At 64.2% G+C, this 55,434-nt stretch carries 59 protein-coding genes (2 of these 59 cut by a window edge); 35 read left to right on the forward strand and 24 right to left on the reverse strand.

Features of this window, described 5'->3' with window-relative positions; genetic code table 11:
* From BM190_RS11325 to BM190_RS11350, 7 genes are all read right to left on the reverse strand, one after another.
* Positions 1-224, reverse strand: partial view of a CpaE/TadZ family protein gene (locus BM190_RS11325; RefSeq protein ID WP_018318787.1) — the beginning only. It extends 1,045 nt beyond the left edge of the window; 224 of the gene's 1,269 nt are visible here — the first part of the coding sequence; its start codon is at positions 222-224; its stop codon lies beyond the left edge, outside the window.
* Entirely contained in the window at positions 221-955 is a 735-nt protein-coding gene (locus tag BM190_RS11330) for a CpaD family pilus assembly protein (protein WP_092254374.1), read from the reverse strand. Before BM190_RS11330 ends, BM190_RS11325 begins: the two co-directional genes overlap by 4 nt.
* Positions 956-975: 20 nt before the next feature.
* Positions 976-2,451, reverse strand: coding sequence for a type II and III secretion system protein family protein (locus tag BM190_RS11335; protein WP_177237030.1), 1,476 nt, complete (start codon positions 2,449-2,451; stop codon positions 976-978).
* A gap of 11 nt (positions 2,452-2,462) precedes the next feature.
* Entirely contained in the window at positions 2,463-3,260 is a 798-nt protein-coding gene (cpaB, locus tag BM190_RS11340) for a Flp pilus assembly protein CpaB (RefSeq protein ID WP_177237031.1), read from the reverse strand.
* Between the two features lie 128 nt (positions 3,261-3,388).
* A complete protein-coding gene (locus BM190_RS11345; RefSeq protein WP_028142098.1) occupies positions 3,389-3,913 on the reverse strand; it encodes an A24 family peptidase in 525 nt (174 codons plus the stop codon).
* Between the two features lie 122 nt (positions 3,914-4,035).
* Positions 4,036-4,176 (reverse strand): hypothetical protein, encoded by a 141-nt coding sequence (locus BM190_RS40360; RefSeq protein ID WP_177237010.1) that lies wholly within the window; start codon positions 4,174-4,176, stop codon positions 4,036-4,038.
* A 76-nt stretch (positions 4,177-4,252) separates the two neighbouring features.
* Positions 4,253-4,417: a Flp family type IVb pilin gene (locus BM190_RS11350; protein WP_007599783.1), complete on the reverse strand. Its 165-nt coding sequence runs from the start codon at positions 4,415-4,417 to the stop codon at positions 4,253-4,255.
* Between the two features lie 270 nt (positions 4,418-4,687).
* Here BM190_RS11350 and BM190_RS11355 point away from each other — a divergent pair, with 270 nt between their 5' ends.
* The 4 genes from BM190_RS11355 to BM190_RS11370 all read left to right on the forward strand — a co-directional run bounded on the left by BM190_RS11355 (position 4,688) and on the right by BM190_RS11370 (position 7,614).
* Entirely contained in the window at positions 4,688-5,515 is an 828-nt protein-coding gene (locus tag BM190_RS11355) for a sterol desaturase family protein (RefSeq protein WP_018318780.1), read from the forward strand.
* Between the two features lie 150 nt (positions 5,516-5,665).
* Complete coding sequence (locus tag BM190_RS11360; RefSeq protein WP_092254378.1) at positions 5,666-6,166, forward strand: pilus assembly protein N-terminal domain-containing protein; 501 nt, start codon at positions 5,666-5,668, stop codon at positions 6,164-6,166.
* 228 nt (positions 6,167-6,394) lie between these two features.
* Entirely contained in the window at positions 6,395-6,976 is a 582-nt protein-coding gene (locus BM190_RS11365) for a TadE/TadG family type IV pilus assembly protein (RefSeq protein WP_018318778.1), read from the forward strand.
* Positions 6,977-6,999: 23 nt separating this feature from the next.
* Positions 7,000-7,614 (forward strand): TadE/TadG family type IV pilus assembly protein, encoded by a 615-nt coding sequence (locus BM190_RS11370; RefSeq protein WP_177237032.1) that lies wholly within the window; start codon positions 7,000-7,002, stop codon positions 7,612-7,614.
* 100 nt (positions 7,615-7,714) lie between these two features.
* Here the strand turns inward: BM190_RS11370 and BM190_RS11375 are convergent, their stop codons facing one another.
* The 3 genes from BM190_RS11375 to BM190_RS11385 form a co-directional block, all read right to left on the reverse strand.
* A complete protein-coding gene (locus tag BM190_RS11375) occupies positions 7,715-7,927 on the reverse strand; it encodes a cold-shock protein (RefSeq protein WP_018318776.1) in 213 nt (70 codons plus the stop codon).
* A gap of 258 nt (positions 7,928-8,185) precedes the next feature.
* The gene (infA, locus tag BM190_RS11380) at positions 8,186-8,473 is read right to left on the reverse strand and encodes a translation initiation factor IF-1 (protein ID WP_008131890.1); all 288 of its coding nucleotides are present in this window, start codon (positions 8,471-8,473) and stop codon (positions 8,186-8,188) included.
* A 23-nt stretch (positions 8,474-8,496) separates the two neighbouring features.
* Positions 8,497-10,071: a DEAD/DEAH box helicase gene (locus tag BM190_RS11385; RefSeq protein WP_092254382.1), complete on the reverse strand. Its 1,575-nt coding sequence runs from the start codon at positions 10,069-10,071 to the stop codon at positions 8,497-8,499.
* Positions 10,072-10,576: 505 nt separating this feature from the next.
* Here BM190_RS11385 and urtA point away from each other — a divergent pair.
* The 15 genes from urtA (at position 10,577) to BM190_RS11460 (ending at position 24,610) form a co-directional block, all read left to right on the forward strand.
* Positions 10,577-11,899: an urea ABC transporter substrate-binding protein gene (gene urtA / locus BM190_RS11390; protein ID WP_026202068.1), complete on the forward strand. Its 1,323-nt coding sequence runs from the start codon at positions 10,577-10,579 to the stop codon at positions 11,897-11,899.
* 84 nt (positions 11,900-11,983) lie between these two features.
* Positions 11,984-13,591, forward strand: coding sequence for an urea ABC transporter permease subunit UrtB (urtB, locus tag BM190_RS11395; RefSeq protein ID WP_092254384.1), 1,608 nt, complete (start codon positions 11,984-11,986; stop codon positions 13,589-13,591).
* A complete protein-coding gene (gene urtC / locus BM190_RS11400) occupies positions 13,588-14,748 on the forward strand; it encodes an urea ABC transporter permease subunit UrtC (protein WP_018318772.1) in 1,161 nt (386 codons plus the stop codon). The genes urtB and urtC overlap by 4 nt, the downstream gene beginning before the upstream one ends.
* Before the next feature lie 6 nt (positions 14,749-14,754).
* Complete coding sequence (urtD, locus tag BM190_RS11405) at positions 14,755-15,516, forward strand: urea ABC transporter ATP-binding protein UrtD (RefSeq protein WP_018318771.1); 762 nt, start codon at positions 14,755-14,757, stop codon at positions 15,514-15,516.
* 3 nt (positions 15,517-15,519) lie between these two features.
* A complete protein-coding gene (urtE, locus tag BM190_RS11410) occupies positions 15,520-16,215 on the forward strand; it encodes an urea ABC transporter ATP-binding subunit UrtE (protein ID WP_018318770.1) in 696 nt (231 codons plus the stop codon).
* A 32-nt stretch (positions 16,216-16,247) separates the two neighbouring features.
* A complete protein-coding gene (locus BM190_RS11415) occupies positions 16,248-17,078 on the forward strand; it encodes an urease accessory protein UreD (RefSeq protein ID WP_092254386.1) in 831 nt (276 codons plus the stop codon).
* Positions 17,079-17,115: 37 nt separating this feature from the next.
* Positions 17,116-17,418, forward strand: coding sequence for an urease subunit gamma (locus BM190_RS11420; protein ID WP_007605424.1), 303 nt, complete (start codon positions 17,116-17,118; stop codon positions 17,416-17,418).
* A gap of 111 nt (positions 17,419-17,529) precedes the next feature.
* On the forward strand, positions 17,530-17,835 hold the full coding sequence (locus BM190_RS11425; RefSeq protein WP_026202067.1) for an urease subunit beta: 306 nt from the start codon (positions 17,530-17,532) through the stop codon (positions 17,833-17,835).
* Between the two features lie 57 nt (positions 17,836-17,892).
* A complete protein-coding gene (locus tag BM190_RS11430) occupies positions 17,893-18,432 on the forward strand; it encodes an HD domain-containing protein (protein ID WP_092254388.1) in 540 nt (179 codons plus the stop codon).
* 34 nt (positions 18,433-18,466) lie between these two features.
* Positions 18,467-20,182: an urease subunit alpha gene (gene ureC / locus BM190_RS11435; protein ID WP_092254390.1), complete on the forward strand. Its 1,716-nt coding sequence runs from the start codon at positions 18,467-18,469 to the stop codon at positions 20,180-20,182.
* 127 nt (positions 20,183-20,309) lie between these two features.
* Complete coding sequence (locus BM190_RS11440; RefSeq protein WP_018318764.1) at positions 20,310-20,609, forward strand: putative quinol monooxygenase; 300 nt, start codon at positions 20,310-20,312, stop codon at positions 20,607-20,609.
* Positions 20,610-20,623: 14 nt separating this feature from the next.
* Positions 20,624-21,283 carry an urease accessory protein UreE gene (locus BM190_RS11445; RefSeq protein ID WP_092254392.1) on the forward strand — a complete coding sequence of 220 codons (660 nt, stop codon included), beginning with the start codon at positions 20,624-20,626 and terminating at the stop codon, positions 21,281-21,283.
* The gene (locus BM190_RS11450) at positions 21,264-21,992 is read left to right on the forward strand and encodes an urease accessory protein UreF (RefSeq protein ID WP_092254394.1); all 729 of its coding nucleotides are present in this window, start codon (positions 21,264-21,266) and stop codon (positions 21,990-21,992) included. The genes BM190_RS11445 and BM190_RS11450 overlap by 20 nt, the downstream gene beginning before the upstream one ends.
* Before the next feature lie 41 nt (positions 21,993-22,033).
* The gene (gene ureG, locus BM190_RS11455; RefSeq protein WP_018318761.1) at positions 22,034-22,657 is read left to right on the forward strand and encodes an urease accessory protein UreG; all 624 of its coding nucleotides are present in this window, start codon (positions 22,034-22,036) and stop codon (positions 22,655-22,657) included.
* 294 nt (positions 22,658-22,951) lie between these two features.
* Entirely contained in the window at positions 22,952-24,610 is a 1,659-nt protein-coding gene (locus BM190_RS11460) for a CHASE domain-containing protein (RefSeq protein ID WP_018318760.1), read from the forward strand.
* A gap of 37 nt (positions 24,611-24,647) precedes the next feature.
* On the opposite strand, the gene BM190_RS11465 is transcribed toward BM190_RS11460, so the two are convergent.
* The 5 genes from BM190_RS11465 to BM190_RS11485 form a co-directional block, all read right to left on the reverse strand.
* Positions 24,648-25,256, reverse strand: a complete 609-nt coding sequence (locus BM190_RS11465) for a TetR/AcrR family transcriptional regulator (RefSeq protein ID WP_177237048.1) — start codon at positions 25,254-25,256, stop codon at positions 24,648-24,650.
* 166 nt (positions 25,257-25,422) lie between these two features.
* Entirely contained in the window at positions 25,423-26,565 is a 1,143-nt protein-coding gene (locus BM190_RS11470) for an OpgC domain-containing protein (protein ID WP_092254400.1), read from the reverse strand.
* A gap of 185 nt (positions 26,566-26,750) precedes the next feature.
* Positions 26,751-27,206, reverse strand: coding sequence for a hypothetical protein (locus tag BM190_RS11475; RefSeq protein WP_092254403.1), 456 nt, complete (start codon positions 27,204-27,206; stop codon positions 26,751-26,753).
* Between the two features lie 94 nt (positions 27,207-27,300).
* Positions 27,301-27,672 carry an ElaB/YgaM/YqjD family protein gene (locus BM190_RS11480; protein WP_026202065.1) on the reverse strand — a complete coding sequence of 124 codons (372 nt, stop codon included), beginning with the start codon at positions 27,670-27,672 and terminating at the stop codon, positions 27,301-27,303.
* Positions 27,673-27,750: 78 nt separating this feature from the next.
* Positions 27,751-28,863: an AI-2E family transporter gene (locus tag BM190_RS11485; protein ID WP_092254406.1), complete on the reverse strand. Its 1,113-nt coding sequence runs from the start codon at positions 28,861-28,863 to the stop codon at positions 27,751-27,753.
* A 210-nt stretch (positions 28,864-29,073) separates the two neighbouring features.
* On the opposite strand from BM190_RS11485, the gene BM190_RS11490 reads away from it, so the two are divergent.
* Positions 29,074-29,853, forward strand: coding sequence for a L,D-transpeptidase (locus BM190_RS11490; protein WP_092254408.1), 780 nt, complete (start codon positions 29,074-29,076; stop codon positions 29,851-29,853).
* A gap of 17 nt (positions 29,854-29,870) precedes the next feature.
* Positions 29,871-30,518 carry a DUF2865 domain-containing protein gene (locus BM190_RS11495; RefSeq protein ID WP_092254411.1) on the forward strand — a complete coding sequence of 216 codons (648 nt, stop codon included), beginning with the start codon at positions 29,871-29,873 and terminating at the stop codon, positions 30,516-30,518.
* Between the two features lie 215 nt (positions 30,519-30,733).
* On the opposite strand, the gene BM190_RS11500 is transcribed toward BM190_RS11495, so the two are convergent.
* On the reverse strand, positions 30,734-32,827 hold the full coding sequence (locus tag BM190_RS11500; RefSeq protein ID WP_092254902.1) for a methyl-accepting chemotaxis protein: 2,094 nt from the start codon (positions 32,825-32,827) through the stop codon (positions 30,734-30,736).
* Positions 32,828-33,094: 267 nt separating this feature from the next.
* On the opposite strand from BM190_RS11500, the gene BM190_RS11505 reads away from it, so the two are divergent.
* Positions 33,095-33,250 (forward strand): Thivi_2564 family membrane protein, encoded by a 156-nt coding sequence (locus BM190_RS11505; RefSeq protein ID WP_007599832.1) that lies wholly within the window; start codon positions 33,095-33,097, stop codon positions 33,248-33,250.
* A gap of 94 nt (positions 33,251-33,344) precedes the next feature.
* Here the strand turns inward: BM190_RS11505 and BM190_RS11510 are convergent, their stop codons facing one another.
* From BM190_RS11510 to cysD, 4 genes are all read right to left on the reverse strand, one after another.
* The gene (locus BM190_RS11510; RefSeq protein ID WP_008546815.1) at positions 33,345-33,545 is read right to left on the reverse strand and encodes a CsbD family protein; all 201 of its coding nucleotides are present in this window, start codon (positions 33,543-33,545) and stop codon (positions 33,345-33,347) included.
* A 131-nt stretch (positions 33,546-33,676) separates the two neighbouring features.
* A complete protein-coding gene (locus BM190_RS11515; RefSeq protein ID WP_092254414.1) occupies positions 33,677-35,842 on the reverse strand; it encodes a malate synthase G in 2,166 nt (721 codons plus the stop codon).
* Between the two features lie 279 nt (positions 35,843-36,121).
* Positions 36,122-38,038 (reverse strand): adenylyl-sulfate kinase, encoded by a 1,917-nt coding sequence (gene cysC / locus BM190_RS11520; RefSeq protein ID WP_092254417.1) that lies wholly within the window; start codon positions 38,036-38,038, stop codon positions 36,122-36,124.
* Between the two features lie 19 nt (positions 38,039-38,057).
* Complete coding sequence (cysD, locus tag BM190_RS11525; protein ID WP_026202064.1) at positions 38,058-38,852, reverse strand: sulfate adenylyltransferase subunit CysD; 795 nt, start codon at positions 38,850-38,852, stop codon at positions 38,058-38,060.
* 245 nt (positions 38,853-39,097) lie between these two features.
* On the opposite strand from cysD, the gene cysG reads away from it, so the two are divergent.
* From cysG to BM190_RS11585, 12 genes are all read left to right on the forward strand, one after another.
* Positions 39,098-40,522, forward strand: a complete 1,425-nt coding sequence (gene cysG, locus BM190_RS11530) for a siroheme synthase CysG (RefSeq protein WP_092254420.1) — start codon at positions 39,098-39,100, stop codon at positions 40,520-40,522.
* Positions 40,519-40,836: a DUF2849 domain-containing protein gene (locus BM190_RS11535; RefSeq protein WP_018318747.1), complete on the forward strand. Its 318-nt coding sequence runs from the start codon at positions 40,519-40,521 to the stop codon at positions 40,834-40,836. Before cysG ends, BM190_RS11535 begins: the two co-directional genes overlap by 4 nt.
* A gap of 11 nt (positions 40,837-40,847) precedes the next feature.
* Entirely contained in the window at positions 40,848-42,503 is a 1,656-nt protein-coding gene (locus BM190_RS11540; RefSeq protein ID WP_092254423.1) for a nitrite/sulfite reductase, read from the forward strand.
* Complete coding sequence (locus BM190_RS11545; protein WP_092254426.1) at positions 42,490-43,005, forward strand: DUF934 domain-containing protein; 516 nt, start codon at positions 42,490-42,492, stop codon at positions 43,003-43,005. The genes BM190_RS11540 and BM190_RS11545 overlap by 14 nt, the downstream gene beginning before the upstream one ends.
* Complete coding sequence (locus BM190_RS11550; protein ID WP_092254429.1) at positions 43,002-43,733, forward strand: phosphoadenylyl-sulfate reductase; 732 nt, start codon at positions 43,002-43,004, stop codon at positions 43,731-43,733. The genes BM190_RS11545 and BM190_RS11550 overlap by 4 nt, the downstream gene beginning before the upstream one ends.
* Before the next feature lie 120 nt (positions 43,734-43,853).
* Entirely contained in the window at positions 43,854-44,855 is a 1,002-nt protein-coding gene (locus tag BM190_RS11555; protein WP_177237033.1) for a sulfate ABC transporter substrate-binding protein, read from the forward strand.
* Between the two features lie 88 nt (positions 44,856-44,943).
* Positions 44,944-45,729, forward strand: coding sequence for a sulfate ABC transporter permease subunit CysT (gene cysT / locus BM190_RS11560; protein WP_038950061.1), 786 nt, complete (start codon positions 44,944-44,946; stop codon positions 45,727-45,729).
* 10 nt (positions 45,730-45,739) lie between these two features.
* Entirely contained in the window at positions 45,740-46,663 is a 924-nt protein-coding gene (cysW, locus tag BM190_RS11565) for a sulfate ABC transporter permease subunit CysW (protein WP_018318741.1), read from the forward strand.
* Positions 46,653-47,687, forward strand: coding sequence for a sulfate/molybdate ABC transporter ATP-binding protein (locus BM190_RS11570; protein ID WP_092254438.1), 1,035 nt, complete (start codon positions 46,653-46,655; stop codon positions 47,685-47,687). Before cysW ends, BM190_RS11570 begins: the two co-directional genes overlap by 11 nt.
* Positions 47,688-47,898: 211 nt before the next feature.
* Positions 47,899-48,402: a CAP domain-containing protein gene (locus BM190_RS11575; protein WP_092254441.1), complete on the forward strand. Its 504-nt coding sequence runs from the start codon at positions 47,899-47,901 to the stop codon at positions 48,400-48,402.
* Between the two features lie 78 nt (positions 48,403-48,480).
* Positions 48,481-49,656 (forward strand): DUF3734 domain-containing protein, encoded by a 1,176-nt coding sequence (locus BM190_RS11580; protein WP_092254444.1) that lies wholly within the window; start codon positions 48,481-48,483, stop codon positions 49,654-49,656.
* A gap of 2 nt (positions 49,657-49,658) precedes the next feature.
* On the forward strand, positions 49,659-50,447 hold the full coding sequence (locus BM190_RS11585) for a 3-hydroxybutyrate dehydrogenase (RefSeq protein ID WP_018318737.1): 789 nt from the start codon (positions 49,659-49,661) through the stop codon (positions 50,445-50,447).
* A 138-nt stretch (positions 50,448-50,585) separates the two neighbouring features.
* Here BM190_RS11585 and BM190_RS11590 read toward each other — a convergent pair whose 3' ends face one another.
* The 3 genes from BM190_RS11590 to BM190_RS11600 form a co-directional block, all read right to left on the reverse strand.
* Positions 50,586-51,410 (reverse strand): sulfite exporter TauE/SafE family protein, encoded by an 825-nt coding sequence (locus tag BM190_RS11590; RefSeq protein WP_018318736.1) that lies wholly within the window; start codon positions 51,408-51,410, stop codon positions 50,586-50,588.
* A gap of 199 nt (positions 51,411-51,609) precedes the next feature.
* Positions 51,610-52,977: a flippase gene (locus BM190_RS11595; protein WP_502686987.1), complete on the reverse strand. Its 1,368-nt coding sequence runs from the start codon at positions 52,975-52,977 to the stop codon at positions 51,610-51,612.
* Positions 52,978-53,104: 127 nt separating this feature from the next.
* On the reverse strand, positions 53,105-53,944 hold the full coding sequence (locus tag BM190_RS11600) for a protein-disulfide reductase DsbD domain-containing protein (protein ID WP_092254447.1): 840 nt from the start codon (positions 53,942-53,944) through the stop codon (positions 53,105-53,107).
* A 142-nt stretch (positions 53,945-54,086) separates the two neighbouring features.
* Between BM190_RS11600 and BM190_RS11605 the strand changes: the two genes are divergently transcribed.
* Positions 54,087-54,731, forward strand: coding sequence for a YqgE/AlgH family protein (locus BM190_RS11605; protein ID WP_092254450.1), 645 nt, complete (start codon positions 54,087-54,089; stop codon positions 54,729-54,731).
* 218 nt (positions 54,732-54,949) lie between these two features.
* On the opposite strand, the gene BM190_RS11610 is transcribed toward BM190_RS11605, so the two are convergent.
* Positions 54,950-55,434, reverse strand: the 3' portion of a protein-coding gene (locus BM190_RS11610; RefSeq protein ID WP_018318732.1) for a TauD/TfdA dioxygenase family protein. The gene runs 403 nt beyond the window's last position; only the last 485 of its 888 coding nucleotides appear in the window; its start codon lies off the right edge, out of view — the gene reads right to left on this strand; it ends in the stop codon at positions 54,950-54,952.

Raw genomic sequence — 55,434 nt, forward strand, 5'->3', positions numbered from 1 at the left:
GAGCGGTAGGCCTCGGTTGCAGCGGCCATGCCGCCCATCTGGATTTTCAGATGGGCCTTGCCGAGGCGGCGGTCTTCGCCGGCCGACTGGACCGCGGCGGCGGTTTCCACGGTCTCGCAGAAAGCTTGGACCGAGACGCGCGGCGCGGGCGCAATATGCTCCTCGACCGGCGGAGGAGCTGCGTCCGGCTGCTCTTCGTGTGTCTGGCGAGCGTAGCTGATCATTTGCCGGTGTCGCTGAGCTTGGCCTTGTCGGCCTCGGGATAGGTGGTCGCCGTCGTGAGACCCTTGCGATATTTCTCGAGAGCGGTGATGCGCCGTGCCGTGTAGGACGGAGTTTCAGGCCGCGGCTGCTCGAGGTCCGACGGATTGTCGACCATCGCTGCGAGGTTGCGCTGATAGGCGCAGCCGTAATTGTAATAGTCCTTGTTCTCGAACCATCTCTTGTTCTTGATCGAAGGGCCGACGTCCTCCGGCCACAGGCCGCAGGGACCCGCGACCGCGGCGATCTTGGAATAAGTGAGCCGGATCGGCGGCAGGAAGCGCCTGTCTTCCGGCTGGTAGGGGCGAACGTTGACGCCGCGCGGCGGAACGCCTGCTCCCGCCAGCATCGCCTGGATTTCACGCATCGTGTCCGCGACCGGACGCGCATTGGGCGTGCCGGACGGCACGTCGATACGGATGGCGCCCGTGCCTTCGTGCAACCATGCCGATGCGACACCCATCACGTCCGCGCGCTGGGCGGCGGTCAATCCGCCGCGGGCATGGCCGACGAAAACGACGATCGAACGATTTTGCTCTTCGATCGCGATCGGATGGCGCTGCTTGTAGTCGTCGGGAATGGAGGCCGTGACGACTTCGTCATGCTGGCACCCGCCGAGCGCGAGCGCCATGCCAACGAGCGCGCCACCGAGACGGATGGCGCGTTTGCGAAGCTGGGGTGGTCTTGTGATCATCGTGAAGTCCCCGTTCCGCCTCAGTCGGTGATGAAGCCGTAGGTGCCGCGGTAGTTCTTGGCCGGTTCGGTCCGGCCGGGCACGCCGTAAAGGCGGTTGATGTTGCCGAGCAACTGGGCCTGTGGATCCGCAGGCGGGGCGAAGCCGTCATCCGGCCGCGACAGGTCCTTTGGCGCCACCGCGCGAACGACATAAGGCGTCACGATCACGACCAGCTCGGTCGCGTTGTTGACGAAGTCGCGGCTGCGGAACAGCGTGCCGAGGACCGGGAGCTGCATCAGTCCCGGCAATCCGCTGATGGCCTGCTTGGTCTGCTGCTGGATCAGGCCGGCCATCGCCATCGCGCCGCCGGAGGGAATTTCCAGCGAGGTCTCGGCACGGCGGGTCCTGATCGAGGGCACCGTCACCGAGTTCACCGACGTCGAGGTCACGGCCTGCGACAGCGTGATCGCATTCTCGTTCGACAGCTCCGAGACCTCGGTCATCACCCGCAGGCTGATCTTGCCTTCGCTCAGCACCACGGGGGTGAAGTTGAGCGAGATGCCGAACTTCTTGAAGCTGATCTGGGTGGTACAGACATGCGTGGTGGGATCGCACGCATAGCCCGCCGGCACGGGGAATTCGCCGCCGGCGATGAACGTTGCCGATTCACCGGAGATCGCGGTCAGGTTCGGTTCGGCCAGCGTCCGGATCACGCCAGCGGTTTCCATCGCGCGCAGGGTGGCCTGCACCGACGGCGCCGCGCCGAACTTCGTGGTCAGATTGTTGCCGTCCACGAGGTTGTGGCCGAGAGCGGTGAACGGATTCGAGTTGGAGAAGCTCACCACCGACGTGCCGTAGTTGAGGTTCGCGGTCAGGTCGATGCCGAGCTGCTTGACGATGTTGCGCTGGACTTCGGCCACCGTCACCTTGAGCATGACCTGGTCACGGCCGCGGACCACGATCGAGTTCACGACCTTGTCGGCGCCGCCGGCCAGGCGCGCGGCGAGGTCATTGGCCTGCTGCGCTTCCATCGGGTTCGCCGCTGTGCCGGTCAGGACGATTCCGTCGCCGAGCCCGTCGATTTGGATGTCTGAATTCGGCAGGACCTGCTTCAGCGCCGCCCGCACGCCGTTGAGGTCGCGCTTGACCGCGATGTCATAGGCCGCGATCTGCTGGCCTGCAGAATCGAAGAACACGATGTTGGTCTGGCCGAGCGCGGCGCCGATGATGTAGGCGCGCTGCGCCGAGCGGACCACCGCATTGGCGATCTTGGGGTCAGCGACCAGCACGTCCTTGATGTCGCGCGGAAGGTCGATCACCACGGACTTGCCGATGCCGAGCGAAAGGAAGCGGGCGTTCATCTGACCGTCGGCGGCGACCGCCGCGCCGGGGCGATAGTCGGCGGCGACCACGGGGGTCAGCACCGGGTTGAATGCCAGCGCGAAGGCGGCCGAAAACGACAGGGCGCGGACCATGGAGGTTCGCATCGTCGCCAGATCTGCCCTGCATTTCATGTCGCCTGTCCTCATCGTGCTTTCGCCGTCGAGCTCGGGATGCCGTAGCGAATGATCGAGACGCCGTCGCGCTTCTGGGCGGATTCGTCGAGCGTGATCTCGCTCATCTTGACGTCGGCAATGCTGCGCAGCGCCAGCGAGAGCGTTCCGGCCTGACGAGCCGAGGAAAGCGCCTGGGTCTGTGCGGAAGTGAGTTCCAGGGTCACGGTCTTGCCGACCACGGTGTTCTGGCCGTCCTTTTCCTTCGGAGCCTGGTCGATGGCGAGGACGCGCACGTTGACCAGGATGATCTCGGACGTGACGACGTCCTGGCCCCCGGCGGTCTGGTCCGGGTTCTTGAGGCGGCGTGTCAGCAGGACATCGACGCGGTCATTGGGCAGGATGAAGCCGCCTGCGCCGGTCTCCGGCGAGATTTCGGTCGAGATGGCCCGCATGCCGCTGGGCAGGATGGCCGCCATGAATCCGGAGCCCTCGGCCTTGACCAGCTTCTGGTCGCGGATCGGCTCACCCTGAATGAAGGGGGCGCGCGCGATCGAACCGGTCACCTGGGTCACGCCCTCGGGACGCTCGTTGCGGCGAATGAAGGTGGCGCTGGCGGTCGCGGCCGGCCAGGTCTGCCATTGCAGATCTTCCGGCTTCACGGTCTGGCCGAGGCCGATGTCGTTCTTGGCCACGAGGACGTCGACGGTCGGAAGCTGCGCGACCGGGGCCGGAGGCGGCGCAGAATTGTCCGAGCCGCTCGCCAGGTACGCGGCGACACCGCCGGCGCAGATGGCGACCGCCAGGACGACAATGCGTGCCCTATTCATACGCTTCACTTTCCAACAAAACGCCGCGACGCTGCCGCCGCCGTAATCGGCAGTTGACCAGCTATTCGTCAAAGCATGGTTAATGAGGCGTATCTAAATCGCCTTAACGCCGGGTTTACCCGGTGCGTTCAGCGCAGCGCGAGGTGAGCGAGATCAATCGCCTTCACCCATTCGGTCTCCGGGTAGACCATCAGCGCACTCAGTGCGAGCGCGATGCCATAGGGGATACCGCTCTCCTTGGCATGCAGCCGGGCGAGCCAGGCCTGACCCGCCAGTCCGTAGGGCAGCGGCCATTGCCGGAACTGGAGCAGGAGCAGCGTCAGCGCTCCGCCGAACAGCGAGGCGTAGAGCAGGAAGTTCATCAGCTGTGCGAAGCCGAACCAGAGCGCGACGGAGGCTGCGACCTTGGCGTCGCCGCCGCCGACCCAGCCCATCGCAAAGCAGGTGAAGGCGATGACCAAAAGAAGCGCGCCGGCGCCGACATGACTGAGCATCTCGTAAGGTGCCATGCCACCGGCGAGGGCAAGCGCGAAGAAGCCGGCGACCAGCGCCAGCGACACTCGGTTCGAGATCGTCATCGTGAAGAGATCGCTCGCGGCAGCGAACGCCATCAGGGCCGGGAAGAGCAGAAGGCGCGCAAGGTCGAGGATCATGGGCTGCGTCTTGAGGCCTGGGTTTGCCGCGGGAACTGGCGTCGGGCGATGCTAGCCGGCAGTGCTAAACAAACCGACAACGGCAGCAAGGGCGCGCGAGGCTGAAGTCGCGGAAGGCGTCGTCACCAGAGGCTGGCAATGCGCGCGGCGAGCGCGGCCGTCGCAAGCAGCAGCGCAAGGCAGACCCAATAGATCGGCGAGCCGGCCTGTGCCGCCGCTGTCTCATCCGCCGCGATCGCGGCATCGGTTCTGTACTTACGCAACGCCACTGGAACTCGCCGTCTTCGGAAAAACAAAGGCCCCGGAGATCCGGGGCTTTTGCCGAGATTCGTCGGTTGCTTACTTCAGCGAGCTGCTGATCGAAGTGAACTTGGCGTTCAACGTGGTGCCGAGGTTGTTGACGACGGTGATGATGGCCAGCGCGATGCCGGCGGCGATCAGACCGTATTCGATCGCGGTGGCGCCGGATTCATCCTTCGCGAAACGTGCAATCAAGTTCTTCATGAACATAACTCCATCTGGGGTGGGGATCGCCTCGTTCGGCGCCGTCATTGACCCGATGACCATGAGAGCCGAGCTCTTTCGGTAGAGTTAATTCGATCGGGCAAACCCGCCTGCGGCGCGATGCTTTGGCCCAGAGTGAATTTCGTCTTAAGGCGGCGCCTGTAATTCGTTCCGGTTCCGGATTGTACCGTCGGCGCGGCGCCGGCTTCACGCTCCCTTAAATTTAGCGGCGTAGGCGTAACAGAGCTGGAATTCGCAAGAGAGGCGACGATGTCGAGCCTGCCCATGCAAGTCGCCCTGATGCTCGGCGAGACCATCGTCAAGGTGATCCCCATCACCTTCGCGCTCGCGGCGGTCTTCACCGTGCTCGAACATTTCTGGGCCTGCAATGCCGGCGCGCCGTGGTGGCGCAAGCGCGAGATCGTCACCGACATCTGCTACTGGTTCTTCGTTCCGGTGTTCGCCCGCACCATGCGGATCGGACTTCTGATCGTCGGCGCGAGCCTCGTCTTCAACATCCACGACGCCGATGAGCTCATCGCCTTCTATGACAATGGCCACGGCCCGCTGTCGTTAATGCCGCTCTGGGTCCAGGCCGGGTTGTTCCTGGTCCTGTCCGACTTCATGCTGTATTGGCTGCACCGGCTGTTCCACGGCGGCGGGTTCTGGAAGTACCACGCCATCCATCACTCCTCGGAGGAGATCAGCTGGATTTCGGCGGCCCGCTTCCATCCCGTCAATCTCGTGCTCGGCTCGATCGGCGTCGACGTCGTGCTGCTGATGGCCGGCATTTCCCCGAACGCGATGGTTTGGCTCTCCCCGTTCACGACCTTCCATTCGGCCTTCGTGCACGCCAACCTGAATTGGAGCTTCGGGCCGTTCAAATATTTGCTGGCGACGCCGGTGTTCCACCGCTGGCACCACACCTCGCTCGAGGAGGGCGGCGACACCAATTTTGCCGGCACGTTCCCGATCTGGGATGTTCTGTTCGGCACCTTCCGTATGCCCGAGGGTGAACTGCCGCAGGATTACGGCAAGGACGAAGCGACGATGCCGAAGGAGATCGCGGGCCAGTTCGCCTATCCGTTCCGCCGCTAGCCTCCAAGGCGGTAAAACGCCAGTCTGTTCAAACAATAGTCGGCGAGTTTGCGGAACGTTCACGAATTAAGGGCAGGTTAGCCGGGTCGGGCACTGGCTTCGTTGTATCGAGTCGCTTCCGCTGGTTTGTGACGTCCCGGGGGTAAGAGTATGCGTAAGGAATTGCTGCGCCGTCGTGCGCGCGTCTGTCTTCTGGTTGCGGCCGCGGTGCTGGCATCGCCGGCCGCCGGCCTTGCCGAGCCCACCGCCGACACCATTGCCGTCAATGTCGACCAGGCCAAGCTGGTGCGGCTGCCTGGCAAGGTGGCGACCATCGTGGTCGGCAATCCCCTGATCGCCGACGTCACGCTCCAGCCCGGCGGCATGATCGTCGTGACCGGCAAGGGCTATGGTGCCACCAATTTCATCGCACTCGACCGGGCCGGCGAGATTCTGGTCGATCGCCAGATCCAGGTCGAAGGTCCGAGCGACCGGCTCGTCACCGTCTATCGCGGAATCGAGCGCGAGTCCTACAGCTGCGTGCCGCTTTGCCAGCGTCGCGTGACGCTCGGCGACAGCGACACCTACTTCAACAACACGATGAGCCAGGCCGGCTCGCTGAGCGCCAGCGCCAGCGGTGGTGGTGGCGGCGGTCCGCCCAAGTCCAACTAGCAGCACCGATCGGCGGGTTTGCCCGGGCAGGAGCCCCCCAGACCGCTTTGCAAATGCGAAGCAGAGGTCTCGGCGCGCGCCGTGCTTTCCGCGAGCTTGGGATCGCGGCTGGTTAACGCGTTCTTAATGGCGCGGTCCGCGGGCTGCGGATCGCCTGAAACACTTAAACAATCAGTTTCCGCTATTGAACGGGACAGTTGATCGCCCGTTGCTGGGGAATTTGACGCGATGCCATCGCCTGCACCTTCGAGATTCACACTCCGGAAAGCGCTGGGCCGGTTTTGCGGCAACCGCCGCGGTTCCGCGGCCGTCGAGTTCGCCCTGGTCGCACCGATGTTCTTCGCGCTGCTGTTCGCCATCATCGAAACGGCGCTCATGTTCCTCGCGAGCCAGGTGCTCGAGACCATCACGCAAAATTCCGCGCGCGCGATTCTGACCGGCCAGGCGCAAGCGCAGGGCGGGTCGGTGGCGGCCTGTCAGACCACGCCCGGCGTGGTCATGGCGTGCGACCAGACGACGTTCAAGGCCTATGTGTGCACGCAGATCCCGGCGCTGTTTGATTGCAGCAAGCTCTACGTCGACGTCGTGAGCACCAGCTCCTTCGGGTCGCTAAGCCTGACGAACTACGGCGATTCCTGCAATTTCAACCCGACCGGCATGCAGTACAGTGCCGGGACCTCCGGCCAGGTGGTCGTGGTGCGGCTGTTCTATCAATGGCCGCTCATCGTCACCGGACTCGGTTACAATATCGGGTGCAGCAACAAACGGCTGATGGTGGCGACCACGGCCTTCAAGAACGAACCCTTCTGAGACAGATGGATCCGAGCGGACCGATGCAGGCGATTGCGAATATCTGGCGGAATGCATGTAGTTCCGTGCGCGACTTCGTCGCCGACAAGCGCGCGCTCGCGGCGACCGAATTCGCGGTCATCGTCCCGCTGATGCTGGTGATGTTCTTCGGCACCGTCGAATTCTCGTCGGCCGTGGCGATCGATCGCAAGGTTACATTGATCGCGCGGGCGCTGTCCGATTTGACGTCGCAGTCGACGACGCTCGCCGATGCCGACATGAAGGATACGTTCACGGCGAGCATCTCGGTCATCATGCCCTACGACGCCAGTCTGGTGAAGGGCACGGTCTCCCAGATCTATATCGATGCCAACAGCGTTGCTACGGTCCAGTGGAGCAAGGCCGGCACCATTGCGAGCGGCGCGACGCAAGCGACGCTGGCGACCTCGGCTCGCAAGGCCGGCGACAAGGTCACCACCATGATTCCCTCGACGCTGTTGATTCCGTCGACCTACCTCATCCTCAGCGAGGCGAGCTACACTTACACGCCGTCCGTAGGCTACGTGTTGAAGTCGAGCCTACCCTTGAGCGATCTGTCCTACACGCGGCCGCGCCAGGTCACCTGCGTTCCCTACAACGGCGTGCCGTCGACGTGCTGATATCCGCGAGCAGGCGCTAAAATGAAAAAGGCCGTGCGTTGCGCACGGCCTTCTTGCTTTCTTTGGCTTGCGCGAGCCGATCGGCCCAACGCCCGGACGCTCAGCCTTCGGAGCGGAGGTTGTCCGCTGCCGACTTGCCGGAACGACGGTCGGCCACGATCTCGTAGGAGATCTTCTGACCTTCGCGCAGCGTGCCGAGGCCCGCGCGCTCCACAGCGCTGATGTGGACGAACACGTCCTGGCCGCCGTCGTCGGGCTGAATGAAGCCGAAGCCTTTGGTCGCGTTAAACCACTTCACGGTTCCCATGCTCACGGGGGTAGTCCCTTCTCAGATAACACAATGTGAGAGCCCGCTTGCGCAGGCCGGTTAGATCGAATTTTTGGAAGGGTCGTCAGCGTGTCTGAACCGGCTGTACCGGTGGATGCTAATGTCGTCCGGCCGAAAATCGATAAATTCATTTTATCGGAATTGGGGTCTCAAAACAATCCGGACATGCACGATTTTTTGATCCGCCGCGATGGCCGCGGCGGATCCACATAAAGTCAGAATCTTACTTCCGCGCTCAGGCGCCTAGCGACGGCGGAACTGGCCGCCGCGCTGGCCCGGGCGAGGCGGTCCGCCCACGCCGCTGGGACGCTCGTCCTTGTGGCGGAAAATCAGCCGGCCCTTCTCGAGGTCATAGGGCGACATCTCCACCGTCACGCGGTCGCCTGCCAGCGTCTTGATGCGGTTCTTCTTCATCTTGCCGGCGGTATAGGCGACGATCTCGTGTCCGGCGTCGAGCTGCACGCGGTAGCGTGCGTCGGGGAGGATTTCGGTGACCAGTCCTTCGAACTGGATCAGCTCTTCCTTGGCCATGAATTTCTCCAGGTCGTGGACGGCTAGTGCGAATAGGGTTTGCGGTTCGGTTGGCCGTTCGGCCGACTCTCACGGCGCAAAAAGGCAACGCCTTGTATCCCATCAGGTGCCCCGGCGCTATGCGCGGAACGCTGTTCTGGACGACTGCCTGCAGAAGAATGCGTCTTCCCGCCAGAGCGTGGACGACGAGACCCCTTTGAGGCCTTCGGGCCATTGCCGGGCCGCCCGTCAGCATGTCGCGCTTCGCCGCCATGTCGGCCTTCACCGGGGCGTCCATCGCCGTGCTTGCCGGCGCTATGGTGGCGTCCGTCGGAATGTCGTTCGTCGCTACGACGCCCGTCACCGTGGCGTCCCTCGCCATGCCTTGCACCTTGCGGACGCTGGCCCGGGCGGCCTCCGCGACCCTGTCGTTGCTGCGGCGCGGGAGGACCCGCATCGCGGCGGCCGGCGTCGGTGCGGAGATCTTCGCGCGGCAGTGCCACCTTGATCAGCCGTTCGATGTCGCGGAGATAGCTGAGTTCCTCGCCGCCTGCGACCAGCGAGATCGCGGTGCCGTCGGCGCCGGCACGCGCGGTGCGGCCGATGCGGTGGACGTAGGTTTCCGGCACGTTGGGAAGGTCGAAATTGATGACGTGGCTGATGCCGTCGACGTCGATGCCGCGGGCGGCGATGTCGGTGGCGACCAGGGTGCGGATCTCGCCCGAGCGGAACTGGGCCAGCGTCCGTTCGCGATGGTTCTGCGACTTGTTGCCGTGGATGGCGCTGGCGGGGATGCCGGCCTTCTCGAGCGACTTCACCACCTTGTCCGCGCCGTGCTTGGTGCGGGTGAAGACCAGGGCGCGGTTGACCGGCTCGTCCTTCAGAAGCTTGGTCAGGAAGGCGGGCTTGGCGGAGAAATCGACCTGGACGATGCGTTGATTGATGCGCTCGGCGGTCGAGGAGACCGGGGTCACCGCGACGCGGGCCGGGTCCCGCAGCATCGCGTTCGCCAGCTCGGCAATGTCCTTGGGCATGGTGGCCGAGAAGAACAGCGTCTGCCGCTTGATCGGCAGCTTGGCGACGATTTTGCGGATGTCGTTGATGAATCCCATGTCGAGCATGCGGTCGGCTTCATCGAGCACGAGGAATTCGACGCTCGACAGCTTCAGCCCGTTGCTCTGCACGAGGTCGAGGAGGCGGCCGGGGGTGGCGACCAGCACTTCGACGCCCTGCATCAGCGAGCGGACTTGGCGGCCCATCGGAACGCCGCCGATGGCGAGCGTCGAGGACAGGCGGATGTGGCGGCCATAGGCGTTGAAGCTGTCGAGGATCTGGCCGGACAGCTCGCGGGTCGGCGACAACACCAGGACGCGGGTCGTCTTGGGCTGCGGCTTGATACGGTGCTCGAGCAGGCGGTGCAGGATCGGCAGCGCGAAGGACGCGGTCTTACCGGTACCGGTCTGGGCGATACCGACGACGTCGCGGCCGGTCAGCGCCGTGGGGATGGTCTGGGCCTGGATGGGGGTGGGGGTGACGTAGTTCTCTTCTTGAAGAGCGCGCGCGATGGGTTCGGCGAGGCCGAAGTCCTGAAACGAAGTCAAAAGAGGGGTTCTTTCCATGTCAAAAGCGCAACGCCCGGCGCATTCAGCGCGGCGCACGCAAAAGGGTGTCGAGAAGACACCTGCGTGTTTGGGGTGTCGGATGGCTTGGGAGATATGGGGCAAGCCAGAGGCCCGTAAGGGCTTAAGAACACGCGGCTCGCGACGACCGCTTGATTCGCAAGAGGTCTCGGCCGCTCATATGGAACATCGAGGGGGCGCTTTCAAGGCAGCTCGTCCAAAAAGGCCGGTTGCGGTGCAGAAATAGTTATGCCGGAAATTTAGCCAAAAAGAGCATTTTGCTCAGAAAATGACCAGCCTGCCGCTTTGGCACACATTTGGATTGCTCAAGTTTTGGGCTGGTTCGAGGTCGGGACACTTTGATTTCGGCAAATTTTGTCAGCAAAACCAACTGGTTGGTGGGTGCTCAGTCCATGGCATGGTTCTTGCGAATCCGTTAATCGCAGGCGGCCGTGGGGCCGTTTCGCAGCGTTTTTCACGTCTGCGTCAGGGAGATGAGACACTCATGTTTAGCAAATCCACTCACGATATAGCGGCGTCATTTAGCCGCCGCGGTGTGCTCGCCGCGACCGCCGGACTGGTGCTCGGTCTGGCTTCATTGACTGGCGCCAAGGCCGCGGATGACACCATCAAGGTCGGCGTGCTGCACTCCCTTTCCGGCACCATGGCCATCAGCGAAACCACGCTGAAGGACACCATCCTTTTCCTGATCGACGAGCAGAACAAGAAGGGCGGCGTTCTCGGCAAGAAGCTCGAGGCCGTCGTCGTCGACCCCGCGTCGAACTGGCCGCTGTTCGCCGAAAAGGCGCGCGAGCTGATCACCAAGGACAAGGTCTCGGTCGTGTTCGGCTGCTGGACCTCGGTGTCGCGCAAGTCGGTGCTGCCCGTCTTCAAGGAGCTGAACAACATCCTGTTCTACCCCGTGCAGTACGAGGGTGAGGAGAGCGAGCGCAACGTGTTCTACACGGGGGCGGCGCCGAACCAGCAGGCAATCCCCGCCGTCGACTACCTGATGAAGGACGAGAAGGTGAAGCGCTGGGTGCTCGCGGGCACCGACTACGTTTATCCGCGTACCACCAACAAGATCCTGGAAGCCTATCTGAAGTCGAAGGGTGTCGCCCAGGAAGACATCATGATCAACTACACGCCGTTCGGTCACTCCGACTGGCAGACGATCGTGGCCGACATCAAGAAGTTCGGCTCGGCCGGCAAGAAGACCGCCGTGGTCTCGACCATCAACGGCGACGCCAACGTTCCCTTCTACAAGGAGCTCGGCAACCAGGGCATCAAGGCGAAGGACATCCCGGTCGTCGCGTTCTCGGTGGGCGAAGAAGAGCTCGCCGGCATCGACACCAAGCCGCTGGTCGGCCATCTCGCGGCCTGGAACTACTTCCAGTCGATCAAGTCGCCGGAGAACGAGAAGTTCATCAAGGCATGGCAGGCCTACACCAAGAATCCGAAGCGCGTGACCAACGATCCGATGGAAGCGCACGTGATCGGCTTCGACATGTGGGTCAAGGCGGTCGAGAAGGTGAAGTCGACCGATCCGGACAAGGTGATCGACGCTCTCCCGGGCATCGAAGCCAAGAACCTGACCGGCGGCGTGTCGAAGATGCTGCCGAACCACCACATCACCAAGCCGGTGTTCATCGGCGAGATCAAGGGCAACGGCCAGTTCGACGTGGTCTGGAAGACCCCGGGTCTCGTCGCGGGCGACGCCTGGTCGAAGGAGCTCGACGGCTCCAAGGACCTGGTCGGCGACTGGGTCGGCAAGAAGTGCGGCAACTTCAACACCAAGACCAACAAGTGCCTCGGTTCGGGCTCCTGATCCGGATCTGACACGCCATTGCAAGATCGGAGAAGGCGGCGATCCCGCCGCCTTCTCCACTCATTTCTGCCGGGGTCATTCACAGTGCCAGCCCATTTGTCCGCGCGCCTCTGCTCGCTTGCGCTCTCGTTGTTCCTGATCGCGTTCGCACTGCCGGCCCTCGCCGGTCCGTTCGAGGATGCGGTCGCCAAATTCGCCAACGATGATTATTCCGATACCGACGAGGCGATCGGCGTGGTCGCAAGCAGCGGCAATCCGCTGGCTTTCCCCATCATCAGTGCGCTTCAGGATGGCCGCCTGATGGCCGACCCTGACAGCAAGAAGGTTTACGTCACCGGTACCGATGGTAAGTCGATCGACGCCGCGACCGGCCAGGCGGTGGCGAGCGTTCCCGACAGCGCGAGCGCAGTCCGCCTCAACAACCGCCTGCGCCGCAGCGTCGATGCAGCTCTCGGCAGCCTGACGCTCCAGTCGCCGGACGTCGGAACACGGCTGCAGGCCGCGCAATCCGTCTTCAAGTCGCATGAGGAGACCGCGCTCGAGCCGGTCGATGCCGCGCTCGCCAAGGAAACCAACAGGTCCGTCAAGGCTGCGCTCGGCGACGCCCGCGCGGCCATCCTGCTGTTCAAGTCGGACGCCAGCGAGGTCGAGAAGCTGGAGGCGGTGGCCACCCTCAAGGGGCGCGGCGATCAGGAGGCGCTGGCCCTGCTCACAGGCATGGGCGACCAGCCGGCGTCGGTGACCAAGGCCGCTACGAGCGCGATCGGCTCGATCCAGAATTCGCTCGCGATCTGGTCCATGGTGCAGAATGCCTGGTACGGCCTCTCGCTCGGCTCGGTGCTGCTGCTCGCCGCGATCGGGCTCGCCATCACCTTTGGCGTGATGGGCGTGATCAACATGGCGCATGGCGAGATGGTGATGATCGGCGCCTACACCACCTTCGTGGTGCAGGAGGTGATCCGCACCCGCTATCCCGGCCTGTTCGATTATTCGCTGCTGATCGCGGTGCCGCTGGCCTTTGTCGTCGCCGGCGCGATCGGCGTGCTGATCGAGCGCAGCATCATCCGTTTCCTCTACGGGCGTCCGCTGGAGACGCTGCTCGCGACCTGGGGTCTGTCGCTGGTGCTGCAGCAGGCGGTGCGCACCATGTTCGGTCCGACCAACCGCGAGGTCGGCAATCCCTCCTGGATGAGCGGCGCTTTCGAGCTCGGCCAGATCACCATCACCTATAACCGGCTCTGGATCCTCGTGTTCACGCTGGCCGTGTTCGCGATCCTGCTCGCGATGCTGCGCTACACCGCGCTCGGCCTCGAGATGCGCGCGGTGACGCAGAACCGCCGCATGGCGGCCTCGATGGGCATCGCCACCTCGCGCGTCGACGCGCTGACCTTCGGGCTCGGCTCGGGCATTGCCGGCATCGCCGGCGTGGCGCTGTCGCAGATCGACAATGTAAGCCCCAATCTCGGCCAGAGCTACATCATCGACAGCTTCATGGTCGTGGTGTTCGGCGGCGTCGGCAATCTCTGGGGCACGCTGGTCGGCGCCTTCACACTCGGCATCGCCAACAAGTTCCTGGAGCCGGTCGCCGGCGCCGTGCTCGGCAAGATCGCCATCCTGGTTCTCATCATCCTGTTCATTCAAAAGCGCCCGCGCGGACTGTTCGCGCTCAAGGGCCGTGCGGTGGAAGCATGACCCCTCACATGCTGACGCGATCGCTGGACCGCGGCGCGACGATCTTCCTTGCCGTCGTCGCAGCTTGCGGCATCCTGATCCCGCTCTCCAACCTGCTGCTGCCCGCGGGCTCGTTCCTGCAGGTGCCGACCTATCTCGTCGCGCTCTGGGGCAAATATGTCTGCTACGCGATCCTGGCGCTCGCGATCGATCTGATCTGGGGCTATTGCGGCATCCTCTCGCTCGGCCACGGCGCGTTCTTTGCGCTTGGCGGCTACGCGATGGGGATGTACCTGATGCGGCAGATCGGCGCCCGCGGCGTCTACGGCAATCCGATCCTGCCCGACTTCATGGTGTTCCTGAACTGGCAGAAGCTGCCCTGGTACTGGTACGGCTTCGACATGTTCTGGTTCGCAGCGCTGATGGTGCTGGTCGTGCCCGGCCTGCTCGCCTTTTGCTTCGGCTGGCTTGCCTTCCGCTCCCGCGTCACCGGCGTGTATCTGTCGATCATCACACAGGCGATGACCTATGCGCTGCTGCTCGCCTTCTTCCGCAACGACTTCGGCTTCGGCGGCAATAACGGCCTGACCGACTTCAAGGACATCCTGGGCTTCAACGTCCAGGCGGAAGGCACCCGCGCGGCTTTGTTCGCGCTGAGCTGTCTGGCGCTGATCGCAGGCTTCCTGATCTGCCGCGCCATCGTCTCCTCCAAGCTCGGCAAGGTGTTGATCGCGGTGCGTGATGCGGAATCGCGCACGCGCTTCCTCGGCTACCGCGTCGAATCCTACAAGCTGTTCGTGTTCACGGTCTCGGCCTGCATGGCGGGGGTCGCCGGCGCGCTCTACGTGCCGCAGGTCGGCATCATCAACCCAAGCGAATTCGCGCCCGGCAATTCGATCGAGGCGGTGATCTGGGTCGCGGTCGGCGGCCGCGGCACGCTGGTCGGTGCCGCGCTTGGCGCCGTCGTCGTCAACTACGCCAAGACGTTTTTCACCTCGGGCATGCTGGCGCCGTACTGGCTGTTCATGCTGGGCGCGCTGTTCATCCTGGTGACGCTGCTGCTGCCCAAGGGCATCGTCGGCACCTTCAACGCCTGGTGGGACTCGTCGAAAGATAAGCGCAACGCCGCGAGCGCTGCGGCCGAAGACGGCGTCACCGAACCCAAGATGGCGGAGTAGGCGCAAATGAACGTCATGGACAACCGCGCAACCTCCGCAATGCTCTATCTCGACGGCGTGCACGTCTCGTTCGACGGCTTCCACGCCATCAACAATCTGTCGCTGACGCTCGAGCCCGGCGAGATGCGCGCCATCATCGGCCCGAACGGCGCCGGCAAGACCACGATGATGGACATCATCACCGGCAAGACCAAGCCCGACGAGGGCACCGTGCTGTTCGACGGTGTCACCGATCTGACGCGGCTCGACGAGACCCGCATCGCCGAGCTCGGCATCGGCCGCAAGTTCCAGAAGCCGACCGTGTTCGAGAGCCAGACCGTGCAGGACAACCTCCTGCTCGCGCTCAACGTCGACCATAGCGTCAAGGGCACGCTGTTCTGGCGCGGCAGCAAGGCCGAGTCCGAGCGCATCGACAAGGTGCTGGAGACGATCCGTCTCACCGAGGCCCGTAACCGCCTGGCCGGCAGCCTCAGCCACGGCCAGAAGCAGTGGCTGGAGATCGGCATGCTGCTGGCGCAGGACCCGAAACTGCTCCTCGTCGATGAGCCCGTCGCGGGGATGACCGACGTCGAGACGCATCTGACCGCCGAGCTGTTGAAGGAGATCAACAAGACCCACACCGTGATGGTGGTCGAGCACGACATGACCTTCGTGCGCGAGCTCGGCGTCAAGGTCACCTGTCTGCACGAAGGCACCGTGCTCGCCGAAGGAACCATCGACCAGGTTTCATCCAACGAGCGGGTGATTGAAGTTTATCTGGGACGCTGAGCGATGCTTGAAGTCAAGGATATCAATCTGTTCTACGGCGCGGCGCAGGCGCTGCGCGGCGTCTCGATCTCGGCCGAGCCGGGCAAGGTGACCTGCGTGCTCGGGCGCAACGGCGTCGGCAAAACCTCGCTCTTGCGCGCCATGGTCGGGCAATATCCGATCTCGTCGGGCGCGATCGTGCTCGACGGCAGCGACATCACCGGCCTCAAGCCCTATGAGCGGGCGCGCAAGGGCATCGGCTTCGTGCCGCAGGGCCGCGAGATCTTCCCGCTGCTGACGGTCGAGGAAAACCTCAAGACCGGCTTCGGTCCGCTCAAGCGCGAGGACAAGCACATTCCCGACGACGTGTTCTCGCTCTTCCCCGTGCTGCAATCCATGCTCGGCCGGCGCGGCGGCGATCTCTCTGGTGGCCAGCAGCAACAGCTCGCGATCGGTCGCGCGCTGGTGATGCGACCGAAATTGCTGCTGCTCGACGAGCCGACCGAGGGTATCCAGCCCTCGATCATCAAGGACATCGGACGCGCCATCTCCTATTTGCGCAACCTCGGCAACATCGCCATCGTGCTGGTCGAACAATACCTCGACTTTGCCTGCGAACTCGGCGACAGTTTTGCCGTGATGGATCGCGGCGCGGTGAAATTCACCTGCGATCGCGCCAATTTGGACGCGAGCGAGATCAGCCGCCAGATGGCGCTGTAAGCCGTTCTGCCGCGACCGGCTGGGGGAGGCGGATGCGCAGCGACATTTCGGTCACGTCAGGAGTTTTCGAGGCAAACCGTGCCCGCGGCGCGGTGCGCTTCGACGTGCACGCACGTGACGGCGTGACGCGGCGCGGCGTCTTGCATGAATCCGGCTCGCTGCGCGTGCGCTTTCCCTCACCTGAAGGCGAGGGGCTCTCCGGCGTGTTCGTCAACACTGCCGGCGGCGTCGCCGGCGGGGACAGTTTTGAGATCGACATCGCGGCGGGCCAGGGCTCGCGGCTGACGCTGACGACCGCGGCCGCCGAAAAGGTCTATCGCGCGCCGGGAGCGGCAGCGCGGCTCAATATTTCCTTGAAGGCCGACGCGGATGCGCATCTGTCCTGGCTGCCCCAGGAGACCATCCTGTTCAATCGCGCCCGGGTCCACCGCCGCTTCGACATCGAGCTTGATGAGGCCGCCTCGCTGCTGCTCTGCGAGATCGTCGTGTTCGGCCGCACCGCCATGGGCGAGCGGATGGAGCGGGGCGAGTTCGTCGACCGCTGGCGGCTGCGGCGTGGCGGCAGGCTGGTGTTTGCCGAGACCATCAGGCTCGACGGCAATATCGGCGCAAAACTTGGGCGATCAGCCGTCGCCAAAGGCGGTGCCGCGATCGGCACGGCGCTGATCGTGCCCGGTGACGAGGCTCTGGTCGAGCGCATTCGCGAGGCCTCGGACTCATTCTCCGGCGAGGTCGGAATCTCGGCGTGGAATGGCTTTGCAATGGCCCGGTTCTGTGCCCAAGATGCGGCGCGGTTGCGGGCCGACATGATGGCCGTGCTGGCGCGCACTGGAACGGCCCTGCCGCGACTCTGGCTGAACTGACCGGCTGAATTGACGTGTTGAACGGAAGAGATTCTTCATGAACCTGTCTCCCCGCGAAAAGGACAAGCTTCTGATCTCGATGGCGGCGATCGTGGCCCGCCGTCGGCTGGATCGCGGCGTCAAGCTCAACCATCCCGAGGCGATCGCCATCATCTCCGATTTCATCCTCGAAGGCGCACGCGACGGCCGCACCGTCGCCGAGCTGATGCAATCCGGCGCGCAGGTACTCACCCGCGACCAGGTGATGCCGGGCATTCCCGAGATGATCCACGACATCCAGGTCGAGGCGACGTTTCCGGACGGCACCAAGCTCGTCACCGTGCACGAGCCGATCAGGTAATTCGAATTCGTCATTCCGGGGCGCCCGCAGGGCGAACCCGGAATCCAGAGATTGTTGATCGAGATCCCGGCCTTCTCGCTGCGCGAGCCCCGGAACGACGAGGAGGATAGAATGATCCCCGGCGAACTCTTCATCCAGGACGGCGAGATCGAGCTCAATGCCGGCCGCAAGACCGTGACGCTGACGGTCGCCAACACCGGCGACCGTCCGATCCAGGTCGGCTCGCACTACCATTTCTTCGAGACCAACCCCGCGCTGAAATTCGACCGCAAGAAGGCCCGCGGCATGCGCCTCGACATCGCCGCCGGCACTGCCGTCCGCTTCGAACCCGGCCAGACCCGCGACGTGCAGCTCGTCGCGATGGCGGGGAAGAAGACGATCTACGGCTTCCGCGGCGATGTCATGGGGAAGCTGTGATCTCCACAGGAACGAGCGCGGCGCGGCACGGTTGAGGCGGAAACGGAGGTATTTCCCATGCTCTCACCCATCCGCCTCATCTCTGAAGCCGCCGAGCTCGCCGCGCGCCGCCATAACGGCATGGTGCGCAAGGGACGCGGCAATGAGCCCTACATCAATCATCTCGCCGAGGTCGCGAACCTGCTCGCGACCGCGACTGACGGCGCCGATGCCGAGCTGGTCGCGGCCGGCTGGCTGCATGATTCGATCGAGGATACCGACACCACGCGCGAGGAGCTGGCGCAGCGACTTTCCGAGGGCGTTGCCTCGCTGGTCGCGGAGTGTACAGATGACATGAGCCTGCCGAAGGCCGAGCGGCGGCAGAAGCAAATCGAGGACGCTCCGCACAAATCGCCGGGCGCCAAGCTGATCAAGATCGCCGACAAGATCAGCAACATCGGCGCGCGCATTCATACGGATCCGACCACCGAAGAGCGTGACGACCTCGCCGACTACAGCGATTGGGCCGAGCAGGTGGTGGCCGGCTGCCGCGGCGGCAATGCGTGGCTCGATACGAAATTCGATGATGCCGTGAAAGCAGCGAAGGCCTTGCTGTGAGTCACCAAACAATCAAACGCAAACGGGGCTTGTGATGTCCGTCAAGATGAAACGTTCCGTCTATGCCGACATGTTCGGCCCGACCACCGGCGACAAGGTGCGGCTGGCCGACACCGATCTCATCATCGAGGTCGAGAAGGATTTCACCACCTATGGCGAGGAGGTGAAGTTTGGCGGCGGCAAGGTGATCCGCGACGGCATGGGGCAGTCGCAGGTCACCAACAAGCAGGGCGCGGCCGACACCGTCATCACCAATGCGCTGATCGTCGATCACTGGGGCATCGTCAAGGCCGACGTCGCGATCAAGGACGGCATGATTTCGGCGATCGGCAAGGCCGGCAATCCCGACATCCAGCCGGGCGTCACCATCATCATCGGTCCCGGCACCGACGTGATCGCGGGTGAGGGCAAGATCCTCACCGCCGGCGGCTTCGACAGCCACATCCATTTCATCTGCCCGCAGCAGATCGAGCACGCGCTGATGTCTGGCGTCACCTCGATGCTGGGCGGTGGCACCGGCCCGTCGCATGGCACCTTCGCGACCACCTGTACGCCGGGACCGTGGCACATGGGGCGGATGATCCAGTCGTTCGATGCCTTCCCGGTCAATCTCGGCATCTCCGGCAAGGGCAACGCCTCGCGGCCCGCCGCCCTGGTCGAGATGATCAAGGCCGGCGCCTGCGCGCTGAAGCTGCACGAGGACTGGGGCACGACGCCGGCCGCGATCGACAACTGCCTCTCGGTCGCCGATGCTCACGACATCCAGGTGATGATCCACACCGACACGCTGAACGAATCCGGCTTCGTCGAGGATACGATCAAGGCCTTCAAGGGCCGCACCATCCATGCCTTCCACACCGAGGGCGCCGGCGGTGGTCACGCCCCAGATATCATCAAGGTCGCAGGGCTCAAGAACGTGCTGCCGTCCTCGACCAACCCGACCCGGCCCTTCACGCGCAACACCATCGACGAGCATCTGGACATGCTGATGGTGTGCCACCACCTCGATCCCTCGATCGCGGAGGATCTGGCATTCGCCGAGAGTCGTATCCGCAAGGAGACCATCGCTGCGGAAGACATTTTGCACGATCTCGGCGCGCTCTCGATGATGTCGTCGGACTCGCAGGCGATGGGCCGGCTCGGCGAGGTCATCATCCGGACCTGGCAGACCGCGGACAAGATGAAGAAGCAGCGCGGGTCACTGCCGCAGGACAAGGGCAAGGACAACGACAATTTCCGCGTCAAGCGCTACATCGCCAAATACACCATCAATCCCGCGATAGCGCACGGCGTGTCGAAGCTGATCGGCTCGGTCGAGAAGGGCAAGCTCGCCGATCTCGTGCTGTGGTCGCCGGCCTTCTTCGGCGTCAAGCCGGATTGCATCGTCAAGGGCGGCACCATCGTCGCAGCTCCGATGGGCGATCCCAACGCCTCGATCCCGACGCCGCAGCCGGTGCATTACCAGCCGATGTTCGGCGCCTTCGGCAAGGCGCGCACGGCATCGTCCGTGGTGTTCACCTCGAAGGCCGCGATCACCGGTGGTCTCGCGCGAAAGCTCGGCATCGAGAAGAAGCTCTATGCGGTCCAGAATACCCGCGGCAAGATCTCGAAGAAGAGCATGATCCACAACGACGCCACGCCCAATATCGAGGTCGATCCGGAGACCTATGAGGTCCGCGCCGACGGCGAATTGCTCACTTGCGCCCCCGCGGAGGTGCTGCCGATGGCGCAGCGATATTTCATGTACTGAAATAGCGCCTCGACGCATGTCCCCGGCAAGCGTCCGGGGGCGGCTTTTACGGTTTTGCGTTCGATCCCGCCTGGTCTAATGTCCCGCCCGGTATCGTAACCCAGAAGAAAAGCCGGGAGGATTTCTCGTGATCTATGTCGTTGCCACCTTGACCATCAAGCCCGAGACGCGCGCCGAATTCATTGCAGCCGCCACCGCCTGCATCAAGGAGACGCGGAAGGAGCCCGGCAATATCGCCTATGATCTGCATGAAAGCGTCACCGATCCTGCCAAGATGGTGTTCGTCGAGCAGTGGGAGAACGCCGAAGCGCTGGTGCCGCATCGTGGCATGGAGCACATGAAGACGTTCGGTCGCGTGGCGGTCAAGTGCTTCACGGCACCGCCGAAGATCGAGGTGATCACGCCCGAGAAGGTCGAGACAAGGTAACGGGGTAAAAGCGCATGATCCGGGCGACGCAGGTCAGGGGACAGCACCGCTTCACGGAAGCGCCGGCGGATACGGTGGTGCTCGATTTCGACGACCGTCACCGCCGTCGCATGGCGATGACGGGAACGCGGGGGCTCGAATTCCTGCTCGACCTGGAACAGGCGGTCGCACTGCGCGGCGGCGATGCGCTGGTGCTGGAGGACGGCCGGCTCGTCGAAGTGATCGCGGCGCCCGAGCCGCTGCTGGAAATCCGCGGCCGCGATCCGCATCACCTCATCCGCGTCGGCTGGCACCTCGGCAACCGTCATCTGCCGACGCAGATCATGGCCAAGGCCCTGCGCATTCGCCGCGATCACGTCATCGAGGCGATGGTGAAGGGCCTCGGCGCGCGCGTGATCGAGATCGAGGCACCGTTTGATCCCGAAGGCGGCGCCTATGCGGATGCCGGCCACGCGCATGGCCACGACGATCATGCGCATCATGATCACGGGCGTCATCATGACCATGGTCACGATCACCATGATCATCAGGGCCATGATCATCACGCTCATGACCACCAACACCATGATCATGCCGCGCATGATCATGGGCACGATCATCACCATCACCACGACGAGCATTGCGACCATCCCGACCATCACCACGGCCACAAGCATGCTCATGACCACAAATGAGCCGGTCAGCGCCGGCGGCCTCGCCGAGGGCGAGGCGGCGGCGCTGTACCGGCTGATGACCTGGCTGTCGCCGGCATTCCCGGTCGGCGGCTTCTCCTATTCCAGCGGCATCGAATGGGCGGTCGAGGCGGGCGACATCGTCGATACGGCCACGCTGGCCGACTGGCTCGACGCAATGCTCGGCGACGGCTCCGGCTTTTGCGACGCGACGTTTCTGGTGCATGCCTATCGTGCTGCTGAGAAGGGCGAAGATGCGACCTTGCGCGATATCGCCGAGCTCGCCGCGGCCATGGTGCCGTCGCGCGAGCGGCAATTGGAGACGAGCTCGCAGGGCCGCGCCTTCATCGACATTGCCCGCGCCGCGTGGGATGCCGATGGGCTGGATGCCATGGTTGCGGCATGCCGCGCGCCACCGGTTTATCCGGTCGCGGTCGGTGTGGTTGCCGCAATGCACGGCGTGCCGCTGGCGCCGACGCTGCACGCCTTCCTGCATGCTGTCGTCTCGAACTGGATTTCCGCGGCCAGCCGCCTCATTCCGCTCGGCCAGACCGACAGCCAGCGCGTGCTGGTGAGGCTGGAAGCCGCGGTGGCCTCGACTGCGAATCGTGCGCTGAGTGCGACATTGGACGATCTCGGCAGCGCGACCTTCCGCGCCGACCTCGCCAGCCTGCGGCACGAGACACAATATACACGGCTGTTCCGCTCGTGAGAGCGGCGCAGCCCTCAACCCATCGAGAGCGAGCGAATTACATGTCGAAATCTCACGGCCCCTTGCGTGTCGGCGTCGGCGGTCCGGTCGGATCGGGCAAGACCGCGCTGATGGACCTGCTCTGCAAGACCATGCGCGAGCGCTATGACATCGCCGCGATCACCAACGACATCTACACCAAATGGGATGCCGAGTTTCTGGTGCGTTCGGGCTCGCTGACGCCGGACCGCATTGCCGGCGTCGAGACCGGCGGCTGCCCGCACACCGCGATCCGCGAGGATGCCTCGATGAATCTCGCCGCGGTGGCGGACATGCGCGCCAAGTTTCCGGGGCTCGATCTCGTGCTGATCGAGTCCGGCGGCGACAATCTCGCTGCCACTTTTTCCCCGGAGCTGGCCGACCTGACCATCTACGTCATCGACGTGGCTGCCGGCGACAAGATCCCGTCCAAGGGCGGCCCCGGCATTACCCGGTCCGACCTGCTGGTCATCAACAAGATCGACCTCGCCCCCCATGTCGGCGCCTCCCTGGAGAAGATGGACACCGACGCCAGGCGCATGCGCGGCGAGCGTCCCTTCGTCATGACCAATCTGAAGAAGAGCGAGGGCCTTGACCGCATTGTCGGCTTCATCGAGGCCAAAGGCGGCCTGAAACGGACGGGCTGACAGCGCGACGACTTGGCGCATGCTTTTTTCGCCGTTAACCTTGGGGCCGGGCCGCAGCCACGGAACAAATTTCGGACACGGCGATTAATTACCTCCGGTGCCCGGTCAATTCATCCCGGCCAGACCATCGGCCGGGCGGATTAAGCTTTCCAGGCGACCCAAGTTGCGTACCGATGCCTCCTCCTTCATTATCTCTGCCACCGGGGTTCACCCTGTTTCGGCACATGGCCGTTCGAGCGGCGTTCATATGCTCCTTGTTTATTGCCGACCTCCTGCTTTCGCCTGAGTAGTCGCGTGGTCCGGCTGGGTTTCATCATCGGTTTCATCGCTCTGCTCGGAGCCTTGCTCTCCGGGCTTGCGGCTTATCGCGTCCACGACCAGGAGCTGGCGCTGGACCGGATCGCGCTTGCGCGCGCGATCGACGTTCATGCCAGTCTGGTCCAGGACCGGCTTACCGAGCGCGAGCTGCTCGCACGCGTCGCCTCGGGCCTGTTCCGCACACCATCCGTGATCAAGCCGAACATGCTGGAGCCGCTGCGCTCGGCCATCTACGCCTTCAAGACCGATTTCGTGGTGGCCGGCTGGATCGCCCGGCTGAAGCCGAACGAGCTTACGGCGGCGCAGGCCGCCATTGGAGGCGCCGGCTTCCCCAATCCGAAGATCCGCACCTTTGACGACAAGCCGATCAATCCGGCCGAGATCACCCAGCCGATCGATGTGCTGTTGGATCTCGAGCCGCGCAGCGACGAGACCAAGGCTCTGCCTGGCCGTAGTTACGACCAGGATCAGGTTCGCAGCGCCATGTTGACACGGGCCCGGCTCGAGAAGCGGTCGGTGGCTTCGGACCCAATTCCGCTGTTGCGCGGCAACGGGCCGGTCGGGATCATTGTGGCAGCTCCCGTCATTCCCGAGGGTGCGACCGAGCCAGCCGGGTTCGTCACGTTTTCCTACGAACTCGCCTCGCTGATGCTGACCAATGACGATATGTCGTTGTTCTCGGTCGCGCTTAGGGACCCGCGGAAGGAAGGTGGCGAGCTCGTTGCCAACGACCAGGGCATCGTCTCCACGCGCATGACGACGACGGACGGGCCGACGCCATCGGCGACGCGCACGGTGAGCTTCGGCGGCCGTGACTGGCAGCTGGGTTATTACGCCAAGACCAACTCGGCGCGTCGCGCCGAGCAGACCGCGATCATCGTGGCGGCGATCGGCTTTGCGATCACCGCGATGGTGTGCGGCCTGTTTGGCTATGTCGCCTACAACAATCTGCGGCTCAGCCGGGAAATCCAGGTCAGAATCGGCTTCGAGCGCCGGCTGACCGCGGTGATCGACGAGCTCAACCACCGGGTCAAGAATATCCTTGCAGTGATCCAGTCGATCGTGACGCGCACCTTGCGTCACGGCTCGGACATCGACGTCGCCCGCGAGCTTCTGATCGGGCGCATCCATGCCATGTCCAACGTGGTCTCGCTGCTCAGCGAGAGCCAGTGGCAGGGCGTCAAGCTGAAGGGCCTGTTCGAGGCGCGCGCCATCCCCCATGCCGACCGCATCGCCGTCACGGGGCCTGATATCGCGGTCAGCGCGCGCGCGGCGCAGAGCCTCTCGCTGCTGTTCTTCGAACTCGCCTCACATTCCGACGAGGGCCTGTCGCTGGTTGGAAAACATCCGCACATCACCGCCAGCTGGACGGTGACGGGCGAGGGGTCCGACGAGGTCTTCCATTTCCGCTGGGAGGAGCTCAATACCAGCGAGGCGACCCGCCGCCCCGATTCCGATTTTGGCCTGATTCTGCTCGACCGTGTCGCCCCCGAGGCGCTCGGCGGCACCGCCAAGCGCTATTTTACCGACGCCTCCTATGTCTACGAGCTGACCGCGCCGATGGAGACGGTGATCGACATGACCGAGCGCGACCGCACGGACAAGATCTCCGCGCCGGTGAGGCCTGCGCGATAGAAGCCGCCGGCTTAAGCCTCGGCCTAACCCTTGGGGCTTAACCCTTGGGCCGCAACACCAGGTCGACCAGATTGCGGGCGTAGGCCGGCGTGATGGGCGCGATGCCGAAGACGTAGCGATAGAACAGGCTGCCATAGATCGCGTCGTAAAGATCCTCAGCCTGCCCTTCGGCCAGGATGCAGCCGTCGTTCTGGCCTGCCGCGATCATCTCGACCAGCGCGTCACGACGGAATTGCAGATAGCGGGCATAGAACAGCTCGGCCGAGCCGGTTTTGGAAATGCATTCGGAGATCACCGCGAGCTGGACCTTGCCGAACTCGCCCTGGAGCGCCTCGGCGTAGGCTGCGGCATGGCGGCGGGCGCGTGCCGCGGGGTTGCCGGAGCCCTCCGGGGGCAGCGGCAGCATCTGCGCGGCATGTTGAAGAAAGGCGTCGATCAGGAGCGCCTCGCGGGACGGCCACCATTTGTAGATCGTCATCTTGGAGACGCTGGAGTGGCGGGCGACCGCGTCGATGGTGGTAGCGGCAAGGCCGGTCGAAGCCATCAGCGCATAGGCGCTTTCGAGAATCGCGTTGCTGGTCTCGATCGACCGCGGCCGGCCGCGCCGGGGCGTGCTCTCGGTCTCCCCACCCCCGCTTTTCACCATCGCCACGCCCGGTCTCCTCACGCAGAGCTTCTCCGCATAGCGCAGCCGCTGCTTTCGGCCTAGCAGAATCGCACGATTCTCTGGCCAGAGCGTTTTCGAGCGAAGTGGATCTCGGCTCGCGTGGAACCTAAAGCGCGATGACGATTCCTCCTCATCGCATCGCGCATTAGGTCTGCTGCCGCAAGACCTTCGGCAGATCCTGCCACTTCGACCAGGCGACGTAGTAGGCCACCGCGGTCATCGCGGCGAAGCCGGCGAGGCTCACCACGATCTGCATCACCACCAGATTGGCGCTGGTGATCAGGATGAGATGGCCGGCAAACGACAGGAATACCCCGACGCAGAACACGGCGAGCCATTCCTCGCCGCATCTGATGACCGCCTGCAGCGGCTTCAATTGCAGGCCGGGATGATCGGCCGGAATGAGATGGGTCGCCAGAAAGGCGAGTGCGAGGAAGTGAAGCACGCGATAGGGCGCGAGGTTTTCCTTGTCGGTCGGCGCGATGCTGTCGAGGAGGAGGTCCGGCAGGTAAGCCGACATTGCCGGCGAATGGCGCAGCAAGGTGATGGCCATCGCGAATACGAGATAGGCGCCGGCGAGAATCCGCAGCCAGGGCATGTCGCGTAGCGCGCGTCCGGGCGCGCCTGTCACGGCGAACCAGCCCCCGAGCACCATCAGCATCTGCCAGCAGAGCGGATTGAAGGTCCATTCCTGGTCCGGATAGACCCGAAAATTCCAGTCGAACCAGCGTGCGGCAAGGTACAGCGCGACCGATGCCGCCAGGGTCAGGTTCGGCCACCGCAACAGGCCCCACAGCGCGAACGGAAAGAAGGCCATCAGCGGGATCATCAATTGCAGGAGGTCGAGGTTCAGCGGCTCCTCCTGGAGCACGAGGCCGCGGACCAGGATCCTCAGCGGGTGCTCGAGGATGCCCGAGATGTTGTATTCGTGGATGATCTCCGGCGCCATCGATTGCGAGGCGACGTAGGCGATGGTGTCGATATAGATCACGAACAGCACGACATAGGCGGCGTAGAGTCGCCAGACGCGGCGGAAGATGCGCGTCGCCGCCACGAGGTAACCCCGTTCAAGCGCCATCCGGCCGTGGATGATGGCGACGCCATAGCCGACGACGAACACGAACAGGTCGGCGGCGCCGCTGAAGCCGAAATTGCGCAGCGTCAGCAGATTGACGACGTTGTTCGGGATATGGTCGACGAAAACCGACCAGTTGGCGATACCGAGCGTCAGATACAGCCTGGCGTCGTGATGGAATGCGGCGAGGTTCGCCTTAACGGACGGTTTCATTGATTAAAATAGCTTTGGGAATCAGGGTGATACTTTTAACGGCAACTGCCTGCCCATCCGAGTAGCGTTTGCGTGATGGCTGGGGGCATCCGCCGTTATGGCGCGAAATTGCGCGGTGTCTTATGGACGTTCTGATTGATGCGCTCGGAGGACTTACAACGAAATTTTCTAACCTGTTCTTACCGCTATTCGGCGGGCTCGGCCGACGCCTCGTCAGGAACGCCGGCGCGACTCGCCATGATGCCGAGGGCGACGCCTCCGATCGCCAGGATCGGCAGCAGTCGCTTCACCCCGATGGCACGAACGATCTGCAGCCCGGTGGCGAGCAGCATGGGGTCTGCCAGCATGCTCTGCGCCGCCGACTTCGCGGCGCGCTCGGCCGCGATCTGGGCGCGCTTCTGAACCTCGCGCTTGTAGGCCCAATAAGAACCTGCCGCTGCCAGCGTCAGCAGGAAGAAGATGCCGGCGCCGGCCAGACAGGCCTGCACCGGGCCATATTTCTCCAGCACCGAGATGAAGGCGGCGGCGCAAAGGAAGCACGTCGTCACGAACAGCGCGAAGGCCGCGGCTGCGGCAAGCGAGGTCAGCCGCACCGTGGTGCCGGTGGATGCACTGATCCCGTCGATGATGCGCTGAAACATGGCCCTCGCTCCTCAGTTCCCCGCAAGCCAAACCGTCACGGGCCGACACCGGCAATGCGCCGGTGCCGACGCCTCAACACGCGTCCCGCAAATCTTACCGGCGCCAGGCGGCACCGATCAGAAAGCCGATGCCGAGCGCGAGTCCGACGGTCGCAAGCGGCCGCTGTGTGATCGCGTCTTCGAGCGTCTCCTCGATCGAGCCGTAGGCTTCCTGGGCCGCGCCCATCATTGCACTGCCGCGCTCTGACACGTCGTCGAGCGCGGTATCCATGTTCTCGCGCGCCTGGCGATAGCCGCGGCGGGCCTGCTTGCTGGTGGAATTGGCAAATGTGTTGAGCGCGTCGGTGATCTGGTCGGTGAGGGCGGCGATATCGCTTTTCACGGCTGCTACATCCTTCTCGAGGCGTTCTCTGGTGGCTTTGTCGGTCCAGTCTTTCATCCCGGCTTCGGCATCGGTCGTGGACATCGGGAGCTCCAAACTGTTGACGGCTGAGATAGCCGGAAAACGTTTCGTCGTCGGGGAAGTTCCGTTCGCGGAAACCGGTCAGTCCTGCGGAAGCTGCGGCGCATCCGCCGGCAACAGATGCTCCTTCAGGATCAGCGCGACGATCAGGAGCGGCGACGACAGGAAGGCGCCCATCGGCCCCCACAGCCAGGTCCAGAACGCGAGCGCCAGCAGCACGGCGAGCGCATTCAGCGCCAACCGCCGCCCAATGATCATGGGCGTGACGAAGTGCCCCTCCAGGAAGGTGAGACCGCCGAAGGCGAGCGCCGCCATCAGGCCGCCGCTGATGGTCGGGAAGGCGACCAGCCCCACCACGATCAGAACGGCGAACATCGCGATCGGCCCGATGATCGGGATGAAGTTGAGGGTTGCCGCAAGCGCGCCGAGCCCGGCCGGATTGGGCATGCCGGTGAGCGCGCAGACGAGGCCGGTGGCGACGCCGACCCCAATATTGATGAGGGTGACGGTCAGGAGGTAGTTGCCGAGATGGACCTCGATCTCGTTGAGGATCCGAAGCGTGCGCAGCCGGGCGTCGCGGTCGCTGAAGGTCATGATCAGCGCCCGGCGCAGGTCGCGCCAGCTTGCGATGAACAGGATCAGGGTGACGAAGAACAGCAGGAATTCGGTAAAGGTCGGTGACAGGAATTCCAGGGTCGGCTGCACCCAATCGAATTTCGGCATCTGGAAGTTCGGCAATCCTTCCGAGCCGCCGACCATAGCCTGCAGCTCGCGCCACAGTGCGAGCGGTCGGTCGAACACGTGCAGCTTGTCCTTCAATTGCGCGCCGAGCTCCGGCAGGCGCGTGCTCCATTCCATCGCGGGGGAGGCGATCAGCGCCACCACGAAGGCCACCACGGCGGTCCCCGCAACTACGATCAGAACGGCACCTACGCTGCGCGGCACCTTGTACCGCTCCAGAAAGCCCGCCGCCGGCGACAGCATGGTGCCGGTGACGAAGGCCATCACGACCGGCAGGAAGAAAGCTCTTCCAACGTAGAGCACGGTAACGACCGCAATCAGTAACAAGCCGGCAAGCGCGAAGGCGACGAACTCGGTGCGGCGGATGACCGGCGGCAGCTCGATATGGCTGTCGGGAAGCGGACTGCCTTCGCTGTTGCCGGGAATCACACGTTCACTGGGAAGGACGCGCACAATCTCTCTCCCGCACGGAAACCTCGATCCGCGCGCCCATTTGGCGAGCTGATAATGCGCGAGCAGTGCCTCGGTTCCATCGCGGCTTCGTGAACGCGCGCTCGCTTGACTGTGACAAGGATGCCGCGCGAAGGGCCGGAACCTGTATCGCTCCCGCGGCGTTTGTTCGCAAGCGCATCACCCTGATGCACGCATCCAACGGGGCAGCACATGACAAAGTTCTCTGCAGTCCGTCGCAGCTTCTCGCCGCGCGCCGTCACCGCCTTCGCCTTCGCAACCGCTCTGCTGACGGTGCCTTTCGCTGGCGCGAGCGCGCAGACATTCGGCTATGCTCCGATGCAGCCGCAGGCATATCCGCAGGACCAGGGTTATGCGCAGGGCTACGTGAATGAAGCGCCGCAGCCGCAGGCGGCGGACGAGGATGCCCAGCTGCCCGATCGTCTGCGCAAGCAGATCGTCGGCTTCGACCGCAGCGAGCCGGCCGGCACCATCGTCATCGATACCAACAACACCTATCTCTACTACGTGCTCGGCAATGGTCGTGCGATCCGTTACGGCGTCGGCGTCGGCCGCGAAGGCTTCACCTGGTCCGGCGTGCAGAGTGTCAGCCGCAAGGCGGAATGGCCGGACTGGCATCCGCCGGCCGAGATGATTGCGCGCCAGCCCTATCTGCCGCGCTTCGTCGCCGGCGGTCCCGGCAACCCGCTCGGGGCGCGGGCGATGTATCTCGGCTCCAGCGAATACCGCATCCACGGCACCAACGATCCCTCCACGATCGGCAAGTTCGTCTCCTCCGGCTGCATCCGCATGACCAACGAGGACGTCACCGACCTGTTCAGCCGCGTCAATGTCGGCGCCAAGGTCGTGGTGCTGCCGAAGAACGCGCCGCTGATGGCCAAAGGCAGCGACCCCGCGCGTAAGCGTCCAGCCGTGACGGCGATGCCGTCGGGCCGGCAGGCGCTGAACATCGCGACGTCGGCCGTGAACTAGGAGTAAGAGTGAGCCAAATGAGCAGACGCCTGATTGGCAAAGTGGCTGGCGGTACGGCGATCATGGTCTTCGTCTCCGCCGGTCTGGCATTCGCACCGTCGGCGCACGCGGAGGATTTCTTCTCGGCGCTGTTCGGTGCGTTCGGAGGGCGGCTTCCACAGATCCGGACGCCGTTCCCTGGCGATGACATGCCGCGCTACGATGTCCCCCGGCAACGCGCCGCCTATGGCGGCGGCACGGCCTATTGCGTGCGCGGCTGCGACGGCCGCTACTTCCCGGCGCAGGGCAATGATGCCGAGAGCAAGGCGCAATCCTGCAAGAGCTTCTGCCCGGCTTCCGAGACGTCGCTGGTCTATGGCGGCAACATCGACGACGCCACGACCGACAAGGGAAAATCTTATTCCGAATTGCCCAATGCGTACCGCTATCGCAATGAGATTGTCGCGGGCTGCACCTGCAACGGCAAGGATCCGGTCGGGCTTGCGCAGGTCAAGGTCGAGGACGATCCTACCCTGCGCAAGGGCGATATCGTCGCCGGCGCCGATGGCCTGGTGGTCGCCAGCCGCAATGCCAACGACCGCCGCGGCGTCGCGATGAATTTTTCGCCGCTGCCGGAATCGGTGCGCGCCAAATTCCGCCAGGTGCCGGTGGTGGCGAAGGAGTAGGGCGGCGGGTTCACGTGGGGCCCAGCGCTACCGCCTCAATCTCCGCTGTCATCCCGGACAAGCGAAGCGCAGATCCGGGATCCATAACCACAGGGAGGAGTTACGGCACGAGCCGGCGACCAGGAGTCTTCGCCAAACTACTCCCTGTGGTTATGGATCCCCGCGTTCGCGGGGATGACGCCGGAGGTGTAGGGGCAGCTTCTATCTAACCAATGTTACGCCGCGCGGATCTTGCCGAGGAAGTCACTGACTTGATGGCCGAGCTGGCGGCTCTGGCTCTCCAGCATCTCGGAGGCCTGCTTCACATTGTCGGCGGCTGCGGCGGCAGCGTCCGCATCGGCTTTGACGCCGGTGATGTTGTCCGAGACGTTCTTGGTGCCCTGCGCCGCGAATTGCGTGCTGCGCGTGATCTCCTGCGTCGCCGCACCCTGCTCCTGCACGGCGGCGGCAATGGCGGTCGCCACTTCGTTCACTTCGCCGATGATGCCGCCGATGGTCTGGATCGCGTTGATGGCGTCGCCCGCGACTTTCTGGATGTCGGCGATCTGCTCGGAGATCTCCTCGGTCGCCTTCGCGGTCTGGCTTGCCAGCGACTTCACTTCGGAGGCGACCACGGCAAATCCGCGGCCGGCTTCGCCGGCGCGCGCCGCTTCGATGGTGGCGTTGAGCGCGAGCAAATTGGTCTGCGCCGCGATGGTGTTGATGAGGCCGACCACCTCGCCGATGCGCCCCGCCGATTGCGCCAGCCCCTGAACGGTGCTGTCGGTCTCGCGCGCCTGCGTGACGGCGCGGCCGGCGATGCCTGCGGCATGGGCGGCCTGCTGGCTGATGTCGTTGATTGAGGCCGAGAGCTCCTCGGCGGCGGCGGCGACGCTGTCGACGCTCATGGAGGCGTCGTTGGAGGCCTTGCCGGCGACCTGCACGCGGTCGTTGGTCTGGCGCGACACGGCAGAGAGGTCGCCCGAGGTCTTGCGCATCTCGCCGGAGGCTTCGCTCAATTCGCCCAGCGTCTTGCGCACTGCGCCCTCGAACTCGCCGACATAGGCCTCGACGGCGCGCTGGCGTGCGGCGGCGCCCGTATTGCGCTCGCGTTCCTGCTCTTCGATCTTGAGCTTGTCGGTGGCCTGCTGCTTGAAGGTCTCCAGCGCGCCAGCCAGTGCGCCGATCTCGTCCTGGCGATCGAGATAGCCGCTGTCGACGGCAAGGTCGCCGCCGGCGACCTTCAACATGGCGTCGCGGATGGTGTTCAGGGGATGGATCACGCGGCGGCTCACGAGCATGACAGCGCCGACGGCAAGGCCGATGGCGAGCGCCAGCAATCCGAGCTGCACGATCAGCGCGCGCTGCGCAGCGCCGCGCTGCTCCAGCGTATGGACCTTGGCGGCGTCGAGGGCGGCTTCCGCCACGGTGACAGCGCTGGAAAGGCGGCCGACCGTGAGCGGGCTCCATTGGTTGGCGGTCATCTCGGCCTTCTCGCCCTTGACCAGCGTGTCAGCGAGGCGATCCCGCAGGGTCAGGTATTGCGGCTCGAAATAGGCAGTCTTGGCCGCGGCCATGGCGGAGACGAGCGCGGGCGGCAACTGCATGCCCGAGGCTGACAATTCCAGCGCCTTCCACGTCGCCGACGTGCCGCCGACATGCTGGGTGTAGCTGTTGCGGGCTTCCGGTGTGATCTTGCCGGCGGCAAGACCGGTCGAGACGACCAGCGAAGCTTCGCCCGCGGTGTTGCGGAGCAGCCAGGCGTTCTGCTTGATCGACAGCAATTGGTCGATCACGGGGTCCTGGTGATTGACGGTGGCGGCCAGGACGTTCGACAGCTTGTCGAGCGTTTCGAGCAGGCCGCCCGTCGTCTCCATATATTCCTTCGGCAGACCGGTACGACGCTGATCCCTGGGCTTGGCCATATCCGCCCAGAACTGTTTCTGCTCTTCGGTCAGCAGCTTGTGGAGGCGCGCAAGCTCCGGCACCAGCGTGCCCGATTGCGGGAAGTCGATGACCGGCAGCAGCTCCAGCGCGCGTGCCATTGCGGGCATCTCGGTGTCCCGGATCGCGCGCAGATATTTTTCGATCTCGGCATCCATCGGTTCGGCCGAGTTGAGGAGCCGCGTCGTAGTCGAGCGGTCGGTGCGCAGGCTGTGCATCGCCTTGAACAGATCGGCGGATGCGTCGGCGGTCTTCGAGATGCGGTTGGCGGTCCTGAGGCGATCCCAGGATTCATAGGCAGTGAGCGAGAGCGCGAGCACCACGCAGGCCGACGTGATCGCGATCACCGCCTTCAGCAGCGCGGATACGGTCAGACGATTCAGCATCGAAGTCCCCAATTCCCATTGCAAACTCAGAAAGACGCCCGGCAACATCGACAAACGGGGGCGCGGCAGATCGGCAATCGCATGCCGTTTGCGGCTCAGAGCGCAAACGGTCTTCCGATCTGAATGCAAAAGGGTAAAATTTTAGGCAGGCCGTCCGATCGTAGAAGTACGTATTTACTAGAAGTTGCAGTGGGTTGCCGCGATGGAACCGGTGCGGGAGACAGGCGTTAGGATGGTGGTCGCAATTTGCCTGAAGGGGGTCTCGCGATGCTGGTGGGCGTGCTCGTCACTTTTCTCGTCGTTATTCTCGTCCTTTATCTCATCAACATGCTGCCGATGGACGGCCGCGCCAAGCAGATCGCGCGCGTGGTCGTCATCATCATCGGCATCGTCTCGCTGCTGAAATATCTCGCGGTGTTCTAGCAAGGGATCATAGCCCGGATGAGCGAAGCGACATCCGGGCTGCCGCTCCTAGACAAAAAAGCCCCGGCTTTCGCCGGGGCTTCGTTCGTGCGCTTTAGTGCAGCGACTTGAGCCAGTCGTCGACATCCTGACGAACCTGGTCCTTGGCCTTGCCGTAGCGTTCCTGAAGCCGGCCTTCGAGTTGCTCGCGGCGTCCCTCGATCAATTGGAGGTCGTCGTCGGTGAGCTTGCCCCATTTCTCCTTGGCCGATCCCTTGAACTGCTTCCAGTTTCCTTCGATCCGATTCCAGTCCATGACCATCTCCCAATGGTTGATGGCACGACAACGCGAGCGCCGCGCAGCCTGTTCCGCGCCGCGCCGCGACGTTTCGCCCAACAAAAAAGCCCCGGCAAGGGCCGGGGCTTTTGACGCTTTTGTGACTTCGCTCAGCCGTTCGCCTTGGCCTCGCGGCGGCGCGCGGTGAGGATGTATTCGGTGTAGCCGTTCGGCTGCTCGCGGCCTTTGAAGATGAGGTCGCAGGCGGCCTTGAAGGCGACGCCGTCGAAGGCGGGCGCCATCGGCTTGTAGATGGCGTCGCCGGCGTTCTGCTTGTCGACCACGACCGCCATGCGCTTGAGCGATTCCATCACCTGCGCCTCGGTGATCACGCCCTGGTGCAGCCAGTTGGCGAGATGCTGGCTGGAGATGCGCAAGGTGGCGCGGTCTTCCATCAGGCCGACGTCGTGGATGTCGGGCACCTTGGAGCAGCCGACGCCCTGGTCGATCCAGCGCACGACATAGCCGAGGATGCCCTGGCAGTTGTTGTCGATCTCCTGCTTGACGTCATCGGGCGCCCAGTTCGACTTCGACACCGGAATGGTGAGGATGTCCGAAAGCTTTGCGCGCGGTCCGCCTTTGGTGAGCTCTTCCTGGCGAGCGATCACGTTGACCTGGTGGTAGTGCAGCGCGTGCAGCGTCGCCGCAGTCGGCGAGGGCACCCAGGCGGTGGTGGCGCCGGCCTGCGGATGGCCAAGCTTCTGCGCCAGCATGTCCGCCATCTTGTCGGGGGCGGCCCACATGCCCTTGCCGATCTGGGCATGGCCGGGCAGGCCACAGGTCAGGCCCATGTCGACGTTCCAGTCCTCATAGGCCTTGATCCAGGCCTGCGCCTTCATCTCGTTCTTGCGGATCATCGGGCCCGCTTCCATCGAGGTGTGGATCTCGTCGCCGGTGCGGTCGAGGAAGCCGGTGTTGATGAACATGATGCGCTTGGAGGCGCGCTGGATGCAGGCCTTGAGATTGACGGTGGTGCGGCGCTCCTCGTCCATGATGCCGACCTTGAGCGTGTTCTCGGGCAGCGACAGCATCTTCTCGACGCGATCGAAGATCTCGCAGGTCAGCGACACCTCGTCCGGGCCGTGCATCTTCGGCTTGACGATATAGGCAGATCCGGTGCGGCTGTTCTTGACCTTCGAATTGCCCTTGAGGTCGTGGATCGCGAGCAGGCCGGAGACGGCGGCGTCCAGAAGGCCTTCCGGAATCTCCTCGCCCTTTTCGTCGAGCACCGCGTCGGTGAACATGTGGTGACCGCAATTGCGCATCAACAGCAGGCTGCGGCCGTGCAGCTTCACTTCGCCCTTGTCGTCCGGCGTCTTGTAGACGCGGTCTGCGTTGAGCGAACGCGTCAGCGTCTTGCCGCCCTTTTCGAAGTCAGCCGACAGCGTGCCGTTCATCAGGCCGAGCGTGTTGCGGTAGACCAGCACCTTGTCCTCGGCATCGACCGCGGCGACCGAGTCCTCCATGTCGAGGATGGTGGAAACCGCGGATTCCATGATCATGTCGGCGACGCCGGCCGGATCGTCCTTGCCGATCGCGCTGCTGCGGTCGATCTTCACCTCGACATGCAGGCCGTTGTTGGCGAGCAGCACGGCCGAGGGCGCAGCCGCATCGCCATGGAAGCCCGCGAACTGCGCCGCGTTCTTCAGTGCGGTGGCGTTGCCGCTCTTCAGCTTCACTGCGAGCTGGCCCGCGACGACACTATAGGCGGTGACGTCGGTATGGCTGCCGGTTGCGAGCGGCACGGCGGTATCGAGGAACGCCTTGGCCTTGGCGATCACCTTGTCGCCACGTGCCTTGTTGTAACCCTTGCCGCTCTCGGCAGCATCGTGTGGGATCGCGTCGGTGCCGTAGAAGGCATCATAGAGCGAGCCCCAGCGCGCGTTCGCCGCGTTGAGTGCATAGCGCGCATTGGTGAGGGGCACGACGAGCTGCGGGCCGCAGATCTTGCCGATTTCCTCGTCGACATTGGCGGTCTCGACTTTCTGCGTCGCCGGCTCCGGAACGAGGTAGCCGATCTCCTTCAGGAAGGCGGTATAGGCGTTGAGGTCGAACGCCTTGCCCTTGCTGGCGCGGTGCCAGTCGTCGATCTTGGCCTGCAACGTGTCGCGCACCGCCAGCAATGCGCGGTTCTTCGGCCCCAGATCCCTGATGATGGCGGCAAGCCCGGCCCAGAACGCATCCGGCGCGATCCCCGTTTTCGGGGCCGCTTCCTTGGCGATGAAATCAAACAGGACAGGAGCGATCTTCAATCCGTGGGCGTCGACGCGTTTCATGATGGGCTTTCTTGTTGGAAATGGCTGTTTTTTGCTGCTTTTGACCCGACAGCAGCAAAATGCGCCCACAAGGGAGCGGCTTTCGGGGTCTATTAGCCCCAAAATCGGGGCGGTGAGAAGACCCCCAATGAGTTGTCAAAATGTCAAGAGAAGGTGTGGGCCCCACGCACCGGTGTCATTCCCCGCGAAAGCGGGGAATCCAGTACGCCGCAGCTTCTCCGTATCCCAAAGCTGTCTCTGGAATACTGGGTCGCCCGGTCAAGCCGGGCGACGACGGCCCTAGATATTCGCGGCGAGGTCGACGGCCTCGTCGAACAGCACGCCAGTGTTCTTCAGCATCTGCTCGATCTCGTCGGCCGCCTCGGCGACGGTTCGGGTCGAGGTGTCGATCACGAGCTCGGCCGCCTGCGGTGCTTCGTAGTCGTTACCGATGCCGGTAAACGACGCCAGCGCGCCGGCGCGGGCCTTCTTGTAGTGTCCCTTGGGATCGCGATCCTCGCAGACCTCTGCCGGCGTCGCGACATGGATCTCGCGGAACGCGGTGTCGGCGATGCGGCGCGCCGCGGCGCGGTCCTCGCGCGCGGGCGAGACCGCGGCGACGATGGCGATATGGCCGTTACGTGCGAGATGCGTTGCGACTTCGGCAAGGCGGCGGATGTTCTCGCTGCGATCAGCAGTGGAGAAGCCGAGATCGCTGTTGAGCCCGGCGCGCAACGTGTCGCCGTCGAGCAGGATCGGCGAGCCGCCATTGGTGAACAGCCTCCGCTCCAGCGCCTTGGCGAGCGTCGACTTGCCCGACGCCGGCAAGCCGGTGAGCCAGACCACGGCGCCGTTGTGCTGATAGCGCGCGGAGCGCTCGTCGGGACGAAGTGCGGATTCCACCGGCACGATGTCGACGGGCACGGCGCGCTGGCCGGCATCGACCGACAGCACCAGACCGCCACCGGCGATGCGCCCGGAGACCTCGATCACGAGACGGCCGGTGCGCGGATTCTCGGTGTAGGGATCGGTGGCGATCGGATTCGACAGCGAGATGTCGATCTCGCCGACATGGTTGCGTCCGATCGCCTTGTTCTCGCTGCTCGAGAGCTCGCCGGGATCGACCGCCTTCTCGATCGCCACGACGGTGGCGCGGCTTTCCTTCGGCCCGCAGCGAACCAGCAGCTGGTCGCCCTTGGCGAGCGGCTTGTCGTGCAGCCAGAAGATGCGCGCACGCAGCCGACGCGTCTCGCGCGGGGCGCTGCCGGCATGCGCGACGATGTCGCCGCGCTCGATGAACAATTCGCGGTCGAGCGTGATGCCGACCGAGCGGCCCGCGCCCTGTCGTCCCGCAACCGGCGTCGCCGGCCAGCTCTCGACCGTCTTGATCTTCGCGATCTTGCCGGCCGGCATGATCACGATCTCGTCGCCGGCAATGAGGCTGCCGGACTCGATACGGCCCGCCACGATGCGGCGGTCGTCGAACTTGTAGATCGCCTGCACCGGCAGCCGCAGCGCCAGCGCTTCCAGCGGCCGCGCCGGTTCGAGGGCGTCGAGCGCCTCGACAACCGTCGGTCCCTTGTACCAGGAGATACGGTCGGTGCGCATCGCAACACCGTCGCCGTCGCGTGCCGAGATCGGGATCACGGCCGTGGGCTTCACGCCGAGGCCGTTCAGATGTGCGGAGATCTCGTCGCTGATCTCCTTGAAACGCTCTGCGGAGAAGTCGACGCGGTCCATCTTGTTGACGACGATCGCGACCTGCTTCACGCCGAGCAGATGCAGGAGATAGCCGTGCCGCCGTGTCTGGTCGCGCACGCCTTCGAGCGCGTCGATGATCAGCACCGCGCCGTCCGCCTGGGAGGCGCCGGTGATCATGTTGCGCAGGAATTCGGCGTGGCCGGGCGCGTCGATCAGCACGATGTCGCGCGAATTGGTGCGGAAGCGGATCTGCGTGGTGTCGATGGTGATACCCTGGTCGCGCTCGGTCTGCAGCGCATCGAGCAGGAACGACCATTCGAACGGCATGCCGCGCCGCGCACTGACGGCCTTCAGCATCTCAAGCTTGCCGTCGGGCAGGCTGCCGGTCTCGTGCAAGAGGCGGCCGACCAGCGTCGATTTGCCGTGGTCGACATGGCCGACAATGACGATGCGGACCTGCGGACGGGTGGTGCCGTTCGGGGTGGCGGGCGAAGCCGGGGTGACGATCATGTTCATATCGCGCTCGCGTTCTTGATCAGAGATAGCCGGCGACGCGCAGGCGCTCGAAGGCGTCCTCGGTCTCGTGGTCGAGCGCGCGGCCGGCGCGCTCCGGCACCTTGGTCTGCTCGAGCTCGATCAGGATCTCGTCGATGTTGGACGCGGTCGATGCGACCGGATTGGTGATGTCCTGATCGCCCAGCGAGCGATAGCGCTTGCCGTCCTTGGCGAGATACAACGGGATGATCGGGATGTTCTCGCGCTTGGTGTAGGCCCAGATGTCGGCCTCGGTCCAATGCAGGATCGGGTGGATGCGCAAATGGGCGCCCTGCGGCGGCGAGGCGTTGAAATGGTCCCAGAACTCCGGCGGCTGGTCGCGCACGTCCCAATTGCCTTCGAGCCCGCGCGGCGAGAACACACGCTCCTTGGCGCGCGTAGCCTCCTCGTCGCGGCGGATGCCGGCGATCAGGCCGTCAAAGCCGAATTTGCCGAGCGCCATCTTGAGGCCTTCGGTCTTGCGCGCAGCGGAGCGGGCGGCCGGCGGCAGCGTCGGATCGACGGCATCGATGGGCGGGCAGGGCTCGACGCGCAGATCGAGATCCCACTCTTTGCCGTAGTGATCTCGAAAGCGGTACATCTCCGGAAACTTCTTGCCGGTGTCGACATGCAGCGCCGGGAAGGGCACGCGGCCGAAGAACGCCTTCCGCGCCAGCCAGATCATGACGTTGGAGTCCTTCCCGAGCGACCACAGCAGCGCGATCTTCTTCAGCCGGGCGAACGCCTCGCGGAAGATGTAGATGCTCTGCGCCTCGAGCTGGTCGAGATGGTCCATGCTGGGGGCAAGGTCAGCAGAAAATTCTTGCGTGCGTGCGCGCTCGGCCGGGGCCGCGCTGCTCAGTCCGCTCGCTGCGGAATCGTCCTTGAGAAGATGCATCTCTGCCACTTTGCGTTTGGAGGCGAAAATTCTATAGTTGCGGTGCGGAAGAGAAGAAAAAATTTTCTCTTTGCGCGCTCGAAACGACACATATATAGAAAATAATTCCAGTCAACCCCGGATGTGGGGGAAGCGAGTATCGCATGCGGTTCTTGCCGGTGTTTCTCGATCTCAAGGCCGGTCCGGTGATCCTCATCGGCGCGGGTGAGCTTTTGCGTGCCAAGCTGCGCGTGCTCTCTGCCGCCGGTGCGCGCATCCGCGTGCATGCGATCGACGGCAATCATGAGCTGGGCCTGAACTCCGGGGATGCGGCGCGTATCGAGATCGCGTCGGGCGATCCGCTCACTGCCGATCTCGCGGGAGTCATCGCCGTCGTCTGCGCAGGCGCGGGTGATGTCGGCGTGGCGATGTCGGTTCGCGCCAAGGCGCTCGGCCTGCCCGTCAACGTCATGGACGATCTCGAACATTCCAGCTTCATCTTTCCGGCGATCGTCGATCGCGGCGATGTCGTGGTCGCGGTCGGTACCGGCGGCACTTCGCCCGTCGTGGCACGGCGCGTGCGGGAGAAGATCGAGGCGCTGCTGCCGGCGCGCATCGGCGAGCTCGCCGAGTTCATCGGCGGCTTTCGCAAGTCCATCAACGAGCGCATCACCGAGTTTTCGCTGCGCCGCCGGTTCTGGGAGCGCGTCATCGACGGCCCGATCGGCGCCGCCGTGCTCGGCGGCCGTAGGAGCGAGGCGGATGCCGCGCTCAAGGCAATTGCCGATCCCTCCGAATTCGCGCGCGCCGACAAGCCGGAAGGCTCGGTCGCGCTGGTCGGCGCCGGTCCCGGCGATCCCGATCTTCTCACCATCAAGGCGCTGCGCGCATTGCAGGACGCGGACATCGTCTTCCATGACGAGCTGGTCTCGGGCGAAATTCTCGACCGCATCCGCCGCGACACCACGCGCGTTCCGGTCGGCCGCCGCGTCGGCAAGCCCGGCATCGGCCAGGACGCCATCAACAAGCGCATGATCGAAGCGGCGCAAGCCGGCCAGCGGGTGGTGCGGCTGAAGGGCGGCGATCCCTTCGTGTTCGGCCGCGGCGGCGAAGAGGTTGAAGCGCTACGCGCGGCAGGTGTCGCCTATTCGATCATCCCCGGCATCACCGCGGGGCTCGGTGGCGCCGCCGATTTCGAGGTGCCGCTCACTTATCGTCATGAAGCGACCCGCATCACCTTCCTCACCGCGCACAAGGCGCGCGATGCGGAAGTCGTGGACTGGTCGACGCTGACCGACACCAAAATGACCGTCGTGGTCTACATGGGCATGACCGCCGCGCCCGCAGTGCGCGCCGGCCTGTTCGCCGCCGGCCGTTCGCCGGAGACGCCGGTCGGCGTGTTCGCGCGCGTGAGCCGTCCCGATGCGCAAGGCGCGATCGGCACGCTGCGCGATCTCCCCGAGCTGGTGCGGCGGGTCAGCGGCGGTCCCGCCATTCTCATCATCGGCGAGGTGGTCCGGCATGCCGGTTCCCTTCGTCGCGAAACCCCAAAGCAAATCATCTCTGACCTATTGGATGCAGCCGAATGACCTCGCCGCTTGAACAGAAGAAGATCAAGATCGCCGGCCCCTCGATCGTGACCGCCAACCGGACCTGGGACGGCATCGTGGTTTATCGCACCGCCGCCAAGAGCTGGTCTGCGGACCTGTCGGAAGCTGCGATCGTGCGCAACTCCGACGAGGCCAAGGCGTTGCTTGCGGAGTCCGTCGCCGATGACGTCGGCGCGATCGGTCCCTATATCGCCCCGGTGCAGGTCGGCGCGGATGGCAAGATCGAACCCGGCAATCTGCGCGAACAGATCCGCCGCACCGGTGTGACCATCGGACAGTCGGCCCAGGTTTAAGGCGCTTTCTTATGTATGCTTACGACGAAATCGATCGCACGCTCGTCAACGAGCGCGTCTCGGAGTTCCGCGACCAGGTGAGGCGGCGCCTCTCCGGCGAGCTCACCGAGGACGAGTTCAAGATTCTGCGCCTGCAGAACGGCGTCTATCTGCAACTGCACGCCTATATGTTCCGCGTCGCGATCCCCTATGGCACGCTGGCGACGAACCAGCTGCGGGCGCTCGCCCATGTCGCGCGCAAATATGACCGCGGCTATGGCCATTTCACCACGCGGCAGAACATCCAGTTCAACTGGATCAAGCTCGCCGAATTGCCGGACGCGCTGGAAGATCTCGCCAAGGTCGGCATCCATGCGATGCAGACCTCCGGCAACAACATGCGCAACGTCACCTCGGACCAGTGGGCCGGCGTCGCGCCGGGTGAGATCGAGGATCCCCGCATCTGGTCGGAGCTGATCCGCCAGCACACCACGCTGCATCCCGAATTCTCGTTCCTGCCGCGCAAGTTCAAGATCGCGATCACCGCGTCGGACCACGACCGCGCCGCGATCAAGATCCACGACATCGGCCTCCGCCTGATCAAGAATGAGAAGGGCGAGACCGGCTTCGAGGTGCTGGTCGGCGGCGGTCTTGGCCGCACGCCGTTCATCGCCAAGACCATCAAGCACTTCGTGCACGGCCGCGATATCCTGAGCTATATCGAGGCGATCCTGCGCGTCTACAATCAGTATGGCCGCCGCGACAACATCTACAAGGCGCGCATCAAGATCCTGGTCCATGAGCTCGGCATCGAGAAGTTCTCCCGCGAGGTCGAGGAGGAGTGGCAGCACATCCGCAACTCCTCGCTCCAGATCGACGACGAGGTGATCGAGGACATCCGTTCGCGCTTCTCCTATCCTCCTTACGAAAAGCTGCCGCACATGCCGGACGAGCTTCGGCAGGCGGCGGCCGATCCCGACTTCGAAGCGTGGCGCAAGAACTCGGTCTCTCCGCACAAGAACCAGGGCTATGCCATCGTCACGATTTCGCTGAAGCCGATCGGCGCGCCTCCGGGCGATGCCACGGCGGAGCAGATGGATGCGCTGGCCGATCTCGCCGACAAATATTCCTTCGGCGAAATCCGCGTCGGCCACGAGCAGAACCTGGCGCTGCCGCACGTCGCCAAGCGTCACCTGCCGGCGCTGTGGAAGGCGCTCGACAAGCTTGGCCTCGCGACGCCGAACGTCAACCTGATCACCGACATCATCGCCTGCCCGGGTCTCGACTATTGCTCGCTGGCGAATGCGCGCTCGATCCCGATCGCGCAGGAGCTGACGCGGCGCTTCGCCAACCACGAGCTCGCCAACCTGATCGGCCGGCTCCACATCAACATCTCCGGCTGCATCAACGCCTGCGGCCATCACCATGTCGGCCATATCGGCATTCTCGGCGTCGAGAAGAACGGCGAGGAGGTCTACCAGATCACCATTGGCGGCCGTGCCGACGAAAACGCTGTGCTCGGGAACCTGATCGGACCGGGCGTCAAGTTCGACGAGGTCGCCGACGTCGTCGAGGACATCGTGGAAGCCTATCTGGCGCTGCGCGAGCGGCCCGAAGAGCTGTTCATGGACACCGTGAAACGCCTCGGCGTCGAACCCTTCAAGGAGCGCGTTTATGCCACTCGTTAACGGCGGAAAGATCGCGGGCGACAGTTTCGTCAAGCTGGCCGTCGACACGCCGCTGCCCGAGGGCGGCGACATCCTGGTGCCGGCCGAGCGCTTCATCGGCGAGGCCGACGCGCTGCTCAAGCGCGCCGGCAAGGTCGGCGTGATCTGGCCGAACAACCGCGACATCGCCGAACTGGTCCCCTATCTCGGCAAGATCGCCGTCGTCGCGCTGGTGTTCCCGACCTTCCGCGACGGCCGCGCCTACAGCCAGGCCCGCCTGCTGCGCGAGCGCTACAATTACCGCGGCGAATTGCGCGCCACCGGCCAGGTGCTGCGCGACCAGTTCGTGTTCATGCTGCGGGCCGGCTTCGATTCCTTCGACGTCAAGAAGCAGGCCGACGCGGAAGCCTTCATGCAGACCGCCAAGCGCTATTCGGTGTTCTACCAGCCGACCGGCGATGGCCGCATCACGGCCTTGCACCGGCGCATGCAGCTGCGCCATTCCGAGGGCGTCGGCACGTGAACGCGATCGCGCCTCAGGTTTCGCCGACGTCCGCCTCTGCGCTGCCGTCTGCGGACGAACTCGATCGCGCGCTGCGCGATGCCTCGCCCGCGGAGATCGTCGCCGCGGCGCTGAAGACGGTCGGGCGCGAAAAGCTTGCGCTGGTGTCGTCGTTCGGCACGGAATCGGCGACCCTGCTGAAGGTCATGGCGGACGTCGACCCCGCGATCCCCGTGGTCTTCCTCGATACCGGCTGGCTGTTCGAGGAGACGCTGGCCTATCGCGACACGTTGATCGCGACGCTTGGCCTGAAGGACGTCCGCTCGATCAAGCCGGCCGAAGAAACATTGTCGCGTGACGATCCCGATCGCGATCTCTGGTTCTCCGATCCCGACGCCTGCTGTCGCATTCGTAAAGTCGAGCCGCTGGCGCGGGCATTGAAGCCGTTCTCGGCCTGGCTCAACGGCCGCAAGCGCTTCCAGGGCAATGCGCGCGCCGACATTCCGGTGGTTGAAGACGATGGCGTGCGGTTGAAGTTCAACCCCTTCGCCAACGTCTCGCGCGAGGAACTGGAGGCCATCTTCGTCCGCGCCAAATTGCCGCGTCATCCACTCGCCGCCTCCGGTTTCCTGTCGGTTGGGTGTATGCCTTGCACGAGCAGAACGGCCGAGGGTGAGGATGAACGTGCCGGTCGCTGGCGCGGCCGGGCCAAGACAGAATGCGGCATCCACACGATGAAGACTTCGTAGCACAGCCACGCTGCCACGCTGCGAACAAGAAAATCCGGTTTCGTTGACTTAAGCGCGTTTCGCCGCGAGTTTCGCCTGCCTTCGCTGACACCGATGTCGTCGAAGTGAATGGAGATGGACATGATGCGCCGTATCGTTCCGCTCGCTGCAGGACTTCTCGCGACGGTTTTTGTGGCAAGCGCGGCTCTCGCTGCCGACATCAATCTGCTCAACGTGTCGTATGATCCGACGCGCGAGCTTTATGCCGAATTCAACAAGGCGTTCGCGAACGCCTATCAGAAGGAAACCGGCAAGAGCGTCGAGGTCAAGCAGTCGCATGGTGGTAGCGGTTCGCAGGCGCGCGCGGTGATCGACGGATTGCAGGCCGATGTGGTGACGCTCGCGCTCGCCTACGACATCGACGCGATCGCCGGCAAGGGCCTCACGGCGACGGACTGGCAGAAGCGGTTGCCGCAGAATGCGTCGCCCTACACCTCCACCATCGTGTTCCTGGTGCGCAAGGGTAATCCCAAGGCGATCAAGGATTGGGACGATCTGATCAAGCCGGGCGTTGCCGTGATCACGCCGAACCCGAAGACGTCGGGCGGCGCGCGCTGGAATTATCTGGCGGCCTGGGGCTTTGCGCAGAAGAAATCCGGCTCCGCCGACAAGGCCAAGGATTTCATCGGGAAGCTCTACCAGCAGGTGCCGGTGCTCGATACCGGCGCGCGCGGCGCCACCGTGACCTTCGTCGAGCGCGGCGTCGGCGACGTGCTGCTGGCCTGGGAGAACGAGGCGTTTCTCGCCCTGAAGGAATTCGGCCGGGAGAAATTCGAGATCGTGGCGCCGCCGCAATCCATCCTCGCCGAGCCGCCGGTCGCGATCGTCGACAAGGTTGCCGATAAAAAAGGCACCCGCAATGCCGCCGATGCCTACCTCCAGTACTGGTACACCAAGGAGGGGCAGGAGATCGCCGCGCGCAACTTCTACCGCCCGCGCGATGCCGACATTGCCAAAAAATACGAAAATGCCTTCGCAAAGGTCGAACTATTCACGATCGACGACGTTTTCGGTGGTTGGACCAAGGCGCAGAAGGAACATTTTGCCGACGGCGGCATCTTTGACCAGATCTATAAGAACTGATCTGGCGCTGTCTTAATGGGCTTTAGCAGGGGGCCTGGTGAGCGCACTCGCAGCACGACGCCGGACATTGCCGGGCTTCGGTCTCACCATGGGACTGACGCTTTCCTGGCTGTCGATCATCATCCTGATTCCGCTCGCCGGGCTGTTCCTGAAATCGCTCGAGCTCAGCCCCGAGCAATTCTGGAACATCCTCTCCAGCCGCCGCACCCTGAATGCCCTCAGGGTTTCCTTCGGCCTTGCGTTCGCGGCGGCCTGCGTCAACCTCGTCATGGGCAGCATCATCGTCTGGGCGCTGGTGCGCTACCGCTTCCCCGGCCGGCGGCTGTTCGACGCCATCGTCGACGTGCCCTTCGCGCTGCCGACGGCGGTCGCTGGCGTCGCGCTGACTGCGCTGTTCGCCGAGAAGGGCTGGCTCGGGGCACCGCTCGCGGCGCTCGGCATCAAGGTGGCCTTCACGCCGGTCGGCATCTTCGTCGCCATGATCTTCATCGGCATTCCCTTCGTGGTGCGCACGGTGCAGCCGGTGCTGCAGGATCTCGACCCCGAGATCGAGGAAGCCGCGGGAAGCCTGGGCGCCAGCCGCTGGCAGACCATCATCCGCGTGATCCTGCCCTCGCTTGCGCCGGCGCTGCTCACCGGGCTCGCGCTCGCCTTTGCCCGCGCGGTCGGTGAATACGGCTCGGTGATCTTCATTGCCGGCAATCTGCCGAATGTCTCCGAGATCGCGCCGCTCTTGATCGTGATCCGGCTGTCCGAGTTCCGCTACGCCGACGCGACCGCCATCGCGGTGGTCATGCTCGTCGTCTCCTTCGTCATCATTTTCGCCGTCAACCGGCTCCAGCGCTGGGCGCGGAGCCGGATTCCGGCGCGCTGAGGAGGATGCGATGACGATGCAGATCGCAGACTCCGTGTCGCTCTCGGCTCCCGACGCCAAGGCACGTGCGAGGGCCCGGGCACATGCGGCGGCGGCGCAAGACAATCTCCGCACCGAGCCGCGCGCGGTGCGCATCACCATCATCGCGTTGGCGATCATCTTTCTTTCCGTCTTCGTCGTGCTGCCGCTGGTGGTCGTGTTCGCGCAGGCGTTCTCGAAGGGAATCCTCGCCTATCTCTCCGCGCTCGCCGAGCCGGAGGCGCTGGCTGCGATCAAGCTGACGTTGATCGTCGCGGCGATCTCGGTCGGCCTCAACCTTGTCTTCGGTCTCGTCGCCGCCTGGGCGATTGCAAAATTCGATTTCCCGGGCAAGACCTTCCTGGTCACGCTGATCGACCTGCCGTTCTCGGTGAGCCCGGTGATCTCCGGCCTTGTCTTCGTGCTGCTGTTCGGCGCACAGGGCTATTTCGGCAGCTGGCTTAGGGACCACGACATCCAGATCCTGTTCGCCGTGCCCGGCATCGCGCTCGCCACCACCTTCGTGACCTTCCCGTTCGTCGCGCGCGCGCTGATCCCCCTGATGCAGGAGCAGGGCACGCAGGAGGAGGAGGCTGCGGTTTCGCTCGGCGCCTCCGGCTTGCAGACCTTCTTCCGCGTCACGTTGCCCAACATCAAATGGGGCGTGCTCTACGGCGTCCTGCTCTGCAATGCGCGCGCGATGGGTGAGTTCGGCGCGGTCTCCGTCGTCTCCGGCCATATCCGCGGCGAGACCAACACGATGCCGCTGCTGGTCGAGATCCTCTACAACGAATACCAGTTCGTCGCCGCCTTCGCGATTGCCTCGCTGCTGGCGATGCTGGCGCTGATCACGCTGATCGCAAAGACGGTTCTCGAACGTCACCTCGACGAAGGACACGACGCCAGTGACCATTGAAGTCAAAAATCTCGTCAAGAAGTTCGGCAGTTTTGCCGCCCTCGACGGCGTCGACCTCAAGGTCGACAATGGAGAATTGCTGGCGCTGCTCGGTCCATCAGGCTCCGGCAAGACCACCTTGCTCCGGATCATCGCAGGCCTCGACTGGCCTGATTCCGGCGAGGTCACCTTCAATGGCGAGGACGCGCTGGCGCAGGGCGCGCGCGAGCGGCATGTCGGTTTCGTATTCCAGCACTACGCGCTGTTCCGCCACATGACCGTGTTCGAGAACGTCGCCTTCGGCCTGCGCGTGCAGCCGCGTGCGGTCCGCAAGGACGAGGCCGCGATCCGTGCCCGGGTGAAAGAGCTGCTCGATCTCGTGCAGCTCGACTGGCTCGCCGATCGTTATCCGAGCCAGCTTTCCGGCGGCCAGCGCCAGCGCATTGCGCTCGCCCGCGCGCTCGCGATCGAGCCGCGAATCCTGCTGCTCGACGAGCCCTTCGGCGCGCTAGACGCCAAGGTGCGGAAAGAGCTGCGCCGATGGCTGCGCTCGTTGCACCATGAGATCAACGTCACCTCGATCTTCGTCACCCACGACCAGGAGGAAGCGCTCGAAGTCGCTAACCGCGTCGTCGTCATGGACAAGGGCAGGATCGAGCAGATCGGCTCGCCCGATGACGTCTATGAAAGCCCGGCAAGCGCGTTCGTCCACGGCTTCATCGGTGAATCCATCGAGCTGCCGATCCAGGTCGAAGCAGGGGTGATCCGGCTCGGCGACCGGCCGCTTCGGCTCGCGGCGGATGGGCTTGCGCCTGGCGCGTCAAAACTGTTCGTGCGGCGACACGACATGCTGGTCGGGCCCCCCGGCAGCGGCGCCTTCGAGGGCGCGGTTCAGCACGTCCGCAATTTCGGTCCGGTGCAGCGCGCCGAGGTCGCATTGTCAGGCGGCGAAACCGTCGAGATCGACGCCCCCCGCGACAAGGAACTGCGCGCCGGGGACACCATCGGCCTCGAGCCGCGCCGTTACCGGATATTTGCGGGGTAGAAATTCCCGTCATTCCGGGATGGTCCGAAGGACCAGACCTCAGGTGCGCAATTGCGCACCGGGGAATCTCGAGATTCTCAGGTGCGCAATTGCGCACCATAGTTTAGTGCCGCGCACTGCCCCGGAATGACACCGAGCAGATTTTCATCAAAATTCACCTTTCAGCCACTGTTGGTATGCAACAACGGCCCCTACATTCGGGGGCTCCTACATGCGCGCTGCGGCCGCAATTCTCATCACTTTGCTGCTTGCCGGCTGTGCCGGCAACGAGGCACCGGTCCAGCAGCCGTCCATGTACGCCGACATGGCGGTCCCGGGCTCCAAGCTCGATGCGCAGGCGGCCGCGATCATGATCTCGCAATATCGCCAGAACAACGCCCTCGGCACCGTTGTCATCGATACCGATCTGATGCGGCTCGCCGAATCCCAGTCCCAGGCCATGGCCGCCGCCAACAAGATGGATCACGACGTCCGCGCGCCGCTGGCCAAGCGCCTTGCCACCGGCGGCTATCCCGCCACCGTTGCCGTCGAGAACGTCTCGGCCGGCTATCATACGCTGGCGGAAGCGTTTTCCGGCTGGCGCGACTCGCCACCCCACCGCGCCAACATGCTCAAGGGCGGTGTCACAAAACTGGGCATCGCGGCCAGCTATGCTCCGGGCACCAAATACAAGGTGTTCTGGACCATGATCCTGGCCTCGACCGAGCCCCGATAAGCCAGACTTGATCCCGGGATGCATTGACGCCGCGGCGGAGGGTCGCCACGGTGGCTCGCCTTTTGCTATTGTTCCTGCATGACAGATCGTAGCCCGGAATCCGCCAGCATCCCCGCGAATGCGCAGCGCGTCCTTGTCCTTCAGGGCGGCGGCGCGCTTGGCTCCTATCAGGCCGGCGCCTATCAGGCGCTGTGCGGCCACGGTTTCGAGCCGGAATGGGTCGCCGGCATCTCGATCGGTGCGGTCAACGCCGCCATCATCGCCGGCAACGAGGGCCCGACGCGCGTCAAGCGCCTCAAGGAATTCTGGGAGATGGTCTCCGCGCCGGTGCCGTGGAAACCGATCGGCAAGAGCGACCACAGCCGCGAGCTGTTCAATTCGACCAGTGCCGCGCTGATTGCGACCTTCGGCGTGCCCGGCTTCTTCACGCCGCGGATTCCACCGGCGCCGCTCTGGCCGCCCGGCAGCCCGCAGGCCGAGAGCTATTACGACACCGCGCCGCTGAAGAAGACGCTGGAGCGTCTGGTCGATTTCGACCGCATCAACGATTTGAAGACGCGCCTGTCGGTCGGCGCGGTCGGCGTCACCTCGGGCAACTTCAAATATTTCGACAATTACCAGTTTAGGAAGCTCGGAAAGACCATCGGCCCCGAGCACATCATGGCCTCCGGTGCGCTGCCGCCCGGCTTTCCCTCCGTGATGATCGAGGGCGAGCATTACTGGGACGGCGGCATCGCCTCCAACACGCCGCTCGACTACGTGCTCGATGCCGAGGTCGATCGCGACATGCTGATCTTCCAGGTCGACCTGTTTTCCGCGCGCGGCGATCTGCCGACCTCGCTGCTGGAGGCCACCGAGCGCGAGAAGGACATCCGCTATTCCAGCCGCACGCGGATGAACACCGATAAGAACAAGCAGATCCACAACGCCCGCAGGGCCGTGCGCGACCTGATCGGAAAATTGCCGGATTATCTCAAGAACGATCCTTCCGTCGAATTTCTGGCGAAGGTGTCGCGCGAAAGTACCGTCACCGTCGTGCATCTGATCTACCGCAGCAAGAACTACGAATCCTCATCCAAGGATTACGACTTCTCGCACGTCGCCATGGTCGAGCATTGGGAAGGCGGCGTGCGCGACGTGCATCTGTCGATGCGCCACAAGGACTGGCTCGAGCGGCCGCAGTCCGGCGAGACCATGGTGACCTACGATCTCACGGGGGACGTCACCGCACCCCCGCCAAAAAGGAGCGAATGATTATGGGTAGTCTGTCAGGCAAGAATGCCGTCGTGACCGGATCCACCAGCGGCATCGGGCTCGCCTACGCACGTGCCTTCGCCGCCGCCGGCGCCAATGTCGTCATCAACGGCTTCGGCTCGCCGGAGGATATCGAGAAAGAGCGCGCCAAGATCGAACAGGACTTCAAGGTGAAGGCAATCTATTCGCCCGCCGACATGACCAAGCCGGCCGAGATCGCCGGCATGATCGCGCTCGGCGAGAAGACTTTTGGTTCGGTCGACATCCTCGTCAACAATGCCGGCATTCAGTTCGTCTCGCCGATCGAGGAGTTCCCGCTCGAGAAGTGGGACCAGATCATCGCCATCAACCTGTCCTCGGCATTTCATGCCATCCGCGCAGCGGTGCCAGGCATGAAGAAGAAGGGCTGGGGCCGCATCATCAACACGGCCTCCGCGCATTCCCTGGTCGCCTCGCCCTTCAAGTCGGCCTACGTCTCGGCCAAGCACGGCATCGCCGGTCTCACCAAGACCGTGGCGCTCGAGGTCGCGACCCACAAGATCACCTGCAACTGTATCAGCCCCGGCTACGTCTGGACCCCGCTGGTGGAGCGGCAGATCCCCGACACGATGAAGGCACGCAATCTCACGCGTGAGCAGGTCATCAACGACGTCCTGCTCGATGCGCAGCCGACCAAGGAGTTCGTGACGTCCGAGCAGGTCGCGGCATTGGCGCTGTTCCTGTGCGGCGATGATGCCGCCCAGATCACCGGCACCAATCTCTCGATCGACGGCGGCTGGACGGCGGAGTAGGGGTCTTCGGAACGAGGAGCCGTAGGAGCCGTAGGGTGGGCAAAGCGAAAGCGTGCCCACCACCTCTGAATGGTGGGCACGGCGCAACTGCGCCTTTGCTCACCCTGCGAGACTGAGAACCAGGCGGCCGCGTCCCGCTCAATGCGTCCAGGCCAGCGCCGTCACGAACGCCGACGACAGGTTCAACTCCGCAAACATGATCTTGCCGGCGACCACGAACAGCACGCTGGCAAGCGTCAGCCGCAGCACCGTCTCGGGCACCCGCGTCGCGCTGTAACTGCCGACGATGATGCCGGGCAGCGAGCCCATCAGCAGCACGCCCATCAGCGCCCAATCCACGTCGCCGAGCGCCCAGTGCCCGATGCCGGCGACCAGCGTCAGCGGCACCGCATGGGCGATGTCGGAGCCGACGATGGTTGCCATGGGCAGGCGAGGGTAGAGCAGCAGCAGCACGGTCACGCCGACCGCACCGGCGCCCACCGACGAAATTGACACCAGCACGCCGAGCACGATGCCGGTGACGACGGTGGCAATCGCGGTGGTGCGCTCGTCGACCTGCTCGAGCCGGCCGCGATAACGCTCCATGATGGATTTGCGGAAGATCAGCGAGGTCGCGGTGAGCAGCAGGGCGAAGCACAGCACCAGATTGACCAGGCTGCGCTCGGAATCGCTTCTGAGGTCAAGCTTCCACAGCACCAGCAGCGTCACTGCGCTCGCCGGAATGCTGCCGCAGGCGAGCCGCAGCACCGCGGGCCAGTGCACGCTGCGCGACCAGCCATGCACCACGCTGCCGCCGGCCTTGGTGGCGGCGGCATAGAGCAGATCGGTGCCGACCGCGGTGGAGGGATGAACACCGAACAGCAGGATCAGCAGCGGCGTCATCAAGGAACCGCCGCCCACGCCGGTCATCCCGACGAGCAGGCCGACGCCGAAACCGGAGGCGACGTAGAGTGGATCGATCATGTCTGGAGAATCTTAGGTTCATCTCGTCGGTTGGGCAATACGACGTAGAATAAACTTTCCCTGGGGCGCAACCGCTTGGGCAGAATAAGAAAAATTGTACTGCGCATCGGAAATGGAGAGGTATTTCCGGTTGTTCCCAGGCGCGCCGCGAAACACTCGTTCCCCAAGGGGAGCGACCAATGGCGGCGCTCTGTAGTACCTACTTACCAAATGCCAGCACGTGCAGCCCCAGCCGCTGCCGCACGATCCAGAACAGCAGCACCGTCTCGAAGGTAAGCGAGATCGAGGTCGCGGCCGCGGCGCCGTGGCCGCCGTAACGCGGCACCAGTGCGATGCAGAGCACGAGGTTCATCACGAAGGCCAATGCATAGGCGAGCGCACAGATCTTCTGCTGGCCGAGCATGTTGAGCAGTCGCTCGACCGGTCCGATCGCAGAGCGCACGACGAGCCCGATCGCCGCGACGAACATGATGTCGTAGCCGACCACGAATTGCGGCCCGAACAGCCAGAGTAGCGGCTTGCCGAGCGCGAGCAGCACGATGGTCGCCGCCAGCGATGGCCAGAACGTCCAGTTGATCGCATGTGTCACATAGGCCGATAGGCGTGCCTTGTCGCCGCTTGCGTTGTATTCGGCGAAGCGATGCGCCGTCGTTGCCGACATCGCGTAGTGGATGAACGAGACCAGCGCCAGCGTCTTCACCACCGCGAAATAGACGCCGACCTCGTCGGAGGGGCGAAATTGCTGCAGCACCAGCACGTCGGTATAGGACAAGAGCAGGTAGAAGCTTTCGACCAGCAGGATCGGCAGCGAGACGGCGAGCCAGCCGCCGATGTCATAGGTCTTGGGGCCGGGCGCGATATGGCCGGCGAGCTTGCGGTTCAGCACCACCATCTGCCCGGTCATCGCGATCCACACTGCACCCAGGCTCGCAACCATCGCGGCGACGGCGCCGAGATGATAGCCGAGCAGGAAGGCGATAGCCGTAATTCCGATGATCAGCCCCTGGCGGATGATGAATTGCGGCATCAGGCCGAGCTGCATCCAGTCATGCGAGCGCGCGATGCCGTCCTGGGTGTTGGCGACGACGAAGGCGGGCAGCGTCATGCAGCCGATATAGAGTGGCAGCTCCTCGGCCGGGTCGATCCAGGGCGACAGCAGCCTGACGACGCCGGCGAGGGCGAGCGAGACCAGCGTGGACACCGCAAAGGTCAGCCAGCGGCTGCCGGAGAGAAAGCCGCGCAGCAACGCCTGCTCGCCGCTGGCGCGATACTCTGGAATGATCTTCTGCGCCGAGGCCGAGATGCCGAAATCCATCATGCTGCCGAGCAGCAGCACCCAGGTCCAGACATAGACGTAGATGCCGTAGTCGGACGTTCCCATCCAGCGTGCGAGCAGCACCTGTGAGACATAGGCAAGGCCTGCGCTGATGACGCGGATGATGAAGATGGTGCCGGCCAGCCGCCGCGTCAGCGATGCCTCGCTCGAGCCGCCCGTCAGCCTGGCCCGCAGCCGCGCGATCAGCCCGGCCAGTCCGGTCGTTGCGGGTGGTGCATCCATCACGGCCACGAAAAGTCCCCGGTCTTCCGCATGCCGCAGGCCTGCTGCGGTAGCCATGGGGCTTAGCAACCATTCGTTAAGATTCGGTTGGGTGGCGTTCCATACTCGGTGTCGTCCCGGACGAGCTAACCGGCACTCACTCCAAATTCGTATTGAACTCGTACGACTTCTCGGGCCCGACCAGCGTGAATTTCAACGCTGCGCCATCGGGCTTGGCGCCCGGCGGCAAGCCGTCGAGCTCGAACGAAAAACGCTTCACGCCAGCCGGGCTGTCCTTGACCGGCGCCGGAATTGGCAGCGCCCAGTCGGGCGTCGGACCTTCCACGAACAGATTGACGTTGCGCGGGTCCGGCGTCACCACGTCGACCACCACATTCTTGGGTCCGTCGCGCTTGACGTCGCGGATGGTGAGGGGATTGGGATCGCCGATATTGGCGGGCTTGGGCACGGTATCGAGTGCCGCACGCAGATTGGCATCCTCGGTCGAGGCCACGCTGTTGAAGCCGAGCTCGGCACTGGCCTCGACCGGAATGCAGAGTTTTTCGCACACCGCGTAATTGATCTCTGCGCGCAGGGTCACGGGCTTGTCGGCCGCCTTGGCGACGATGCGCAGGGGGAGCACGATCTGGTTGTGATAGCCGATCGAATGGCCGCCGGCGCCGTCGTCGAATTTCAGCGGCGCGGGCCACATCACCGTCACCGCCTCGACATTGTCCGACTTGGAAAAGTCGAACCGCGGCGGGACGCCGGAATCGCCCGGGGAACGCCAATAGGTCTTCCACCCCTGCTGGAGCTGGATGGCGATACCGCCGAGCAGGACGGCGCCGCTGCGCGATCCCGCCAGTAGCCGCACCGCGGAATGTCCGTCGCGCTGCCACGGCGAAGCGTCGTCGGCACGGGCTACGATGGCCAGCGACGACGCAAAAAGGGTTGTCGCGACGCCAATCGCCGCGCGCAGGGGAACTCTTGTGAGCATAGCACGTCTTTACAGGGTCGCCCTGAGGCAAACCATTGAATTGCTTGTGATGGATGCACCTGAATCGCGTCTCTGCAAGCCTTGATTTGACAGCAGCCCGGCCCGACATCAGGATAGGAATTGAAACCGGAGTGCTTCACCGATGGCTCCCACAGGCAAGAGGACGGGCGAAAGCACCCGCAGCGCGGGACCCGTACTCCCTAATTCGGCCGGTTATCTCGACGGCCGGCTCTTGATCGCGATGCCCGTGATGGGCGATTCCCGCTTCGAACGCTCGGTGATCTATCTCTGCGCCCATTCGGCGGAGGGAGCGATGGGCATCATCGTGAACCATCCGGCCGGCAGCATCGATTTCCCCGAGCTCTTGGAGCAGCTCGGCATCATCAAGAAGGGCGAGCACATCAAGCTGCCCGAGAATGCCGAAAGCATGAAGGTGCTGCGCGGCGGTCCGGTCGATACCGGGCGAGGCTTCGTGCTGCATTCCAGCGACTTCTACATCGAGAACGCGACGCTGCGGATCGACGAGGGCGTCTGCCTCACCGCGACCGTCGACATCCTGCGCGCGATCGCCAACGGTTCCGGCCCCAAGCACGCCATTCTCGCGCTCGGCTATGCCGGCTGGGCACCCGGCCAGCTCGAGACCGAGATCCAGAGCAACGGCTGGCTGCATTGCGATGCGGATGCGGATCTGATCTTCGGTGACGACGTCGACGACAAGTACGGACGCGCCCTGCGCAAGATCGGCATCGATCCCGGCATGCTCTCGAACGAAGCGGGACACGCGTAGGTGCTTTAGTCGCTACCGCGACATACTCCGCGGTGGTGCCTCGTCCTCCGCTGTCGTCCCGGACAAGCGCGCCTCAAGCGCGCGTAGATCCGGGACCCATACTCCCAGGGTGATGTTTAAGGCAGGCCGGTCACTCCGAGTCTTCGCCAAACCACGTTTTGTGGTTGGGTCCCGGATCTTCGCTTCGCTCGTCCGGGACGACAGCGGAGATTGCCGCGCTACTCCGCCGCCTGCTGCTGCACCGTCGGCTCCGTCCCCGCCACCGTCGCGCGGCGCATGTCGCGAGGCTGCGACTGGTCGTAGCGGCGGACGCGGTGCATGGTCTGGCGGTTGTCCCACATCACGAGGTCATGCAGCTTCCATTTGTGGACGTAGACGAATTCGGGCTGCGTGGCGTGCTCGTTGAGATCGCGCAGCAGGAGGCGTCCCTCCGGCACGCTCATGCCGACGATCTTGCCGGCATGGGATGACAGATACAGCGACTTGCGGTGATGCACGGGATGCGTCCGCACCAGCCTTTGCAGCACCGGCTTGAACATCTCCTTCTCCTCGTCCGTGTATTCGGTGAAGCCGAGCGATCCCCGCGAATACATCAGCGAGTGCTCGCAGACGAGATCGTCGATCTCCGCCTTGGTGTCGTCGTCGAGCGCATCATAGGCGGCGCGCATGTCGGCGAATTCGGTGTTGCCGCCCTTGGGGTTCA

It is taken from the genome of Bradyrhizobium sp. Rc3b (assembly GCF_900114915.1).
Taxonomy (GTDB): domain Bacteria; phylum Pseudomonadota; class Alphaproteobacteria; order Rhizobiales; family Xanthobacteraceae; genus Bradyrhizobium.

Excerpts from the sequence above, each read along its gene's own strand:
- BM190_RS11330 (WP_092254374.1), bottom strand. The coding sequence starts at position 955 with ATGATCACAAGACCACCCCAGCTTCGCAAACGCGCCATCCGTCTCGGT.
- BM190_RS11335 (WP_177237030.1), bottom strand. The coding sequence starts at position 2,451 with ATGAAATGCAGGGCAGATCTGGCGACGATGCGAACCTCCATGGTCCGC.
- cpaB (WP_177237031.1), bottom strand. The coding sequence starts at position 3,260 with ATGAATAGGGCACGCATTGTCGTCCTGGCGGTCGCCATCTGCGCCGGC.
- BM190_RS11345 (WP_028142098.1), bottom strand. The coding sequence starts at position 3,913 with ATGATCCTCGACCTTGCGCGCCTTCTGCTCTTCCCGGCCCTGATGGCG.
- BM190_RS11350 (WP_007599783.1), bottom strand. The coding sequence starts at position 4,417 with ATGAAGAACTTGATTGCACGTTTCGCGAAGGATGAATCCGGCGCCACC.
- BM190_RS11355 (WP_018318780.1), top strand. The coding sequence starts at position 4,688 with ATGTCGAGCCTGCCCATGCAAGTCGCCCTGATGCTCGGCGAGACCATC.
- BM190_RS11360 (WP_092254378.1), top strand. The coding sequence starts at position 5,666 with ATGCGTAAGGAATTGCTGCGCCGTCGTGCGCGCGTCTGTCTTCTGGTT.
- BM190_RS11365 (WP_018318778.1), top strand. The coding sequence starts at position 6,395 with ATGCCATCGCCTGCACCTTCGAGATTCACACTCCGGAAAGCGCTGGGC.
- BM190_RS11370 (WP_177237032.1), top strand. The coding sequence starts at position 7,000 with ATGCAGGCGATTGCGAATATCTGGCGGAATGCATGTAGTTCCGTGCGC.
- infA (WP_008131890.1), bottom strand. The coding sequence starts at position 8,473 with ATGGCCAAGGAAGAGCTGATCCAGTTCGAAGGACTGGTCACCGAAATC.
- BM190_RS11385 (WP_092254382.1), bottom strand. The coding sequence starts at position 10,071 with ATGGAAAGAACCCCTCTTTTGACTTCGTTTCAGGACTTCGGCCTCGCC.
- urtA (WP_026202068.1), top strand. The coding sequence starts at position 10,577 with ATGTTTAGCAAATCCACTCACGATATAGCGGCGTCATTTAGCCGCCGC.
- urtC (WP_018318772.1), top strand. The coding sequence starts at position 13,588 with ATGACCCCTCACATGCTGACGCGATCGCTGGACCGCGGCGCGACGATC.
- urtD (WP_018318771.1), top strand. The coding sequence starts at position 14,755 with ATGAACGTCATGGACAACCGCGCAACCTCCGCAATGCTCTATCTCGAC.
- urtE (WP_018318770.1), top strand. The coding sequence starts at position 15,520 with ATGCTTGAAGTCAAGGATATCAATCTGTTCTACGGCGCGGCGCAGGCG.
- BM190_RS11415 (WP_092254386.1), top strand. The coding sequence starts at position 16,248 with ATGCGCAGCGACATTTCGGTCACGTCAGGAGTTTTCGAGGCAAACCGT.
- BM190_RS11420 (WP_007605424.1), top strand. The coding sequence starts at position 17,116 with ATGAACCTGTCTCCCCGCGAAAAGGACAAGCTTCTGATCTCGATGGCG.
- BM190_RS11425 (WP_026202067.1), top strand. The coding sequence starts at position 17,530 with ATGATCCCCGGCGAACTCTTCATCCAGGACGGCGAGATCGAGCTCAAT.
- BM190_RS11430 (WP_092254388.1), top strand. The coding sequence starts at position 17,893 with ATGCTCTCACCCATCCGCCTCATCTCTGAAGCCGCCGAGCTCGCCGCG.
- ureC (WP_092254390.1), top strand. The coding sequence starts at position 18,467 with ATGTCCGTCAAGATGAAACGTTCCGTCTATGCCGACATGTTCGGCCCG.
- BM190_RS11445 (WP_092254392.1), top strand. The coding sequence starts at position 20,624 with ATGATCCGGGCGACGCAGGTCAGGGGACAGCACCGCTTCACGGAAGCG.
- BM190_RS11450 (WP_092254394.1), top strand. The coding sequence starts at position 21,264 with ATGCTCATGACCACAAATGAGCCGGTCAGCGCCGGCGGCCTCGCCGAG.
- ureG (WP_018318761.1), top strand. The coding sequence starts at position 22,034 with ATGTCGAAATCTCACGGCCCCTTGCGTGTCGGCGTCGGCGGTCCGGTC.
- BM190_RS11465 (WP_177237048.1), bottom strand. The coding sequence starts at position 25,256 with ATGGTGAAAAGCGGGGGTGGGGAGACCGAGAGCACGCCCCGGCGCGGC.
- BM190_RS11470 (WP_092254400.1), bottom strand. The coding sequence starts at position 26,565 with ATGAAACCGTCCGTTAAGGCGAACCTCGCCGCATTCCATCACGACGCC.
- BM190_RS11475 (WP_092254403.1), bottom strand. The coding sequence starts at position 27,206 with ATGTTTCAGCGCATCATCGACGGGATCAGTGCATCCACCGGCACCACG.
- BM190_RS11480 (WP_026202065.1), bottom strand. The coding sequence starts at position 27,672 with ATGTCCACGACCGATGCCGAAGCCGGGATGAAAGACTGGACCGACAAA.
- BM190_RS11490 (WP_092254408.1), top strand. The coding sequence starts at position 29,074 with ATGACAAAGTTCTCTGCAGTCCGTCGCAGCTTCTCGCCGCGCGCCGTC.
- BM190_RS11495 (WP_092254411.1), top strand. The coding sequence starts at position 29,871 with ATGAGCAGACGCCTGATTGGCAAAGTGGCTGGCGGTACGGCGATCATG.
- BM190_RS11500 (WP_092254902.1), bottom strand. The coding sequence starts at position 32,827 with ATGCTGAATCGTCTGACCGTATCCGCGCTGCTGAAGGCGGTGATCGCG.
- BM190_RS11505 (WP_007599832.1), top strand. The coding sequence starts at position 33,095 with ATGCTGGTGGGCGTGCTCGTCACTTTTCTCGTCGTTATTCTCGTCCTT.
- BM190_RS11510 (WP_008546815.1), bottom strand. The coding sequence starts at position 33,545 with ATGGACTGGAATCGGATCGAAGGAAACTGGAAGCAGTTCAAGGGATCG.
- BM190_RS11515 (WP_092254414.1), bottom strand. The coding sequence starts at position 35,842 with ATGAAACGCGTCGACGCCCACGGATTGAAGATCGCTCCTGTCCTGTTT.
- cysC (WP_092254417.1), bottom strand. The coding sequence starts at position 38,038 with ATGAACATGATCGTCACCCCGGCTTCGCCCGCCACCCCGAACGGCACC.
- cysD (WP_026202064.1), bottom strand. The coding sequence starts at position 38,852 with ATGGACCATCTCGACCAGCTCGAGGCGCAGAGCATCTACATCTTCCGC.
- cysG (WP_092254420.1), top strand. The coding sequence starts at position 39,098 with ATGCGGTTCTTGCCGGTGTTTCTCGATCTCAAGGCCGGTCCGGTGATC.
- BM190_RS11535 (WP_018318747.1), top strand. The coding sequence starts at position 40,519 with ATGACCTCGCCGCTTGAACAGAAGAAGATCAAGATCGCCGGCCCCTCG.
- BM190_RS11540 (WP_092254423.1), top strand. The coding sequence starts at position 40,848 with ATGTATGCTTACGACGAAATCGATCGCACGCTCGTCAACGAGCGCGTC.
- BM190_RS11545 (WP_092254426.1), top strand. The coding sequence starts at position 42,490 with ATGCCACTCGTTAACGGCGGAAAGATCGCGGGCGACAGTTTCGTCAAG.
- BM190_RS11555 (WP_177237033.1), top strand. The coding sequence starts at position 43,854 with ATGATGCGCCGTATCGTTCCGCTCGCTGCAGGACTTCTCGCGACGGTT.
- cysT (WP_038950061.1), top strand. The coding sequence starts at position 44,944 with ATGGGACTGACGCTTTCCTGGCTGTCGATCATCATCCTGATTCCGCTC.
- cysW (WP_018318741.1), top strand. The coding sequence starts at position 45,740 with ATGACGATGCAGATCGCAGACTCCGTGTCGCTCTCGGCTCCCGACGCC.
- BM190_RS11575 (WP_092254441.1), top strand. The coding sequence starts at position 47,899 with ATGCGCGCTGCGGCCGCAATTCTCATCACTTTGCTGCTTGCCGGCTGT.
- BM190_RS11580 (WP_092254444.1), top strand. The coding sequence starts at position 48,481 with ATGACAGATCGTAGCCCGGAATCCGCCAGCATCCCCGCGAATGCGCAG.
- BM190_RS11585 (WP_018318737.1), top strand. The coding sequence starts at position 49,659 with ATGGGTAGTCTGTCAGGCAAGAATGCCGTCGTGACCGGATCCACCAGC.
- BM190_RS11590 (WP_018318736.1), bottom strand. The coding sequence starts at position 51,410 with ATGATCGATCCACTCTACGTCGCCTCCGGTTTCGGCGTCGGCCTGCTC.
- BM190_RS11600 (WP_092254447.1), bottom strand. The coding sequence starts at position 53,944 with ATGCTCACAAGAGTTCCCCTGCGCGCGGCGATTGGCGTCGCGACAACC.
- BM190_RS11605 (WP_092254450.1), top strand. The coding sequence starts at position 54,087 with ATGGCTCCCACAGGCAAGAGGACGGGCGAAAGCACCCGCAGCGCGGGA.